General features: G+C 74.4%; 48 protein-coding genes and 1 pseudogene (1 of these 49 only partly in view). 12 read left to right on the top strand and 37 right to left on the bottom strand.

The window, feature by feature from the left end; all coding sequences use genetic code 11:
• Positions 1 to 37: 37 nt before the first annotated feature.
• Positions 38 to 217 (top strand): hypothetical protein, encoded by a 180-nt coding sequence (locus AB0J72_RS06810; protein ID WP_363395266.1) that lies wholly within the window; start codon positions 38 to 40, stop codon positions 215 to 217.
• A gap of 53 nt (positions 218 to 270) precedes the next feature.
• On the opposite strand, the gene AB0J72_RS06805 is transcribed toward AB0J72_RS06810, so the two are convergent.
• Entirely contained in the window at positions 271 to 1377 is a 1107-nt protein-coding gene (locus AB0J72_RS06805; protein ID WP_363395263.1) for an RICIN domain-containing protein, read from the bottom strand.
• A 181-nt stretch (positions 1378 to 1558) separates the two neighbouring features.
• Here AB0J72_RS06805 and AB0J72_RS06800 point away from each other — a divergent pair, with 181 nt between their 5' ends.
• Positions 1559 to 3037, top strand: coding sequence for a hypothetical protein (locus tag AB0J72_RS06800; protein WP_363395260.1), 1479 nt, complete (start codon positions 1559 to 1561; stop codon positions 3035 to 3037).
• A 427-nt stretch (positions 3038 to 3464) separates the two neighbouring features.
• Positions 3465 to 3920 (top strand): hypothetical protein, encoded by a 456-nt coding sequence (locus tag AB0J72_RS06795; RefSeq protein WP_363395257.1) that lies wholly within the window; start codon positions 3465 to 3467, stop codon positions 3918 to 3920.
• Positions 3921 to 3969: 49 nt separating this feature from the next.
• Here AB0J72_RS06795 and AB0J72_RS06790 read toward each other — a convergent pair whose 3' ends face one another.
• From AB0J72_RS06790 to AB0J72_RS06755, 8 genes are all read right to left on the bottom strand, one after another.
• Positions 3970 to 5232: a carbohydrate-binding protein gene (locus tag AB0J72_RS06790; RefSeq protein ID WP_363395254.1), complete on the bottom strand. Its 1263-nt coding sequence runs from the start codon at positions 5230 to 5232 to the stop codon at positions 3970 to 3972.
• A 15-nt stretch (positions 5233 to 5247) separates the two neighbouring features.
• Positions 5248 to 5805 (bottom strand): N-acetyltransferase, encoded by a 558-nt coding sequence (locus AB0J72_RS06785; RefSeq protein ID WP_363395251.1) that lies wholly within the window; start codon positions 5803 to 5805, stop codon positions 5248 to 5250.
• The gene (locus tag AB0J72_RS06780; RefSeq protein ID WP_363395338.1) at positions 5802 to 6791 is read right to left on the bottom strand and encodes a Gfo/Idh/MocA family oxidoreductase; all 990 of its coding nucleotides are present in this window, start codon (positions 6789 to 6791) and stop codon (positions 5802 to 5804) included. Before AB0J72_RS06780 ends, AB0J72_RS06785 begins: the two co-directional genes overlap by 4 nt.
• A complete protein-coding gene (locus tag AB0J72_RS06775) occupies positions 6791 to 7894 on the bottom strand; it encodes a GntR family transcriptional regulator (protein WP_363395248.1) in 1104 nt (367 codons plus the stop codon). Before AB0J72_RS06775 ends, AB0J72_RS06780 begins: the two co-directional genes overlap by 1 nt.
• 98 nt (positions 7895 to 7992) lie before the next feature.
• On the bottom strand, positions 7993 to 9207 hold the full coding sequence (locus AB0J72_RS06770) for a VWA-like domain-containing protein (RefSeq protein WP_363395335.1): 1215 nt from the start codon (positions 9205 to 9207) through the stop codon (positions 7993 to 7995).
• A gap of 83 nt (positions 9208 to 9290) precedes the next feature.
• Positions 9291 to 10499 carry a MoxR family ATPase gene (locus AB0J72_RS06765; RefSeq protein WP_363395245.1) on the bottom strand — a complete coding sequence of 403 codons (1209 nt, stop codon included), beginning with the start codon at positions 10497 to 10499 and terminating at the stop codon, positions 9291 to 9293.
• 102 nt (positions 10500 to 10601) lie between these two features.
• Positions 10602 to 11978, bottom strand: coding sequence for a hypothetical protein (locus tag AB0J72_RS06760; protein ID WP_363395242.1), 1377 nt, complete (start codon positions 11976 to 11978; stop codon positions 10602 to 10604).
• A gap of 441 nt (positions 11979 to 12419) precedes the next feature.
• Positions 12420 to 13559, bottom strand: coding sequence for an MFS transporter (locus AB0J72_RS06755; protein WP_363395239.1), 1140 nt, complete (start codon positions 13557 to 13559; stop codon positions 12420 to 12422).
• Positions 13560 to 13747: 188 nt separating this feature from the next.
• On the opposite strand from AB0J72_RS06755, the gene AB0J72_RS06750 reads away from it, so the two are divergent.
• Both AB0J72_RS06750 and AB0J72_RS06745 read left to right on the top strand, forming a co-directional pair.
• Positions 13748 to 13909, top strand: coding sequence for a hypothetical protein (locus AB0J72_RS06750; RefSeq protein WP_363395236.1), 162 nt, complete (start codon positions 13748 to 13750; stop codon positions 13907 to 13909).
• Between the two features lie 28 nt (positions 13910 to 13937).
• Positions 13938 to 15056 carry a tetratricopeptide repeat protein gene (locus AB0J72_RS06745; protein ID WP_363395233.1) on the top strand — a complete coding sequence of 373 codons (1119 nt, stop codon included), beginning with the start codon at positions 13938 to 13940 and terminating at the stop codon, positions 15054 to 15056.
• 40 nt (positions 15057 to 15096) lie between these two features.
• Here AB0J72_RS06745 and AB0J72_RS06740 read toward each other — a convergent pair whose 3' ends face one another.
• From AB0J72_RS06740 to AB0J72_RS06725, 4 genes are all read right to left on the bottom strand, one after another.
• Positions 15097 to 16173, bottom strand: a complete 1077-nt coding sequence (locus AB0J72_RS06740) for a hypothetical protein (RefSeq protein ID WP_363395230.1) — start codon at positions 16171 to 16173, stop codon at positions 15097 to 15099.
• Between the two features lie 110 nt (positions 16174 to 16283).
• A complete protein-coding gene (locus tag AB0J72_RS06735; protein ID WP_363395227.1) occupies positions 16284 to 16949 on the bottom strand; it encodes a sigma-70 family RNA polymerase sigma factor in 666 nt (221 codons plus the stop codon).
• 58 nt (positions 16950 to 17007) lie between these two features.
• Positions 17008 to 20019: a type VII secretion protein EccCb gene (gene eccCb / locus AB0J72_RS06730; protein WP_363395224.1), complete on the bottom strand. Its 3012-nt coding sequence runs from the start codon at positions 20017 to 20019 to the stop codon at positions 17008 to 17010.
• Between the two features lie 83 nt (positions 20020 to 20102).
• Entirely contained in the window at positions 20103 to 20648 is a 546-nt protein-coding gene (locus AB0J72_RS06725) for a class IV adenylate cyclase (RefSeq protein ID WP_363395221.1), read from the bottom strand.
• A gap of 107 nt (positions 20649 to 20755) precedes the next feature.
• Between AB0J72_RS06725 and AB0J72_RS06720 the strand changes: the two genes are divergently transcribed.
• The 3 genes from AB0J72_RS06720 to AB0J72_RS06710 all read left to right on the top strand — a co-directional run bounded on the left by AB0J72_RS06720 (position 20756) and on the right by AB0J72_RS06710 (position 23139).
• Complete coding sequence (locus tag AB0J72_RS06720; RefSeq protein ID WP_363395218.1) at positions 20756 to 21043, top strand: hypothetical protein; 288 nt, start codon at positions 20756 to 20758, stop codon at positions 21041 to 21043.
• 65 nt (positions 21044 to 21108) lie between these two features.
• Positions 21109 to 21834 (top strand): hypothetical protein, encoded by a 726-nt coding sequence (locus AB0J72_RS06715; protein ID WP_363395215.1) that lies wholly within the window; start codon positions 21109 to 21111, stop codon positions 21832 to 21834.
• A gap of 135 nt (positions 21835 to 21969) precedes the next feature.
• Positions 21970 to 23139 (top strand): rhomboid family intramembrane serine protease, encoded by a 1170-nt coding sequence (locus AB0J72_RS06710; RefSeq protein ID WP_363395212.1) that lies wholly within the window; start codon positions 21970 to 21972, stop codon positions 23137 to 23139.
• A 49-nt stretch (positions 23140 to 23188) separates the two neighbouring features.
• Here AB0J72_RS06710 and AB0J72_RS06705 read toward each other — a convergent pair whose 3' ends face one another.
• The 3 genes from AB0J72_RS06705 to AB0J72_RS06695 form a co-directional block, all read right to left on the bottom strand.
• Positions 23189 to 23413, bottom strand: coding sequence for a hypothetical protein (locus AB0J72_RS06705; protein WP_363395209.1), 225 nt, complete (start codon positions 23411 to 23413; stop codon positions 23189 to 23191).
• A gap of 278 nt (positions 23414 to 23691) precedes the next feature.
• Positions 23692 to 25668, bottom strand: a complete 1977-nt coding sequence (locus AB0J72_RS06700) for an Hsp70 family protein (RefSeq protein WP_363395206.1) — start codon at positions 25666 to 25668, stop codon at positions 23692 to 23694.
• A gap of 149 nt (positions 25669 to 25817) precedes the next feature.
• The gene (locus AB0J72_RS06695; protein ID WP_363395203.1) at positions 25818 to 28223 is read right to left on the bottom strand and encodes an Hsp70 family protein; all 2406 of its coding nucleotides are present in this window, start codon (positions 28221 to 28223) and stop codon (positions 25818 to 25820) included.
• A 537-nt stretch (positions 28224 to 28760) separates the two neighbouring features.
• Between AB0J72_RS06695 and AB0J72_RS06690 the strand changes: the two genes are divergently transcribed.
• On the top strand, positions 28761 to 28943 hold the full coding sequence (locus AB0J72_RS06690) for a hypothetical protein (RefSeq protein ID WP_363395200.1): 183 nt from the start codon (positions 28761 to 28763) through the stop codon (positions 28941 to 28943).
• A gap of 38 nt (positions 28944 to 28981) precedes the next feature.
• Here AB0J72_RS06690 and AB0J72_RS06685 read toward each other — a convergent pair whose 3' ends face one another.
• Entirely contained in the window at positions 28982 to 29917 is a 936-nt protein-coding gene (locus AB0J72_RS06685; protein ID WP_363395197.1) for a TetR/AcrR family transcriptional regulator C-terminal domain-containing protein, read from the bottom strand.
• A gap of 127 nt (positions 29918 to 30044) precedes the next feature.
• Between AB0J72_RS06685 and AB0J72_RS06680 the strand changes: the two genes are divergently transcribed.
• Positions 30045 to 31244: an FAD-dependent monooxygenase gene (locus AB0J72_RS06680; RefSeq protein ID WP_363395194.1), complete on the top strand. Its 1200-nt coding sequence runs from the start codon at positions 30045 to 30047 to the stop codon at positions 31242 to 31244.
• On the opposite strand, the gene AB0J72_RS06675 is transcribed toward AB0J72_RS06680, so the two are convergent.
• Complete coding sequence (locus AB0J72_RS06675) at positions 31241 to 32176, bottom strand: GNAT family N-acetyltransferase (RefSeq protein ID WP_363395191.1); 936 nt, start codon at positions 32174 to 32176, stop codon at positions 31241 to 31243. The genes AB0J72_RS06680 and AB0J72_RS06675 overlap by 4 nt on opposite strands.
• Before the next feature lie 54 nt (positions 32177 to 32230).
• Between AB0J72_RS06675 and AB0J72_RS06670 the strand changes: the two are divergent.
• Positions 32231 to 32590, top strand: a pseudogene (locus AB0J72_RS06670) (VOC family protein); the annotation flags it as partial.
• A gap of 17 nt (positions 32591 to 32607) precedes the next feature.
• On the opposite strand, the gene AB0J72_RS06665 reads toward AB0J72_RS06670, so the two are convergent.
• Positions 32608 to 33471 (bottom strand): hypothetical protein, encoded by an 864-nt coding sequence (locus AB0J72_RS06665; protein WP_363395188.1) that lies wholly within the window; start codon positions 33469 to 33471, stop codon positions 32608 to 32610.
• A 29-nt stretch (positions 33472 to 33500) separates the two neighbouring features.
• Positions 33501 to 35261 carry an Hsp70 family protein gene (locus tag AB0J72_RS06660; protein ID WP_363395185.1) on the bottom strand — a complete coding sequence of 587 codons (1761 nt, stop codon included), beginning with the start codon at positions 35259 to 35261 and terminating at the stop codon, positions 33501 to 33503.
• A gap of 126 nt (positions 35262 to 35387) precedes the next feature.
• On the opposite strand from AB0J72_RS06660, the gene AB0J72_RS06655 reads away from it, so the two are divergent.
• Positions 35388 to 36056 (top strand): hypothetical protein, encoded by a 669-nt coding sequence (locus AB0J72_RS06655; protein ID WP_363395182.1) that lies wholly within the window; start codon positions 35388 to 35390, stop codon positions 36054 to 36056.
• A gap of 49 nt (positions 36057 to 36105) precedes the next feature.
• Here AB0J72_RS06655 and AB0J72_RS06650 read toward each other — a convergent pair whose 3' ends face one another.
• The 17 genes from AB0J72_RS06650 to AB0J72_RS06570 all read right to left on the bottom strand — a co-directional run.
• On the bottom strand, positions 36106 to 37176 hold the full coding sequence (locus tag AB0J72_RS06650) for a radical SAM protein (protein WP_363395179.1): 1071 nt from the start codon (positions 37174 to 37176) through the stop codon (positions 36106 to 36108).
• Between the two features lie 46 nt (positions 37177 to 37222).
• The gene (locus tag AB0J72_RS06645) at positions 37223 to 37570 is read right to left on the bottom strand and encodes a hypothetical protein (RefSeq protein ID WP_363395176.1); all 348 of its coding nucleotides are present in this window, start codon (positions 37568 to 37570) and stop codon (positions 37223 to 37225) included.
• A 121-nt stretch (positions 37571 to 37691) separates the two neighbouring features.
• A complete protein-coding gene (locus AB0J72_RS06640; RefSeq protein ID WP_363395173.1) occupies positions 37692 to 39713 on the bottom strand; it encodes a hypothetical protein in 2022 nt (673 codons plus the stop codon).
• A gap of 4 nt (positions 39714 to 39717) precedes the next feature.
• Entirely contained in the window at positions 39718 to 40992 is a 1275-nt protein-coding gene (locus AB0J72_RS06635) for a YqgE/AlgH family protein (RefSeq protein ID WP_363395170.1), read from the bottom strand.
• Positions 40993 to 41060: 68 nt separating this feature from the next.
• Positions 41061 to 41951, bottom strand: coding sequence for an alpha/beta fold hydrolase (locus AB0J72_RS06630; RefSeq protein ID WP_363395167.1), 891 nt, complete (start codon positions 41949 to 41951; stop codon positions 41061 to 41063).
• Between the two features lie 18 nt (positions 41952 to 41969).
• Positions 41970 to 42551, bottom strand: coding sequence for a TetR/AcrR family transcriptional regulator (locus AB0J72_RS06625; protein WP_344509555.1), 582 nt, complete (start codon positions 42549 to 42551; stop codon positions 41970 to 41972).
• Between the two features lie 44 nt (positions 42552 to 42595).
• Positions 42596 to 44731 carry an acyl-CoA dehydrogenase family protein gene (locus AB0J72_RS06620; protein ID WP_363395163.1) on the bottom strand — a complete coding sequence of 712 codons (2136 nt, stop codon included), beginning with the start codon at positions 44729 to 44731 and terminating at the stop codon, positions 42596 to 42598.
• Between the two features lie 31 nt (positions 44732 to 44762).
• Positions 44763 to 45512 (bottom strand): alpha/beta fold hydrolase, encoded by a 750-nt coding sequence (locus AB0J72_RS06615; RefSeq protein WP_344509551.1) that lies wholly within the window; start codon positions 45510 to 45512, stop codon positions 44763 to 44765.
• Complete coding sequence (locus AB0J72_RS06610) at positions 45509 to 46771, bottom strand: cytochrome P450 (protein WP_363395160.1); 1263 nt, start codon at positions 46769 to 46771, stop codon at positions 45509 to 45511. Before AB0J72_RS06610 ends, AB0J72_RS06615 begins: the two co-directional genes overlap by 4 nt.
• A 98-nt stretch (positions 46772 to 46869) precedes the next feature.
• Positions 46870 to 47580, bottom strand: a complete 711-nt coding sequence (locus AB0J72_RS06605; protein ID WP_363395157.1) for a hypothetical protein — start codon at positions 47578 to 47580, stop codon at positions 46870 to 46872.
• On the bottom strand, positions 47577 to 48449 hold the full coding sequence (lysX, locus tag AB0J72_RS06600; protein WP_363395154.1) for a lysine biosynthesis protein LysX: 873 nt from the start codon (positions 48447 to 48449) through the stop codon (positions 47577 to 47579). Before lysX ends, AB0J72_RS06605 begins: the two co-directional genes overlap by 4 nt.
• Positions 48450 to 48478: 29 nt before the next feature.
• Complete coding sequence (locus tag AB0J72_RS06595; protein WP_363395151.1) at positions 48479 to 49501, bottom strand: BtrH N-terminal domain-containing protein; 1023 nt, start codon at positions 49499 to 49501, stop codon at positions 48479 to 48481.
• Positions 49498 to 50145, bottom strand: coding sequence for a hypothetical protein (locus AB0J72_RS06590; RefSeq protein ID WP_363395148.1), 648 nt, complete (start codon positions 50143 to 50145; stop codon positions 49498 to 49500). Before AB0J72_RS06590 ends, AB0J72_RS06595 begins: the two co-directional genes overlap by 4 nt.
• 12 nt (positions 50146 to 50157) lie before the next feature.
• Positions 50158 to 50916, bottom strand: a complete 759-nt coding sequence (locus AB0J72_RS06585; RefSeq protein WP_363395145.1) for a 2OG-Fe dioxygenase family protein — start codon at positions 50914 to 50916, stop codon at positions 50158 to 50160.
• A 208-nt stretch (positions 50917 to 51124) separates the two neighbouring features.
• A complete protein-coding gene (locus AB0J72_RS06580; RefSeq protein WP_363395332.1) occupies positions 51125 to 56551 on the bottom strand; it encodes a type I polyketide synthase in 5427 nt (1808 codons plus the stop codon).
• A gap of 1 nt (position 56552) precedes the next feature.
• On the bottom strand, positions 56553 to 56777 hold the full coding sequence (locus AB0J72_RS06575; RefSeq protein WP_344509536.1) for an MbtH family NRPS accessory protein: 225 nt from the start codon (positions 56775 to 56777) through the stop codon (positions 56553 to 56555).
• Between the two features lie 123 nt (positions 56778 to 56900).
• Positions 56901 to 56907: the end of an amino acid adenylation domain-containing protein gene (locus AB0J72_RS06570; RefSeq protein ID WP_363395142.1), read on the bottom strand. 4529 nt of this gene lie beyond the right edge of the window; 7 of the gene's 4536 nt are visible here — the last part of the coding sequence; the start codon falls outside the window, past its right edge — the gene reads right to left on this strand; it ends in the stop codon at positions 56901 to 56903.

The following is a 56907-nucleotide window of genomic DNA, read 5'->3' as shown; positions in this document are numbered from 1 at the left end:
ACGCCGAGCCAGGCGTTCCGGTTCCATCCCGGACTTCGTGCAGAACGTGGGCAGCGGCCTGCAGATGACGGTCGCGGCGGACGGCACGGTCGTGCAGCGCGGGTTCTTCGAGCGGGTCCCGAACGAGACCCCCGAGCAGTCCCGCGAGCGCAGCCGGCTCACCAACACGCAGCCGTTCCGCGTCGGCCCGCGCGAGCTCGGCGTCGGCGGCGCCTGACCTCCCCCGATGACGGCCCGGCCTCTTCCCCGGAGGCCGGGCCGTCGCCGTCGCTACTGCTGGAAGCGCCAGGTCTGGTTCGACTGCGCGGTGCCGCAGTCCCAGATGATGAGCTGCGTGCCGTTCGCGGTGCCCCACGCGTCGGCGTCGAGGCACTTGCCGGACTGCGGGTTGCGCAGGTTTCCGTTGACGAACTGCCACTGCTGGGCGCCGTTGTTCAGGCACGTCCACAGCTGCACCTTGGTGCCCGCAGTGGTGCGCCCGCCGGCCACGTCGAGGCACTTGCCGGTCCTGCTGTTGACCAGGGTGCCGCCCTGCCACCGCCAGCGCACCTCCGGGCCGCCGTGGCAGTCCCACAGCTGGACCTTCGTGCCGTCGGCGTCGCGGCCGCCGGAGACGTCGACGCAGCGGCTCGAGCCCGCGCCGACGATCATCTGGCCGGTGGGGGTGTCGACGACACCGCGCCGGTTGCCGCGGCTCCACGCCTTCAGGCCGAGGCCGAGGTTGCCGGGGATCGTGCTGTTGAGGTAGTCGCGGTACCAGCCGAGCCAGTACGGCAGGCCGCCGCTGTTCTGGTTGTAGCCGTGCGCCTCGCCGGCGTGCACCTCGACCTCGCCGGGCACGTGCAGCTGCTGGAAGTAGAACTGCTCTCCCAGCTGGTGCAGCATCTCGTGCACCCAGCCGGCGAGCGCGTCCTGGTTGTAGCCGAGGTCGTCGCGGGCGTTGATGCTCGTCCAGCCGGTGTTGTACGGGCCGGGCGAGCCGCTGGAGAAGTACGCGTGCGGGCGGAACGCGTTGTAGACGAACACACCGTCCCATTCCTGCGGGTGGACGTACTGCGCGACGTCGTCGGGCACGTTGCCCGGCTCGACCATCAGCCCCTGGTAGCCGATCGACGTGAGCGGCCGGGGCGACACGACGACCTGCGTGTTCATGTCGACGGTGCCGCCGGTGAGGTCCTCGACCATCCGCGGGAACGTGCTGAGGAACGCGGTCCGGGCCGCGTCGATCTGCGCCTGGCTCAGCGTGGCGGTCAGGCCGGGCACCTGCGACACCGGCTTGATGATCATCAGGAAGCGGAGCGAGACGGCGGGAGCCGCGGCGGCCTCCGCGGCCGGCATCGCCACCGCACCGCCGTACGCCAGCAGCAGACTCAGCACCGCGAGGAACATTCGCGTCGACCTGCGTCGGGCTCGATGCATGGACAACCTCCGATCGGGTGACAGCCAGCATCGGCTTCCGCGCGGCGCGCCCCAAAGGGGTTTCGCAAAGGTTTCGATGCCGCGACCTGCGGCGCGGCCGCTCGTTGAGCCCGCGGAGCCGACGCGAAGGAGGCGGTCGATGGATCCGCAGCACGCCGACGTGTACCGCTACTGCGTGGTGCTCGCGTGCGGTGACGAGCCCCTGGCGCGGTCGGCGACCGAGTCGGCGCCGCCCGGCGCGGCGGGTTTCGCGGCCGCGCGCGACGCGGTCAGGGAGGGACTGCGGCAGCGCCCGGCGGCGGCCGCTCCGACAGGTGACGCCGCCGCTCTCGTACTGTATTCGGCGCGGCCCCTGATCGAGGAGCAGCACTGGAATCTGCTCGCGCTGGTGGTCCCGGAGTACGCGGGGCGTCCCCGCCATCGCCAGGTCGACCTGACGGGGGTCGCCGCGGTCCTGGGCAAGAAGGTCGACGTCACCCGGCGGGCGGTCGACCGGTTGGTGGAGCCTGGCGGCCTGCTGGAGGTCGCGCTGTTCACGGCCGCCGCCGCGGCGGACCCTTCGACCGGCTGCCCCGACCTGCCCGCCGTCATCGCCGCCGCCAGCACGAAGCGCCTGCGCCCCGCCGTCCGCAAGGCCGTGGCCGCGCACCTTCCCGCGTGCGTGACGTGTACGTCGGCGCATCAGGCCCGGCCCACCGCCCTCGCCGTGCTGAGTGGGTTCCCGCTCCCGGACCCGGCCGGCGTCGCGGAACCTGACGTCCCGGACCCGGCCGGGCCCGTGGAACCTGACGTGCCGGACTCGGCATCGCGCGTCGACCATGCCGCGCCGGTCGCGGCGCCGGCATCGGAGCTCGACGCGGACGACATCACCGTCGAACTGCCGCCGCACGCCCCGGCGGCACCGGAGCGCGAGCCTTCGCCGGCGGTCTACTACGTGACGCCGGCCGTCCCGGTGGCCCGGCTGCCGTTGCTGCGGCGGCCGCCCGTGCTCCTGGCCGTCGTCCTCGTCCTGCTCGCCGGTGCCGCCGTCGCCGGCGTCCTCGGCCTGCGGAGCGGCACGCCGCGAGGGCAGGCCTCGGCGAGCGACGCCACCACCCCCGCCGCGCCGCCGTCCGCCGTCGCGGCACCGGGGGTGATGGTGCCGGCCTCGCCCAGCGCCGGTCGTACACCTGCCGCATCGGGACATGCGAAACCTTCGACGGCCGCGTCGGCATCGCCGGCCGCCTCCGTGGCCGCCGCGGGTGGCGTGCCGCTCGTGCCCGCGGCGGACCGGCTCCGCGAGGTGCTGCCGCTGACGGTGAAGGCGCCCGGGTGCCCAGGGCAGACGTTCGGCGGGTCGTGCTACTCGATCCAGCCGTTCACGCTGCCGTTGGAGGTGACCGTGCCCGCCGGCTTCGACGAGGCACGGCTGGCGGACGCCCTCCAGTGGACCGTTCGGACCGAGACGGTCCTCGGCCCGGTCGCGTTTCACGGCCGCGGCAACCACGCGCGGGTCAGGGTCACCGACAACGGCCAGGCCACCCCGCCCACGGTGTGGGTCGTGCAGGCGGCCCTGACCGTCAACGGCGAGACCCACCTGAGCGACGAGGTCACCCTGCGGGTCTACGCGACCACCTGAACGGCCCGCCCGTCGCCGGCCCGGCCGTGAGCGTGTTGTCGGGGCCGGTCGCCACATCTGGTCCGCGCTTACTATTGCCGCCGAGCCCGGTGTTTCAGTGAACAACGCCCGGAAGCTGTGGTGAATACTGTGAGCGATCGAGATACACCGATCATGACGTTACGGGAGCGGTTGGCGGAGATCGCGGCTTCGCCCATGGCTGGGGCGTCCCTTGTCGCGGCTGCGGACGATCTGAAGGCCGAAGACGCACGCTTCAACCAATGGGTCTACGGAATGAAGGGATCGCTGAGCACCGTCGAGATGTGGCACCTCGCCGCTCTAGCGGGAGATCATCACGACCGGCGTCAACACCTACCAGGATCCCGACATGCCAGAAGAGATCAACGACTGGGACTGAGCGTGTGAAGGTGCGGCCGTGGAAGAATCCATGAGCGTCACGCGAACCCCGATCCGGGTGCTGACCCCGGACGGCACCCAGGAGTGGGCCCTCGACCGCGCCGAGACCGACGAGGCAGAGGTGCTCGCCCTGCTGGCCCCCGACGGGCGGGAGTGGACGGCCACCGCGGAGAACCTGTTCCACGCGCTGGCGGCATTGCGGCTCCAGGTCGAGCCCGACGGCATCCGCCTGTGCTGCAACGGTGCCCGACGGGACGTCTACCCGTCCCGCATGGCCCTGTCGATGGCGGGCGGCGAGATCGCCTACCTCCTCCGGCGCGGTCGCCGACCCTCCATCCCCGCCAGCTTCGTCAGCGTGCTCGATCCGGCCGATTGCTCCGACGTCGTCACCGTCGAGGAGCAGCGAGCCTGGTACGACGACTGGTGGAGGACCGTCACCGGATGGCGGTGGCCGCTGTACGCGCTGCTGAGCCTCTTCCGGCGCTGATGCTGTGCGGTGTGGGCCGCGGTGGACGGGCCGCCGCGGCCCACCTGGCTCACGCCAGCTGCGTCAGCTTCCACCAGTTGAGGCTGAATCCACCGGTCGATGCATACAGGCCGAACTGGTGCGTGCCGGCGGGCACCACGACCTCCCGGGACACCGTGCGCCACTGGGTGGTGCCGCCGGTGTTGGGGAGGGTCACCTCGCCGAGCGGGGTGGCGCCGGCGTTGATGTCCAGCGACAGCCGGGCGTTGCTGGCCGCGGTCGCGATCCGGTACTCCACCAGGTAGCGGGCCGCCTTGGGGACGTTCACGTTGCCGAAGGCGATCCAGTCGCCGGTGTCGAAGGCCGTCGCCTGGCCGCCGCCGGTGTCGGTGGTGGCGGCGGTCGTCACGCCGTTCATCAAGGTGTAGGACTCGGCCTGGAAGCTGCGGGTGTGGCAGCCGCCGGACAGCTCGCAGACATCCCCGCGGGTGTTGGATACTTTCAGGTCGTCGTACCAGATCCAGGAGTCGTTGGCGGGGGCGAACGACGGGGTGGCGCCGCCCGCGAACGAGGAGAAGTACGCCTTGTCGACCTGGTCGGCGTTGGTGACGAAGCGCAGCCCGCGGACCGAGGCGGCCTGGACGCCGTTGTACCAGACGTCGATCTCACCGTCGGCGTTGGCGGAGCCGGCGGTGACCGTGTTGACCCGCAGGCGCTGGACCAGGTTCACCCATTGGCCGCGCGGGTAGTAGATGAGCGAGCCGTCGGGGCGGGTGAGGTCGACGAAGTCGCCGTACTGGCCGGCGTGGCCCATGTGGTAGTAGTAGATCGCGGCCTTCCCACCTGAGCGCCAGATCATGCGCGAGCTGAAGCCGTTGGTGCCGTCGCACACCTGACCGCCGGAGCACGACCCGCCGCCGGCGAGCCCGAGGCCGACCTTCCCGGCGAACTCGGTGGTCCCCCAGCTGAAGTCGCTGCTGAAGCGCACCCAGTAGGACAGGTAGTACTCGCGGCCGCGGGTCAGCTGCAGCGGTGCCTGCGCGCCGGAGTCCTCCGGGCCGATCTTGCCCTTCGGGTAGAACACCCGCAGGGACTTGCCGCCGGTGTGGCTGAAGTTGTAGCCGTCGATCCAGGTGCGGGTGCTCATGCCTTGCTCCCACGGGGCCGTCCACCCGTCCTGGGCCCACGCGCCCAGCGTGTAGGCGGTGCCCCGCTCGGGGCGTTCGAAGGTGTTGTACCGGAGGCTGGTCGTCGCCGCCTCGGCGACGGGGGTGACGGCGGGCACCGCCGCGGCGGCGATCAGCAGCAACGCCACGAGAACCGTTCTTCGCATGGTCGCTCCTTTGACTCAAAGGTTGCGGACGAGGGTGCTTCCCCAGGCGTGGCGGTGCGCCTCGGTGAAGCCGAGCGCGGTGTAGAAGGCGACCGCTCGGGTGTTCGCCTCCGCCACGCCCAGGTGCACGCCCGCGACGCCACGCCCTTGGAGCGCCGCGAGCACCGTGTCCATGAGCCGCCGGCCGCAGCCCTGCCCCTGCAGCCGCCGCGCCACCTTGATGTGCAGGTGCGCGGGGTGCGTGTCGAACCACGGCCGGTGCGGTCCCGCCGGCGCGAACGTGCCAGGTGGGTACCGGCGGCGGAGCCGGGGCCACCAGTGCGCGTCCAGCCACTGGTTGAAGCGCACCGTGTCGGCGGTCGCGGACACGTAGCCGCCGACGCCCGCGTCGTCCTCGACGACGAACGTCAGGCCCGGATCGGCGGCGAGATACGGCCCGGCGTACACGTGGCCGGGCAGCTTGTCGTCGACCGGTCGCGGCGGTGTGCCGAGACCGGTCGCGTCGGTGGTCGCGCAGACGCGGTACACCGCGGCGAGGTCGGCGCGGCGGCCCACGCGTACCCGGGCGGTCATGACCGGCACAGGGAAGCCGGCCGGCCGCTCGCAGCGGAGGCGTAGACGGCCAGGACGGTGGCCACGACCGAACGGCCGTAGTCGCCGCCGACCTCGGGCGGGCGGTGGCCGCGGCAGGCGGCGACGAAGTCCGCGAGCTGCGCGGCGAACGCCTCCCCCGTCCCGCCGCCCGGCGCCATGACCTGGGTCTCGGGGGCGCCGTCGCGGCTCGCCCAGGTGCCGTCGGTGGACGACCAGCGCAGCGCGCCGCGGGAGCAGACGACGGTGGTCTCGTCGTGGAAGCGGCCGGCGGCGCTGGTGAGCAGGAAGCCGGCCGCGACGCCGCTGGACAGCGTCACGGAGCCCATCGCGTCGGTCTCGACGGCGTGGCCGTCGCGGTGCCACACGCGGGCGGTCGCCGACTCGGCGGTGCCGTCGCCGGCCCACTGGATGCGGTCGAGGCCGTGGATGCCGACGTTCATCACGATGCCGCCGCCGGCCAGCACCGGGTCGAAGAACCAGCCGGGGCGCGAGCCGCGCTGGTAGTGGGCGGTGCGGTGATGGTGGATCGCCAGGACCTCGCCGAGGTCGCCGGAGCGCAGGAGCCGGGCGACGCGGTGCGCGGCGGGGTCGAACCTGACCACGTGCCCGACGGCGAGGACGACACCGGCGGCCGCGCACGCCTCGATCATCGCGGTGCAGTCGGCGACGGTCGTGGCCATGGGCTTCTCGACGAGGACGGGCACGCCGGCGGCGGCCGCGTCCAGGGTCATGCCGGCGTGCAGGGCGTGCGGCGCGGTGATGACGACGCCGTCGAGGGGTTCGCGGGTCAGCATCCGGCGGTGGTCCGTATAGGCCGTCGCGCCCGTGCCCGCCGCCGCCTGTACCGCGGCCGCCTCGTGGATGTCGCAGACCGCTGTCACCCGGACTCCGGGCACGGCGCGCGCCGCTTCCAGGTGCAGGGCGGCGACAAGGCCTGTGCCGATGATTCCGAGCCGGAAATCCATCATGCGTTGGCTTTCACGGAAGAGCGGCGCGCCCGCAGCGGGCCGCAGGAGCCCCTGACGGTGAGGCGGGGCTGGAGCTCGATACGGTGCGCAGGGGTCGTGGGGTCGTCGATGAGCCGCAGCAGCAGGCCCGCCGCGAGCGCGCCGAGGGCGGCCCGGGGCGGGGCGACCGCGGTCAGCGGCGGATCGACGAGCTCGGCCACGTCGTCGTCGTACGCGACGAGCGACAGCTCCGACGGCACCCGCAGCCCGATCCGGCGGGCCGCCGCGAGCAGCGCCGCCGCGTCGCGGTCGCCGTGGCAGAAGACGGCGGTGACGCCGGCCGCGCGGCAGGTCGCGGCGTAGGCGTCGATCTGCGCGGGCGTCCACTCCTCGTGCAGCACGCGCGCCTCCGGCACGGCGACGGCACCGAGCGCGGCGGCGGCGCGGTCGAAGCCCTCGGTGACGACCGCGGAGTTGCCCGTGCGGATGCGGCCGAGAAATCCAACACGCGTGTGACCGAGGCTGACCAGGTGCCGGATCGCGGTGTGTACGCCGCCGAGGTGGTGCGTGGTCACGAACGACACCGGGTCGTCGGGGTCCGGCCGCGGCGGGCGGCGCTCGACCAGCACGTACGGGACCGGCAGCCGCCGCAGCGCGTCGACGTGTGCCTGCGGGTCGTCGGCGACGTGCAGGTTGGGCACGAGGATGAGCCCTTCCACGCCGCTGCCCAGCATCCGCCGGATCTGGGTGCGTTCCAGGTCGGGGCGGTTCTCGGAGCTGGCGAGCATGACGCCGGCGCGGGCGGCGGTCAGCGCCCGTTCGATGCCCTCGATGACCTTCGGGTAGTAGTACGACGTCGACGGCACCACGACGCCGACGGTCCGGCGGGATCCGGTGGGGACGCTCGCGACGTACGTGCCGGACCCCTGCCGCCGCACGACGACGCCCTCCGCGACCAGCAGGCCCACGGCGCGGCGGACGGTGTTGAGGCCGACGCCGTGGCGGGTCGCGAGCTCGGCCTCGGTCGGCAGCCTGGCGCCGACGGGCTGGCCGCTGTCGGCGATCCAGCGCCGCAGCCGGTCGGCGACCATCTCGGTCTTGAGACCCTGATGCGCAGACATTCCATCATGGAATGAATCGGCGTCCGTCTCTGTCATGCGGAAATGATGCGACCACGGGCGAACGGACGTCAATCAAGCTGGCACTTCGTGGAATGTATTCAACCTATGGACACCACCCTGGCCCACGCCGGCGGCACGATGGGCTCGGCGTCCGGGTCGTCCTCGTCCCAACCCTGGTCCCGTGGGAACAGGCCGACCACGGTCCGGCACGGCGGGCGCACCTCGGGCCACGGCGTCTGCCCGTCGGTGAGCGCCACCACGACGTCCGGGCGGGGTGCCGTCCGCAGCGCCCGCTCGAACCCGGCCCGCAGGTCCGTCCCCCCGCCGCCGATCAGCGGGATCCCCTCGGCCCGGCACAGCGCGTGCGCGAGCCCGGCCGCCGCGTCGCAGGACAGCACCCGGACCAGGTCGCGGCGGCCGCCGACGGCCCGGCCGATCGCGGCGACCTCCAGCAGCGCGCTGCCGAGCTCGGCGTCGCTGACCGAGCCCGACGTGTCGATGATGACGCTGACCTGCGGCGGGCGGCGGCGCAGGCTCGGCAGCACCACGCCGGGCAGGCTCGCGGAGCGCCGCGCGGGCCGCCCGTACGTGTAGTCGTCACCACCCGCCGCGCCGGCCGCCGCGGCGCGGACCGCGGCGCCGAGCAGCTCCCGCCACGGCTGCGGCGGATGGAACGCCACCTCCGCCCAGCGCTGCCAGCCCTTCGGCACGTCGCCGGGGCGGGCCCTGATCGCCTGCGCGACCCGGAACCGGACCGCGTCCAGCTCGTGGCCGCTGAGCCCGTGCGCGCCGTCCGGGCCGAGGTCCCACGGCCGTGCGAGGCCATCGGCGCCGCTGCCGCAGTCCAGCCACGCGAGGCCGCCGGTACGCGGTCCGAGCCGGAACTGCCGCAGGTAGTCCTCCATCAGCTCGCCGTCGCGCAGCCCCAGGTCGGCCGCGGCGACGGCGCCGGTGGGGCGGGCGAGGCCGTCGCCGTACACGTCGTCGTTGATCTCGCAGTCGGCGGCGATGTTCATCCGCAGCCGGTCGCCGGCGCCGTACAGGCCGCGTTCCCGGGCGACCCGGTCGCCGCGGCCGTGGTGGTCGCGCAGCAGGTGCGCGACCTCGTGGACCCACACGCCGGCGAGCTCCTCGACCGGGGTCCGCGCCACGAACGCCGGCGACGCGTAGCAGCGCCACTGCCGGTCGACGGCCATCGTCGGTACCCGCCGCGACTCGACCACGTGCAGCGCGAACAGCGCCGTCGCGAGGTACGGCCGGACCCGCGCGGCGAGCAGCCGGGCCGCGTACAGCTTCCCGGTGTCCAGCGCCATCGGGCCGCCGCCCACGGCGGACCGGTCCTCGGACGCGGCCAAGCCGCCACCCACGACGGACGCCTCGGCGGTGTCGCGCGCCATCAGGCGGCCACCGCCCGCTGCGACAGCGACACCGCGCCGGCGAGGCGTTCGATCAGGTCGGGCACGTCCCAGTCGGCGCGGCGCTGCGCGGCGAGCGTCGACGCCGGCACCACCACGAGGTCCGGGGCGCCGGTGTCGACGGCGGCGGCCAGGATCGCCCACGCCGCGTCCCACCGGGCCTTCGACGGCTGCCGGCGGACCGCTTCGACGACGCCGTCGAGGGCCGCCTGCCGCAGGTCGCCGCGCTCCGGCAGGACCGCCGCGGCCGGGTCGGCGAGCAGCGTCTCCGGGTCCGGCAGGTCCATCCGGTCGAGGCTCGCGAGGAGCTCCAGGCCCGGGCCGTCGCCGACGGTGCCGCGGACCAGCATCGAGAGCACGTCGCGGGACGTGCCGGCGGCGACGGCGAACGCGGTCAGCCGCAGCGCCATGTCCCAGCTGCGCGGCGACGGCCACGGACCGCCGCGGCGCGCCTCGCTGCCGGGCAGCTGGTGCACCAGCCGGGGCCGGGCGGTGAGCAGCCCGCACACGGCCCGGCGGGCGAACGCCACCGCCTCGGTCAGCCTCCGCGGATCCAGCCGGGGCAGCGACGCGCGCGGCCAGGTGCCGCCGAGCCCGCGGACGACGACGTCGTGGTCGTGCACCCATTGCAGGTGCACGAAGCGGTTCGCGAGCGGCGCGGACAGCTCCCACCCGTCGGCGGCGGACGACCGCGGGTTGGCGGCCGCCACGATCCGCACGCCCGGCGGCAGCCGCAGGGCGCCGACGCGGCGCTCCAGCACCAGGCGCAGCAACGCGGCCTGCACGGCCGGCGGCGCGGTGGACAGCTCGTCCAGGAAGAGCAGGCCGCGGCCGGCGTGCACCAGGCGCACCGCCCAGTCCGGCGGGGCCATCGGCACGCCCTGCACCGCCGGGTCGTCGCCGACGACGGGCAGCCCCGAGAAGTCCGACGGCTCGTGCACGCTGGCGATGACGGTGGTGAGCGGCAGGTCGAGCGCCTCGGCGAGCTGGGTGAGGGCGGCCGTCTTGCCGATGCCGGGCTCGCCCCACAGCAGGACCGGCAGGTCGGCGGCGACGGCGAGGGTCAGCGCCTCCAGCTGGGTGTCGGTGCGCGGCTCCGTCCCGGTGTCGTGCAGCAGCGCGAGCAGCTCGGCGGCGACGTCGAGCTGGTCGGTGAACGAAGCGGTGACCGGAGAACTGAACGAAGACATGAGGCATCACCATTCGGGGAGAAGTCGTGATCCGGCCTCCGGATGGAGGCCGGCGGTGCACCGGCGCGGCTCGACGGCCGGGCGCTGGAGACGTGCGGTGGGTCAGCGGCGCGCGGCGCGGCGTTCGGGTGCGGGGCGGGTGCGGGCCAGGCCGGCGCGGAAGAGCCCGTGCGCGACCTTGCGCAGCGCCGCGTCGTCGAGGGCTTCCCGCAGCGCGCCGTGCCGCAGCAGCGCATCGGGGCCGAGCAGCCCTTCCACCACGGCGAGCGCGCCTTCGGTGTCGCCGTGGTCGAGCCGCGCCCGCACGTCGAGGAGGCACTCCGGCCGGCGGTGCGCCTCGTCGATCGCTTGCAGGCACGCCAGCGGGGTCCCGCCGAGCGCGGCGAGCAGCTCCTCCCGGCGCACCTCGGCGGGGTCGTGGTCGAGCGCGACGAGCCTGCCGCCGACGAGCCCGATCCGGTGCCGCTCGCCCCTGCACTCGACGACCCTTGGCGTGCTCGGGTCGTCGTCGCGGCGGGTGTACGCCGCCGGCCGGCCGGGCATGAGCGCCGCCGCGACGAGCGGGTGCAGCGCGTCCGCGCCGATGAGCCCTTCGCGCAGCAGCTCCACGTCGGGCAGGACCCACGTCGCGGCGTCGGGCAGCACGGGTCCCCCGCCGCCGCGCCCGCGGGGCCGGGAGACGCGGGGCTCGGCACCGTCAGCGACGGTCACGACGAACCGGCGCCGGGCCCCGAGCCGCACGGTCACCGCACCGCCGGCACACCCGTCCGCCCGCAGCAGGATCCCGGCCTCGTCGGCCCATCGGTCGGTCGCCGCACCTCCCGCCGCCGCGAAAGCTGAAGCCGCGCACCGGTCGGCCGAAACCGCAGCCGAAGCAGCCCACCGGTCGGCCGACGCCAAGGCCGAAGTCATGGCCTCGGCGGGCTCCGGGGGCGGGGACGGGGGCGGACCGGTGGCGCCGTGGCCGGCCCTGGTCCGCAGCTCCCCTGCCCTGCGCGCGTCCCACAGGTGCCGGTGCAGGTCGAGACGGAACCGGGGATCGGGGTGCGGATGCGGATGCGGCACGCCGGTCCCCCGCGCCCCCTCCCACAGTGCGAGGCTGATCCGCTGCCCCGCGCCCGCCCACGCCGGCGGCGTCCGGACCACCAGGTGCAACGGGCCATACCGGGCGAGCGAGATGGTCAGCCCCGGCCGCAGCAGGCCGTCCGGCGCGATCCGCGGCATGTGCCAGCGCAGCAGGTCGGGGGCGAGATGGCGCAGGTCGGCCCGGATCGACGCGGCCAGCGCCGCACCACCGGTCCGAGCCACTGCCTTGAGGTCGAGATCGACGTCGACCCGTGCCGCGGCGCACGCCCCGGCCCAGTCACCGGCGTGCCGGCGGGCGGTCGCTGACTCGATCATTGATTGCGGCACGGCGAACTCGCGCACGCGCTGCCAGAACGTTCGGCGGGTGTCCCCCATCGCGTCATGGAAGTGCATCAGCACTCACCTTGCGCGGATGGGACCCCCAATCTACGACGTGAGGTAGTCATCGGCGCGAGCATACAACGATCCCCGCGCCATGTCAGTCCCCGGCCCGGCCGCACCGCTCCCACACACTGAAACCGGTCGATGTGTCGGAGGCCGGGGGTTGCGCCGGCTGACCTGGCGCGCCGTGCAGGCGCTGGCCCTCGCGGGTCCGTTCGCGGGCATGGGCATGCTGCCGAGTTCGCGGTCATCGCCGCCCACCGGTTGACCGGGCCGCCGCGGGCCACCGTGCCGCCCGCAGGAGGATGGCGGCGTGGATGAGGACGCCTTCTGGCGGCCGGATCGACGGGCTCGACGACGATGACCGCGTGGACGGGCGGGTCAGCGGTGCGCTGGAGGCCAGGCTCGTCGCGCTGTTCTCGGCCCCGGGCGGGTGACCGTCGCCGGATGGTGTCACCGCGGCGCGGGGTCGGTCCGGTGTACCAGCACGGTGGCGAGGGCGAGGAGGGCGACGGCGGCGGCGAACAGCAGCCGCAGCAGGCCGAGGGCCGTGGCCGCCGCGGCGAGCAGCGGCCCGGCCCACATGCCCGCCGTCATCGCGAAGGTCAGGGCGGCGTTGTAGCGGCCGCGGAGGGCGTCCGGGGCGAGGGCGTTGACCATCGCGGGCAGCGCGCCGGACAGCAGCAGCTCGCCGGCACCCATGAGCACGGCGGCGAGCGGGAGCACGGCCCAGGCCGGGGTGGTGACGGTGGCGCACAGCAGCCAGCCGGCCGACCAGACCGCGGCAGCGGCGGCGACGAGTCGCGGTGGCGTCAGTCGTACACCGGCGCGCAACGCCAACGGGAGGCCGGCGACGATCGTGAGGCAGTTGGCGACGCCCGCCCACGACATGAGGTCCGGCCGTCCACTGTGGATGGCCAGGACGGGAAGGCCCGCGGTGTAGACGCCGTATCCGGCGGCGGAGGTGAGCACGGCGACGAGCAGCACGCGCAGCAGCCGCCGGTCGGCGAGCAGCGCGCGGTAGCCCGGACCCGCCAGGGTGCTCGTCGTTCGTTGTCCGCCGGTGTACGAGCAGCGCACGGCCACGATCGCGACCAGGCACGTGCCCGCGGCGGCCCACCACAGCCAGGTGAGGTCGGCGACGAGGACGGCCACCGCGGAGCCCGCGCCCATACCCGCGTTGAACAGGGCGAACTGCAGCGTGAACGTCCGGCGGTGCGCCGCCTCCGGGACGAGGCCGGCGATCAGCGTCGCGTACGCGGGCAGCGTCACCGCCCACCCGAACCCGACCGCCGCGACGGCGCACCCGAGCAGCAGCGGATGGCTGCCGGCGGCGACGAGGACCAGGCCGCAGACGGTCGTGGCGAGGCCGGCGGTCATGGCGAGGCGCCCGCCGTGCCGGTCGGTGAGGACGCCGCTGAGCCAGTTGCCGGGGAAGCTGGCGAGGGCGAGCAGCGCGGTCATCGCGGTGGCCGCCGCGAGCGGGATGCCCTTGCCGGAGTGCAGCAGGATCACCAGGTACGGCTGGGTGAGCCCGATCCCGGCGGCCGACACGACGTCGCCGAACAGCAGCCGCCGCAGCGCCGCCGGCATGGTGCCCGCCCCTCGTGTCCTGCATGGTTCGCTCCCGTACGGTCACGGCCGGTGTCGCCGGCAGTGTGTGCGGGCGCGCTTGCCGGCGACTTGAGTCCGGGCGCTCCAAGTGCGCCACAAGTACGGGCCAAGCGGTGGCGGCCACGCTCACGGGGCACTCGAAACCACGAATCCGAAGGAGCACTCCCATGCAGCGTTCTGTCGTCGCCACGCCCGTGGTCCGCACGCAGGTCCGGGGCGGCGGTCTCGCCACCAACCACAGCCAGGCCGTCGCCACGCCCGCCGCCCCGGCGGTTCCGGCGCGGGGCCTGACGACCAACCACAGCCAGGCCGTCGCCCGGATCGCCTGAGCCACGGCAGCGGGTGGCGGAGCCGGCCATGACACCTGATCCCGTCGACGAGGCGGTCGCCCTGCACGACCTGGCGCTGTCCGCCTGGGACGAGCACCGCTACCCGCGGAGCATCGACCTGTGCCGGCGTGCCCTCGGCATCCTCGAGGCGCACGCCGGCGCCGGCAGCCCCGACACCGCCAACGTGCTCACCCTGCTCGGCAGCGCCCTCGACGAGCTCGGCAAGCACGCGGCCGCCGAGGCCTACCACCGCCGCGCCACCGCCGTCATGGCGGCGCTGCCGTCCCAGCCGGAGGTCCTGCTGCGGCTGCGCGTCCAGGCGACCGTCGCCCTGGCCGGCAACCTGCGCCGCCAGGGCCGCTACGCCGCGGCGGAACGGCTGCTGCGGGCCGCGTGCGACGACGCGGCGCCCCGCTTCACCGACCTGGAGCTGGTGCCGCTGCGCAACGAGCTCGGCGTGCTGTACAAGTTCGCGGGCCGCCACGACGACGCCCACGCCCAGTACACCGCGGTCCGCACGGCGCTGGAGGCGGCCCACGGCCCGGACCATCCCGCGCTCGCCGCCGTCTGGCACAACCTCGCCGGCCTCGCCCACAGCCGCGGCGACCTGGCGGCCGGCGAGGCGTACGCGCGGCGCTCCCTCGCCCTGCACCGCGCCTGCCTCCCGCCCGGCCACCCGGCCGTCGTCGCCGACGAGGCCCACCTCGCCGCGATCCTGCAGGCCCGCGGCGAGCCCGCGGAGGCGGAGCCGTTGCTGCGCCGGGCGATCGCGTACTTCACCGCCCGGCACGGCCCCGACCACCCCGACGTCCTCACCAACCGGCACAACCTCGCCGCCGTCCTCGCCGTCCGCGACCCGGCCGCCGCCGCGGCGCTGTACACGGTCGTGCTGGCCGGGAAGCGCCGCACGTACGGCGCGTCGCATCCGGAGGTCGCGCTGACGCTGACGAACCTGGCCGCGCTCGCCGCCGCCCGGGACGCCCACGACGAGGCCCAGGCCCTGGCCGAGGAGGCGCACCGGATCCTCGCCCCGCAGGTCGCCGCCACCCACCCAGCCCTGGCGTCGGTGACGGCGTACCTCACGGTGCGCGGCGCCGGCCAGCCGCCCACCGCCGCGACGACGGTGCCGGTCAGGGCGGCGGCGTAGCGCCCCGCCCGGTCGGCGTCGAGGTGGACGAGCACCCCGGTCAGGACCGCAGCTCGCGCAGTTCGGTGTCGATGCGCTGTTGTTCGATGTCGCGGAGGTACCGGTAGTGCCGCGCCCGGTCCTCCTCACCCACATTGTCCGCGGCCTCGACGGCTGCCCGCAGCACCACCAGCGCCAGGCCGGGGACCTGGCCGGCCACGCGGTCCGCCTCCGCGAACGCGGCCCCGGCCAGGGCACCGGCCGAGACGCCCGCCAGGAGGAACAGCTCCTCCACGTACATGCGCCCGAGCCCGACCGTCCGCCAGCCGGCCACGTCGTCGAGGGCCCGGCGGCACTCGCGGAGCGCCGCCCAGGCGGCGTCGTGGTGGCCGGCCCGGCGTTCCAGCCCGGCGAGGGTCCGCCAGGCCGACGCGTCGGCGGCGAACGTCAGGCTCTCCCGCTGCGCCGCGGCCGCCTCGGCGAACGCCCCGAGGTCGGCCAGTTGGTGGCGGAGCTGCCCCAGCGTGTGCGGGTCGCGTTCGCGGCCGGCCGCCCACCGGTCCAGCCAGTGCCTGGCCAGGACCGGGTCACCGACGAGCTTCGCCCGCTCGACCCAGGTGATCGGGTCCTCGTCGGCCGGGTCGGCCGGGAAGCGCGACCGCAGGTGCGCGAACCAGCCCGCCACGTCCTCGTCGGACACGCACGGCTCGCCGCCGGTGTCCAGCAGGCGCTCCATGACGGCGTCCCGCTCGGGATCGTCGCTGTCGCGCACGGCGGCGACGGACGGCTGGACGCCGGCCGCGAACAGGTGCTCGACGTCGTAGCCGCACCACGTGTCGAAGTTGGCCGTCTTGATGGCCCAGTGCAGCCAGACGTCGTCGGCCTGGCGGTGCTCGGCAAGCAGGAACCCGGCCAGCTCCGTCTCCTCGGTCAGGCCCTGGAACGGAGCCTGCCCCCGGCACTCCGCCTCCTGCCCGGCGAGCCACCGCAGCAGCGGCAGGTCGCCGGCGCGGCGGTCGTACTGCAGCGCCCACAGCACCTGCGCGCGGCGGGCCGCGTTCGCGTCGTGCTCGTAGCCGTCCGCGCCGGTGGCGGGCTCGTAGCGGCAGTCGCGCCACGCGGCGGTGGACCGTCGCATCCGGTCCAGCTCATGGCGCGCCCCCTCCATCACGCACCCAAGATGTCACCGCCGGTGTGGGCTGTCATCCGAGTTCGCCGCACCCGACCAGGCCGATGTCAGATCGGCTGTCAGATCGGCTGCTGTATCGGCCAGGTCGGGTCGGTGGCGATCGCCTGCAGTTGCTGGCCGGTCAAGGGAGGCTCGGGGCGGGTCGCGGTGTTGGTCTTCTCCCTGACGGCGTTCCAGGTGCCGACCGCGATGCGGACGCCGTCCGGCCGGAACACCTCGGCCATGCGGAGGGTGATCCGGTCGTGTCCGGCGTCCTCCGACGGGCCGTCGGTCAGCATGAGCTGGCTCTTCACCGTTCCTTCGCTGACCCCGAGCACCGCCGCGGTGTCCTCGACGCTGCGGTCCTCCCAGTAGCGCAGCACGACCGTCGCGCGCTGCCTGGCGGGCAGGGCCCGCAGCGCCGCCAGCACGGTGAGGGCGGTGGCGCGGTCGCCGGCCACCGCGGGCGGCTCGGCCGCGCCGGCGGGGTCCGCCCAGGTCCGCTCGCGGCGGCGCGAGCCGCGCTGGTTGTCGTCCAGGTACACCCGCAGCAGCACCTGGCGGGCGTACGCGTCGAGGTGCTCGACCCGCCCGCGCCGCGCCGCGGTCACCACCTTGGCCAGCGCGGTCTGCACGAGGTCCTCGGCGCGGTGCCACTCGCCGCACAGCAGGAATGCCGTGCGGCGCAGGTGCACGTACCGGGTTTCGACGTACTCGTGCAGGTCGGACTCGATGTCTCGGGTCACGGGTACCTCCCTTCACCACACCTGGACAGGTGCGGCGGCCGGGCGGGTTGCCCCGGGTTCAGAACCTTCCGGGCGCCGGTGGGTGCCAGGCCAGCTGGACGAGCTGCCGGCCGTGCCGCCGGGTCGCGTGCCAGCCCCGGCCGGGCGGCAGTGGCCGTGGCGTGATGCCGGCGAGCAGCGGCCCGTCCTCGCGAGCGCCGGACAGCACGACCGCCTGGGCGGACAGGTCCCGCAGGCGGAGCAGGACCGGCTCGTACATCGCCCGCGCCGCGCCGCTGGTCCGGCGGGCGACGACGACGTGCAGCCCGACGCCGGCGGCGTGCGGCAGGAGGTCCATGAGGGCGGCGAGGGGGTCGGTGGCGGTGGCGACCAGGTCGTAGTCGTCGACGAGGAGGTACACCTCGGGGCCGCGCCGCCGGCCGGGGTCGCGCAGCCGCTCGGTGAGCGCGGTGGCGACCTCGCGCAGCACGTGGTCGGCGGACTCGGGGCCGGTGCAGTGCCCGAGCAGGTGGGCGGGGCCGGCCGCGCCGGCGAGCCGGCGGCGGTAGTCGACGACGACGGTCCGGGCCTCCTCGGGCCGGTACGCGCGCTCGATCGAACGGGCCAGGCCGCGCAGGAACGCGGTCTTGCCGGACCCCTCGCCGCCCAGGACGACCAGGTGCGGGTCGGCGTCGAAGTCGGCGACGACCGGCCCGAGGCCGATCTGCTCGACGCCGATCGGGATCCGGCCGCGCCGCGGCTCGGGCAGCGCCTCGGGTGGCAGCCGCTCGGGCAGCGGCTCGACGGGCGGCGCCGGCTCGGCCGGCCACGCCGCGCGGATGTCCGCCACCGCGGCGTCCAGGTCGCCGTCCTCGGTCAGCCGCGGCCGGGCCACCAGCAGTTGCAGGCGGTCGGCGGTGATGCCGCGGCCGGGCACGTCGTACGGGATCCGGGCGGCGGCCCGCCGGTCGATCTCCGACCCGGCGGGGTCGCCCAGGCGCAGCTCGATCCTGGTGGTGAAGGTGTCGCCGAAGGCCGGGCGCAGCTCCGCCCAGCGGCGGGCCGTGACCGCGAGACGGATGCCGTGGGCCGGCCCCCGCTGGGCGAGGTCGTGGAGCATCCATTCGAAGTCCTCGAAGTCGCTGCGGACCGCGCCCCACTCGTCGACGAGCAGGAACCGGCGGTGCGTGGGCTCTCGGTCGAGGCCGGCGTGCAGCTCGCCGAGGATCCGTGGCACCAGGTCGCGCCGGTGGCGGTCCGCGACGGCGGCGGTGTGCGGCAGGCCGGCCAGTGGGGCCAGGGCCCGGCCGCCGCCGGACTCCAGTGCGTACAGGTGCGCCTCGGCCGGGGTGTACGTCAGGGCCAGCCCGAGCGCGAGCGTCTGCAGCGCGGTCGACTTCCCGCTGCGCGGCCCGCCGACGATCACGATGTTGCCGCCGTCCGGTGGGACGTCGAGGACGTCGTAGCGCCGCTCGAACGGCCGGTCGACGCGGGCGACCGCCACTCCGCCGGGTCGCCGCGGCGCCGCCAGCCCGCGGTCGGGGGTCGTCGTGAGCGGGCCGACCAGTTCCCCGAGCGCCGGCGACGCGGTGAGGGGCGGCAGCCACAGCTGGGTCGCGGGCGGGGCGGCGGCGCGCATCCGGTCGGTGAGCACCTCCGCCACGCTCGGCGGCGCCCACGGGTCGAGGCCGCGCAGGACGCTGTCCCAGCCCCCGGCGGGCGGCAGGTAGCGGTGGAACGTGACCGGCGCGAGGAACCGGACCGGCGCACCGGACCCGGCCCGCAGGTAGCCGACGCCGGGCGTCATGGGCAGGTCGTAGGCGTCGGGCACGCCGATCACGGCGCGGCTCTCCTGACCGCTGAACGTGCGCATCGCGACCCGCACCGGCAGGTAGTTGTCCAGGCCTCGCAGCCGGCCCTCCTCCAGCCGCTGCGCCGCCAGCAGCTGATGCACGCCGAGCGACCGGCCGACCCGCCCGACCTGCACGAACAGGTCGATGAGGTCGGGCCGCCCGGTGAGCAGCTCGGTGAACTCGTCGATGACGACGAACAGGCTCGGCGCCGGGACGGTCCGGTCCCGCGCCCGCCGGTCGAGCTCGCCCGCGACGGTGTCGAAGAAGCGCTCGACGAGGTCCGGTGACTCGCCGACGCCGGTGATCATCGCCGCGACGTGCGGCAGGTGCTCGAACGGGCGGAAGGTGCCGCCGCCGTGCCGGTCGACGAAGACGAAGTTGAGGTCCGCCGGCGAGTGCGTGACGGCGAGGGCGAGGATGACCGAGCGCAGCAGCTCCGACTTGCCCGACCCGGGGGCGCCCACGATCATGCCGTGCCGGCCCGACGCGAAGTCGAGCTCGACCGGTGCGCCGTCGGTCCCCACGCCGATCGGCACGCGGAGCCGGTCGGCGCCCGGTCGCGTCCGCCAGGCGCCCGCGGGGTCGAAGGCGCCGGGGTCGCCGAGGCCGAACAGCTCCTCGAACCGCACCCGCCCGCTCCGGTCCTCGTCCGCGGCCGCCGGGGCGGGCACCAGCCGGGTGACGGCGTCCAGGACGGACCGCGCGGCGGCCACCACCTCGCCGGGCCCGAACTCGGCGGCGCCGGTCAGCGCCCGCGCGATGGTCCGCAGGTCGCTGCCGGGCAGCAGCGCGAGCTCCCCCAGCTCGTGGACCGCCCGCAGCGCGTCCTCCGCGGGGTACCGGAGGTCGAGCGCCTCCCACGCCGCGGCGAGCCGGTCCGCCAGTGCGGGCCCTGGCTCGATCAGGGAGGACCCCGCCAGCGCCGCCACCTGCCGGAGACGGTCGGGCCCGAACCGGGCGGCCAGCGCCGACTGCAGCGACGCCCGCAAGCGCGGGTCGATCTCGTGGCGGCCGTCGCCGGTACCGGCGAAGAGCGCGGACCGCAGCAGCCGCTCCTCACCTCCGGGCGGCAGCGCCAGAGCGGGGAACGCGTCACGGATGCGGCGCAGCAGGGCGGCGTCCACGGCGACCGGGACGGCGGCGTGGCAGGCCAGCTCCAGGGACCCGGCCGGCAGCTCGAGCCGGGCGGCGGCGAGCAAATCGGCCCCGGCCGGCGCACCCGCCCAGGCGACGGTCACCGTGTCACCACAGCGGGAGGCGCAGGCACAGCGTCACCGTAGTCCGCGGATCCGCCGGGCACCGCCCCACCGGTGCTGCGGGCTCAGAAGAGCAGCTCGCGGGCGTCCGGGTGGACGGCCGCCGCCAGCTCCGCGTAGTTGCGGGGCTCCGCCGGGCCGATCAGGTCCGCCACCTGGCCACGGGCGGCCGCGATCTGTGCCGGTGGGCCCTCGAACTCCGCGAACGTCCCCAGGCGGGGCAGCTCGTCGACCGCGACGACCAGCGCCGCACGGTGGAACTCGCGGCGGCGCTTCGCCAGGCGCCACACGAGGATCAGGCCCTGGTCGGCGAAGGCTGCCCGTACACCACCTGGATCCGGCGAAGGGAACTCCACCTCGATGCGGTGGTTGGTGCCGTCACCGGCATGCGTGCGGGGGCCCTTGAAGCCGGCCGTCGCGGTGGCGCCGGTGACCCGCAACCGGGCGACGAGGTCCTGCGCGCGCAGGCGGCCGTCGGGGGTGTCGTAGTACTCGTCGAGCTGCTCCTGCGGCGGCGCGGCCCGGAAGCCGAGCGTTTCGAGCCGGGTCATGAGCGCCCCGGGGTCCGGCACGGGGTGTTTGCTCTCGACCTCGTCCACCCCGCCGGCCACGCGGTCCATGGTACCGGCGGCGCCGGTTTCGGCGTCCCGCCGGCCGGGTCCGCCGGCTGTCCGATGGCGAACAGTGCGCGGCCGTCGGTGTCGCTTATCCTGCGCGCATGATCGTGGTGGAAGGGCAGTCCAACGAGCGGCTCGTCCTGGACGGTGCGTGGTTCGAGAAGCAGCGCGGCGGGCAGCCGGTCACCCGCAACCCGGCGTCGACGTTCCGCGGGGCGCAGTGGAACGACATCGAGCGGCGGGTCAGCCTGTTCGGGCGCGAGAAGGAGCACCTCGTCCAGGTCACGCTGGCGTTCGAGGGCAGCGGGTTCGTCGGGTTCATCACCGCCGCCGCCAACCGGCCGGCGCTCGCCGCGCTCGTCGAAGGCATGGAGCAGGCGGCCCGCTGAGCGTGGCCGGCCGGCGCCCGCGGTGCAGAGGGTTGCGCGCCGGGCGGGCCGGGTAGCCCGCGCGGATGGTGACTGGCGCACAGCCGATCCTGCGGAGGCTCACCGATCAGGGTCAGGCGCTGTTCGAGCCGGTGTACGACGCGGTCCGGCTGCGCCGGTACGGCCGGTTGTGGCTGGGTCCGGCCGTCGCGGTGCTGGTGACGGCGCTGGCGATCGCGGCGCGGACCAGGCCCGGGCATCCGGTGATCAGCCGGTTTGCCGTCACGCATCCCGGCGATCCGCTACCGGCCGTCCTGCTGCGGCTGCCGCTGTCGCTGTTCGCGCCGGCGGCGCTGCTGCCGTTCTGGTTCGCGGTGATGCAGGTGCTGCTCGTGTTCAGCCTGACCCAGGCGGTGCTGGGCACGGTGCGGGCCGTCCTTGTCGCGGCTGCCGGGCACAGCGCCGCCACGCTGTCCGCGGCGCTGTGGATCGCCGCCAGGCCGCCGGTGGGGCTCGGCATGCAGGACGCCCACCTCGCCGATGCCGGCCCGTCGGCCGCGGTGGTGGCGGTGCTGGCGTACGCCGCGGTCCGCCTGCGCATCGGGTGGCTCGCGGCGGTGCTCCCGGCGTACCACGCCACCGAGGTCGTCGTCGTGGGCGGTCTGCCTTCCCGCGAGCATCTCGTCGCCACACTGACCGGTGTCCTGCTGGCGCTGATCCCGGACCGGTGGTTCGCCGGCATCCTCGCCGCGGCGGGCGACCCGCCGGGCCCGCCCGGGGCGCACCCACCACCGCGGCGGCGCCGGCGGTGACGGGCGATGCCCCGCGGCCCAGGCGCCGATGGCGGGCGGACCGCAACCGGGCGCGTGGTTGCCGGCCCGGCGGCCGGGTCCCGCCGCCGGGTCAGGATCCACCGGACCTTGCGGCACACGAACCAGCCCGGTCTCGTGTCTGCCAGGTACCTGCCCGGCGGCGACCTCGCCGCGGAGCTCGCCGCGAGCGTGGGACCGGCGGCGAAGGCGCGGGTGCTGCTGGCGGCGGTGGCCGGGTTACGGCTGGCGCCGCTGTACGTGGCGGCGGTGGTCGGGGTCAGCCTCGGCATCGACGCGCTCGCCGGACCGCAGGCCCGGGCGGGGATCGTCGCGGCGAACTCCACCAACGTGGCCAACCTGGAGCAGCATCGGCTGTGGACGCTGTTCACCAGCGCGTTCGTGCTGGGTGGTGGGATCGAGCCGGTGCAGGTCGTGGCGCTGCTGCTGCTCACCGGGGCGGCGGAGCTGGTCTGGGGGCGGCGCCGGCTGGCCGAGGTGTTCCTGCTGACCCACGTGATCGCGAGCTGCCTGGTCTACGAGGTGCTGCGGGTCGGTCTGCGACACGGCTGGCTCGACCAGGAGGTGGCCTGGGCCGCCGACGTCGGGACCAGCTACGGCGCGCACGCCGTCGCCGCCGCCCTGGCCTGCAGCCTGCCGGTGCGGCGGACCCGGCGGGTGCTGGTCCCCGCGGTGCTGCTCCTCGTGGTGCTGCCGTTCGCCGACAGCAGGACCTTCACCAGCCTCGGGCATCTGCTGTCGACCCTGATCGGGCTGCTGGCGGGCTGGCAGCTGCGGCACCGCCCGCTCGCCGGGCGGCTGCGCCGGCCGGGCGCGCAGCGCACCGACCGGCCCGCGCTCTACGTCTTCGGCACGGCGCAGCAGGCTCAGGACGCGCTGGTCTCCGTGCTGCATCTGCGGGAGCAGCAGCTGATCCGCCTCGACGACGCCGTGGTCGCCTGGTCCGACGCACCCGGCGCCGGTGGCGGCCGTCCTTACCGGATGCATGAGCTGCAGACCCGCGACCTGGGGGTCCTCGACGGCGCGCTCGCCGGGGCCGCGTGGGGCATCGTGGTCGGCACGCTCGCCGGGTGGCCGACGGCGGGCCTGGCCGTCGGTGCCGTGGCGGCGGCAGCCGTGGCCGGGGTGCACGACGCCGGGCTCTCCGACGCCGTGGTGGAGCGGGCGGCCCGCGGTGTGCCGGCGGGCCGGGCGGTCCTCGTGCTGCTCACCGGCCCGGCGGACCAGCCGCGTATCGCGACCGTGCTCAGCCGCGCCGGTGGTGTACCGCGCGATCCGGCCGGGTAGGGAGCGGCCATGTGCTCGGGAATCGACTTCGCGGTGCCAGGCCTGGTGGTCAGGCGGCCGCGCCGACGAGGGCCGGGGCCAGCGCGCGGGCGCACAGCTCGCGCGCCCACTGGATACGGCTGAGCGCGACCTCGGGACGGTCGCCGAACACCTCGGCGGCCCGCGCGTAGCACTCGTCCGGCCCGAGCTGGTCGAGCGTGCGGTGGACGGTCTCGCGGACGGTGGCGTCGTCCAGGTCGCGGGAGGCGGAGGCGTCGGAGACGAACAGTGCCATGCTCAGGACTGGATCGACCGGGCAAGTCGTCATGGGGATCACCTGTTCAACGGGGGTGCGGAATGTCTACATCCCACGTTCCTCGTACCGCTGTGTGACAGCCTCGGCGCCAGCGGGACTCTCCGACTGCCGGTTTCCGCACCCCCGTATACCTGCTAGCAGGTATGCCCGGCCCACCCCGTTCGTCGCCTGCCCTTCGCCCGCCCGGTGCCTACCCTTCGCCTGCCCTTCGCCTGCCCGTCGGTCGCGGAAAGCGGGGCGGCAGCCGGCCCGGTGGCTCAGCTGGCGGCGGTCCTGACGTGCTGGGCCAGGGCGGCCGTGACGGCGTCGGCCGAGGTGCGCAGGCCGGCGAGCGGTGCGAGGTCGAACGACCCGTCCGCGCCGACGGCCGGCGCGAACTTCGGGTCGTGCCGCAGCGGGGAGTCAGCGACCAGTGTACCGACCACGAACGCCCCGGCGTTGTGGCGCTGCTGCACGCCGATGGAGGCGAGCTGGTGCCACGGGCAGGCCGTGCGGCGGTGCGCCCGGCGGTAGACGATCCCGTCGGCGTCGATGCGGAGCGACCTGGCGGTGAGCTGCACGATGAAGCCTGCGATGCCGAGCGGGACCAGCGCCACACCGGGCAGTCCGATGACGGCGCCCCCGGCCTCCGAGTCGGTGGTCACGGTGATGAGGACGCCGATGACGTAGAGCAGGATGCCGGTCGGGATCGCGGCGAGACTCCAGGTGCGGGTGGCGAGCGGCAGCCTGCCGGTGGCGTTGCCGTAGACGACCGGCGCCACCGTCGGCGCGAACGGTCGGAGCTCCGGCCGCGGCGCCATGAAGACCGGCGCGACCGGCTCCACCGCCGGCTCCACCGCCGGCGCGGGCGTCGTGGGGACCGGCGCAGGCGACGTGACCACCGGCATGGGCGTCGTGAAGACCGGCGCGGGCGACGTGGCCGCCGGCGCGGGAGACGCGACCGGTGGAGCGGGTGGCGTGAAGACCGGCGCGGGGGACGTGGCCGCCGGCGCGGGCGTCGGGGAGACCGGCGCGGGAGACGTGACCGGTGGAGCGGGTGGCGTGAAGACCGGCGCGGGGGACGTGACCGCCGGGGGTGGTGGCGTGACCGGTTCGGCCGGCAGCGTGAGGGTGCCGGCCGGTTCGGGGCGGGGCGCCGGGACCGTCGCGGGCTCGGGTGCGGCGGTGCCGGTGCCGACGCGCAGGCTGCCGCCGGCCACCACCAGCTCCGGTTGCTCGATCACCACCGGGGCCACGCCGAGGGCCTGGTGCAGCATGGTGGCGCACAGCGGCATCCGGCTCGAACCACCGACCAGGAACACACCGGTGAGGTCGGCGGGGCGCACGCCGGCTTCCCGCAGGGCGATGCGCGTCGCCGCGACGGTGCGGTCCAGCAGCGGGCGGGCCAGCGTTTCGAGCTGCTCCCGGCCGAGGGTCGTGTCGATCTCCAGCAGCGGTATGAAGATGGAGGTCTGCGCCGACCGCGACAGCATCTCCTTGCCGTTGCGGACCTCGTCCCACAAGGTCCGGGCGGCACGCCGGTCGGCGTCGGCGGCCGGGCTGTTCAGCCGCGCCCACGCGTCGGCGTTGGCGGAGCCGTGGACCGCGCCCAGGTAGGCGAACACGGCCGCGTCGACGTCCAGGCCGCCCGCGTCGAGGATGCCCTCGGCGGCCAGGACCTCGAACCCGCCGTCCGTCCTGCGGACCACGGACGCGTCGAACGTCCCGGCGCCGAAGTCGTACACCGCCACGATGCCGCCGACCGGCACCTCGTTGCCGAGCACGGTGACGAAGTAGGTGGCCGCGGCCACCGGCTCCGGGACGAGCGACACGGACGGCAGGCCGGCCGAGCGGGCCGCCGCCAGGAGCACGTCGCGGCGCCGGCCGCCCCACCCGGCCGGATGCGTCAGGACCGTCTCGGTGACCGGGCGGCCGGCGGTGCGCAGGGCTTCGTCGTACGTGCGTCGCAGCACGGCCGCGATGAGCTCCGGCACGGCGACCGCGGCGTCGCCGAGCAGCACCTCGCCGTCGTCGACCCGCTTCTTCGGGTTCGGCTCGAACGACGCCGGTGACCCGCGCCCCACGTGCTGCGCGTCGCGCCCCACGACCAGCGCTCCGGCGGCGTCCCGGCAGGCCGCCGACGGAAGCATCGGCGTGCCGTCGAAGAGCAGCGGCCGGGTCTGCCCGTCGCCGGGGTCGAGGACGGCCACCGTGTTCGACGTGCCGAAGTCGATGCCCAGGCGCAACTCGATCACCACTCCTGATCCAGACGGGTCCGGTCGCGTCCACACGAGCCGGCGTCGGCAGCGGCCATCGTATGGATCACCGTGGCCACGGACAATCGAGCGATCCGCCCCATCAGCCCGGCAATCGGCTCATGCCGGACCGCCCTTCGGCAGGATGCTCACAGTCCCTGAGCCCGGCGCCGGCGGGCGACGAGCAGCCCGGCGGTGCCGGCGACCGCGACGGCCACGACGGTGGTGAACACACCCGGCGGCACGAGACCGACGGTGGCGTTCCAGACCGCGTGCACCGCCGGCAGGATGCCGCGCGTCGGCGAGCTGCTGATGTTGTTGCGCCCCCAGTAGTCGCTCTCCTGCAAACCGTGAACCGCGGCAAGCACCCCACCGGCGGTGAACAGCACCGCGGCGATCCGGACCGGCGCGACCGGCGCGGGGCCGCCCGGTTCGCCGCCGCGGCGCAGGAGCAGGCCACCGCCGAGGACCAACAGGAACATGAGGGTCGCCCCGGCCCAGAACAGCAGCAGGTTGAGTGGCCCGGCCGGGAGACCCTCGCCGAGCACCGCGCGGGCGAGCTGCACCGCCGGGTTGATCTCGCGGGCGGTCCAGGTCCAGCCACCGCTGGCGATGATGTGCGCGTCCCGGTCGTGGATGTAACTCTGCGCGGCGACCGCGACGATGCCACCGGCGCACACCCAGAGCAGCGGGCCACGCGCTCCGGCCGGCCCCCCGAGGGGGTCGCCGATCCGGCCGCGGCCCAGCAGCGTCAGCCCGATGACGGCCAGGAGCACCCCGCCGGCGACCGTGGCCAGCAGCAGCGTCTCGCCGGCGCCGCGGATGCGGCGGATGTCCACGAACTCGGGCAGCTCGGCGCGGCTCCACAGCAGGAGTGCGGGCATCAGGTACAGCAGTGTCGCCCCGGCTCCGGCGGAGGCCGCCCGCACGAGCAGCGGCCGCGCCGAACCGGGCAGCGGCAGGGGGCGCCCGGCGGTGAGCAGCACCAGCAGCCCGATCATCGGCAGGACCGCGGTCGGCCCGGCGAGCGCCCGGGTGCCCGACACCAGCGAGTCCCGGCCGGCCGCGGCGGCCAGCGCGGCGACGGCCAGCACGGCGGCCAGCGCCCCGGCACCGAGCAACCAGGACCGCCTCCTGCCGTCCCCCGCAACCCCAGCACCGCCCGCGGGCGTGACATCTCCTGTGGGCGGGGCCTCGGATGCGGGTCCGGCGTCGGATACGGGCGGGGCCTCGGATGCGGATCCAGTGTCGGATGCGGGCGCGGCGTCGGGTGCGGGGCCAGTGTCGGATGCGGCCGGGTCGGCGGCGGGCGGCGGTACAGCGGCCGCAGCGGGCTCGGTCGGCGCCACAGCCGGCGCGAGGGACATCGGTGCCGGCGACACGGGCGCCGCGAGGTCTGACGCGGGCAGGGGCGACCCCGGAGCCTGCGCCGGTGCCGGCGACGCCGGGGTCTCAGGCTGGGCGACCGCTGCCGCGGGGGCCGGGTCGAGCAGGCTGAGGGCGCCGCGGGCCACGACGAGCTCGGGCTGCTCCAACGCCACCGGCGCCACGCCGAGGGCGCGGTGCAGCAGGGTCGCCACCAGGGGCATCCGGCTCGCGCCGCCGACGAGGAAGACGCCGGCCAGGCCGTCGCGGGTCACACCGCTGGCGAAGAGCGTCGCTGTGGTCAGCGCGACGGTGCGGTCGAGCAGCGGCCGCGCCAGGTCCTCGAGCTCACCCCGCGTCAGATGTACGTCGACGTCGAGCAGCGGCACCGGCAGACCCGTCTGGTTCGCCCGGCTCAGCTGCTCCTTGGCGATCCGGGCGTCCTCCTGCAGCTGCCGGCGCAGCCTGCGGTCGGCGGTCGTCTCCGGGGCGGCGAGCCGCTGCCAGCGCTGCGGGTCGGCGCCGCCGGCGGTGCGACCGACCCACCCCACGACGGCCGCGTCCAGGTCGACACCGCCGACGTCCTCGAACCCGTCGCTGGCCACCACGTCCCAGCTGGTCGCGGTGCGGCGCACGACGCTGACGTCGAAGGTGCCGCCGCCGAGGTCGTACACGACGACGGCCGCGCCGGGGTCGACGCGGTGCGACAGCACGGCGGTGAAGCAGGTGGCGGCCGCGACCGGCTCGGGGACGAGGACGGGCGCGCCAAGCCCGGCGGCGCCGGCGGCGTCGGCCAGCAGGGTCCGGCGGATCGGCGCCCAGCTGGCCGGGTGGGTGAGCACGACCTCGCCGGCCGGTCCGCCCAGCGTGCGCTCCGCCTCCGACCGGACCCGGTCGAGGACCGCCGTCACCGCGTCGGCGACCGGCACCTCGTGCGTGCCGAGCAGCAGCGTCCCGTCGGCCAGCCGCCGCTTCGGGTTCGGCTCGTACGCGGTCGGGTCGAGGCGGGCGCTGCGCTCGGCGTCGCGGCCGGTCTGCAACCGTCCGTCACCGTCGACGAACACGGCCGACGGCAGCAGCGGCGTCGCGTCGAACAGCAGCGATTCGTGCCGCCCGTCCGGCAGACGGAGCATCCCGACGGTGTGCGAGGTGCCGAAGTCGATGCTCAGCCCGGACTGATGTGCCGTCACGGCATCGAGGCTAATGAGCCGAGCCCTGACGCGGCTCGCCCGATCGGCTCACGGAGATCGGCGGCGCGGCCCACCGCACTGTCCTGCCGATGATTGAGTTTCCACGACTCGTATGTCGACGAGACGTACGAAGCCGTCACACGGTGCCAGACGGCACGGAACACCGCCTCGGAACAGGGGCGGACAGGTCTGACCGCCGGCCGTGTCGATGATCGATTCACTGAAACCGTTGCGCACCAAGACTTTGCGCACTCGCCCGACCAGAACCTGGCGCCGAAGTGGGGCGGGTCGACGAAGGCGATGCACGACTTCGCGCAGAAGTGCCGCTGCGGCCGGGGCTGATGTTCCGCGTCGGTGTCGCGGACTGCCACTACAACGGCATGACCGGCGCGACCACGACCCAGTTCGTCCCGCAGGGCACGCCCGAGGCGGTGGTCACCTGCGGTCCAAAGTGGACCCGGAGGTCGCGCTGGTGCACGCCGACGACGGGGTCAGCCTCACCACCCCGCCCGGCGCCTTCACGGCGTTGTACGACGAATGCGTCGCCCCCCTGCGCTGGCCCGACGGCATGAGTGTCCACCTCGAACCGACGCTGCTCCCCTGCCGCCGTCCGTCACCGCCGCGATCGAGTCGGCGGTCCCCGCGGAGCGCCACGCCGACCTGCCGGCCCGCACCGCCGTCGTCCTCGGCGTCCGCATGTGGCGCCGCCACCGCCCCTGACCCCGGCAACGCGGCCGGCGCCGTAGCGGGCCGGCACGTCAGCCTCGGCGGGTGTCGATGAAGACGGCGAGGCCGTCGAGGAGGCGGTCCAGGCCGAAGACGAACAGGCGGTCCAGGTCCAGGTCGAACTCGTCGATCTCGATGAGGCGTTCGAAGACGGGGACGCCGGAGGGGAGGGCGGCGCCGCCGAAGCCGAGGTCCATCCACTCGGTGCCGGTCATGCCGGTTTCGCGTTCGGCCTCGGCTTCTGGTTCGAGGGTGGTGGCGAGGCCGCGGACGTAGCCGAACAGCAGCAGGTGGACGTGGAGCCGGTCGGTGAGGGACAGCGGGGTGCCGTCGAGGGAGGCGAGGACCCATTCGGTGAAGCGGAGCCCGTTCATCGCGGGCTGCGGGCGGGTCAGGGACATCGTCGGCGCCAGCCACACGTGCCGGCGGAAGAGCTGCCACAGCAGCCTGGCGGCCAGCTCCAGGCGCGGCCGCCAGCCCGGGGGCGGCACGGCGGGCAGCGGCACGGCGCCGAAGGCGGCGTCGATCATGTACAGGGTGAGCTCGTCCTTGCCGCGCACGTGCCGGTAGAGCGCCATCGTCGCCACGCCGAGCTCGGCGGCGACGCGGCGCATCGACACCTCCGCGATCCCCTCGGCCTCGGCGATGCCGATCGCGGTCGCCACGATCCTGGACCGGGTCAGCTCGGGGACGCCACGGTCCGGTGCGGCGCGCCGGTGCGCGGTCCGGTTGGGGCGGGCGCCCGCGGTCCGGCCGGTGACGACCGTGCCGATGCCGGGCCTGACCATGGTGAGGCCCTCCTCCCGGAGCACGGCGAGGGCCTTGGTCGCGGTGGCGATCGCGACGCCCCAGTCGCGGGTGATCTGCCGGGCGGACGGCACGGGGTCGCCGGGCGAGAGCTCCCCGCTGCCGATGCGGCGGCGGATGTCGGCCGCGATGCGGCGATACGGCGGTTCCAGGTCGGCCACGGTACTAGTACACCAAACGCCGGGACCGAGCCGAGGAGTGCAGGTGTACTAGTAGCGATTGCCGCACTGCGAGCGGTCCGTTTAGCGTCGCTGCGTACGCAGTACACAAGCGGAAACGGAGCAAAGAATGCGCGTGCTCATCTCCGGGGCCGGGATCGCGGGGCCGGCGCTGGCGTTCTGGCTGCACCGGCACGGGATCGCCGCGACCATCGTCGAGCGGGCCGCGGCGCCGCGGCCGGGCGGCCAGGCCGTCGACATCCGCGGCGCCGCGAAGGACGTCGTCGAGCGGATGGGCCTGATGGCCAGGGTGAGGGCCGAGCGGGTCGACGAGCGCGGCATCGCCACCGTCGACGCCGCCGGCCGGTGGACCTCGACGATGGCGGCGGACGCGTTCGGCGGCGAGGGCATGGTCGCGGAGATCGAGCTGCCGCGCGGCGACCTCGCCCGGGTGCTGCACGAGGCGACCCGCGACGACGTCGACTACCGCTTCGGCGACCGGATCACGTCGCTGCGCCAGCACGGGCCGCGCGTCGAAGTCGCATTCGCGAGCGGCGACGGCACTGAGGAGTTCGACCTGGTCGTCGGCGCCGACGGGGTGCGCTCCGGGGTGCGGGCGCTCGCGTTCGGCCCCGAGACCGACTTCGTGCGGCCGCTCGGCGGCTACACCGCGTTCTTCAGCATCCCCGACCCGGGCGACCTGCGGCACTGGTACCTCATGTACAACGCGCCCGGCGGCATCGCGGCCGGCATCCGCCCGGAGAACGGCGGGACGGCGAAGGCGTACCTGAGCTTCAGGTCCGCCGAGCGCGGCCTCGAACGGCTCCCGGTCGCCGAACAGCAGCGCCTGCTCAACGAGCGCCTGGCGCACGTCGGCTGGCGGGTGCCGGCGCTGCTCCAGGCGATGCCGCACGCGCGGGACTTCGTCTTCGACGCGCTGTGCCAGGTGCGCGTGGAGCGGTGGTCGCGCGGCAGCGTGGTCCTGCTCGGCGACGCCGGCTACTGCGGCTCGCCCCTCGCCGGCCTGGGCACCAGCATGGCCCTCGTCGGCGCCTACGTCCTCGCCGGCGAGCTGGCGGCGTCCGGCGGCGACGCGCAGGCCGCGTGCCTCGCCTATCAGCGCCGGCTGCAACGGTTCGTGGACGCCGGCACCGAGCTGCCGCCCGGCGGGATCCGGGCGTACGCGCCGAACTCCGCCACGATGATCCGCCTGCGGGCCGTGTCGATGCGGATGATGACCCGCTGGCCGATGCAGCAGATGCTCGCCGCGCAGTTCGCGAAGGCCGGCGCGTTCGAGCTCCCCGAGTTCGGCTCGGCGGTGGCGGTCTAGACCGGCCGCCGGAACGCGACGACCCGCTGGTCGACGACGAACCCCACCTTCGCGTAGACGCCGGCGGCGCCGGTCGGGTTGTCGGCGTCGGTGTCGAGCCCGGCGGTCGTGTGCCCGGCCCGGCCCGCGGCGCCGAGCACGCCGGCGAGCAGCGCGCCCGCGACGCCCTTGCGGCGCCACGACACGGCGGTGCCGACCTGCCCGATGTAGATCCGGCCGGGTGTTTCGCTGCTGTACGTGAGGACGTAGCCCGCGATCTCGTCGCCGGCGAGCGCGAACCTGGACAGTTCCGGCAGGAACGCCTCGGACCGCACGGTCAGCGGCGCCCACGTGTCGAAGGTGCGCTCCTGGTAGCCCCACAGGTCGCGGAACGCCGCGGTGTGCACGGCGTGCAGCTCGTGGTCTCTCGTGGCGTCGTACGGCGCGAGCTCCACCCCCGGCGGCGGCGACGCGGCCGGCGCCTCTGATGTCGGCGCCGACATCTCCAGGAAGTAGCGGGACGGGGTGAAGCCGAACCGTTTGTACAGGCGGGTCGGGGACGGGTCACCGTCGCCCGCGATGACCTGCGCCTGCCACGGCGCGCCCGGCGCGAGCTCGGCGTGCCGGGCCGCGGCCCGCTCCAGCTGCCAGGCGAGCAGCTCCCGGCCGAGGCCCGCGCCGCGCCGGTCCGGGTGCACCCCGCCGATCAGCTCCAGCCGGTCGCCGCCCTCCGGCGGCAGCGGCACCAGCGCGACCGCGACGAGGCGCCCGCCGCCGTCGGTCACCACCCGGGTGTCCAGGGCGGCGTCCCTGACCTCGTTGTTGACGCAGTCCTCGATCTCGGCGGCGACGTGCCCGGCGTGCCCGCCACCGGCCTCCGACAGCAGGTTGATCAGCTCCGCGACCGCCGCCGCGTCATCGGCCGTGTACGGGCGCACAGAGAAGTCGGTCACTGCCCCACCGTACGCACCCCCGCAACCGGATTGCCGCTGGCTTAGAGGCGGGGCATGGCGACGCGACTGGTACAGATTGCGATGGACGCCCGCGACGACGCCGCGCTGGGCCGGTTCTGGGCGCAGGCCCTCGGGTGGGGCGTCTCCAGCGAGGCGCCCGGCGTGACCAACCTGGAACCCGAGGGCTTCGCCTACCCGGACCCGGTCGCCGTCTGCGTCGACATCATCGCCGTCCCGGAGCCCAAGACGGTGAAGAACCGGGTGCACCTCGACCTCGCGACCACGTCCGCGGCCGGGCACGCCGACCTGGTCGCGCGCCTCCTCGCGCTCGGCGCCACCCCCGCCGACGTCGGCCAGGGCGACGTGCCGTGGACGGTCCTCGCCGACCCGGAGGGCAACGAGTTCTGCGTCCTCACGCCGCGCTGACGTGCTCAGCCGTTGCGGTGGTGCTTCTTCACGAAGGTGTACCCCGGCGGCAGCTCCGTCTCGTCGAGCTCCTCCTGCTCGACGGTCTGCTGGTGCAGGGAGAGCTGCCGCTCGGAGGCGTGGGCGCCGGGTGGGAGGCGGCGGAGGAAGCCGTTGACCCAGTGCTCGCGGCGGTCGCTGGGCTCGCCGGGCTCGTCGGGGTGCGGGGCGGGCTCGACCAGCGGCGCGTACAGGAGCATCTCCGCGGGCTCGTCGCCGTCCAGCGCCGGGTAGGACGGGTGGCCGGTCGCGTCGACGCTGCCGTCGACCCTGGTGACGTAGCCTTCGCGGAGCAGCTGGTCGACGGCGTTGCGCAGCAGGAACGTGCCCCGCGACCCCTTGCCGAGACCGCTGCGCTTGGGCAGGTCCGCCTCGGCGAACACGGCGCTGCCGTCGTCGAGGACGTGCCCGAGGTGCCGGATGGTGTGCAGGACCTTCGACCAGTTCGCGGCGCCGGGCTTGTAGTCGCGGGTGACGACCTTCGGGTCGTACTCGTGGTAGTAGACGGCGTTGTCGACCCGCATCGGCTCGGTGAGCGGCGCGGTGCGCAGGACGACCTCGTCCTTCGCCGCCCGCCAGATCAGGGTGACGAACACCCCGGGCCGCACGTCCTCGGGCCACTCGATCCCGCCGAACTGCCAGCCGATGTCCTGCTGGAGCGTCGCGCAGAACACCTGCCTGGCGGTCGTGATCCCCTTGGCCTTGTGCTCCAGCGCGACGGGGACGGTGACCATGTGCCGCAGCGCCTCGACGCACTCCTCCGGCACGTCGAAGACGCCGGCGTCCAGGTCCGCCCGCCGCACCGCCAGCCGCCGCGTCACCGTCTTCATGATCTGTGAAAGATACCCTGAGCTGCTGATCACGCCTTCTTGCGGATGCCGATGGCGAGCAGCGCGGCCGGCACGACGAGCAGCGAGTAGTACGCGGTGACCGCTGGGTCGAACCTGGGCCCGAAGTTCGTGGCGACACCCATCGCCGTCACGACGCAGCAGATGGCGCCGACGACCGGGCCGATGAGCCGGGCCGCCCAGGTGAACGCCGCGACGGCCGCGAGCAGCAGCGGGACGGTGTACACCAGCATCATCGTCGGGGTCCGCAGCGTCGAGTACTGGTTGACGATCACCCAGCACACGATGATCGACACGACGCCGGCGGCGACGCTGAGCGCACGCAGGCCGCCCGGGACCGGCGCGGTGCGGTCCCGGCCTGCGTCGTCCACGCCCGCGCCCTGCCGCTCCTGCGGCGCCGGCCGCTCCTGCCGCCCCGGCCGCCGCTGCCCGGCGCCGGCCGCGGGGGCGGGCGCCGCCGAGGGCGACGGCACGGACAGCGGCACGGAGTCCGACACGGACAGCGGCGCGGAGACCGACACGGACGCGGGGGCGGAGACCGGGCCGGACGGCGGCACGGAGACCGGCTCAGACGGCGGCGCGGAGACCGGCACGAAGGCGGGCGCGGAGACCGGCGCGGAGGCGGGGGCTGCGTCTGTACGCGGCGCCGAGACGAGGTCCGACCGGGCCGCCCCGGCATCCGGTCCTGCGGCGGGGGCGGCCACGGCCGGAGCGCCGGTTGCTGCCGGCAGGGCGCCCTGGGCGACGACCAGCTCCGGCTGCTCGAGCAGCGTCGGCGCGATCCCGGTCGCCCGGTGCAGCAGCGTCGCCACCAGCGGTGTCCGGCTCCCCCCGCCGACCAGGAACACCCCCGCGATCTGGTCCGGCTTGGCGTGGGACTCGCGGATCGTGGCCAGCGTCAGGTCGACCGTGCGCTGCAGCAGCGGCCCCGCCGCCCGCTCGAACTCGTCGCGGGTGACCAGCACGTCACGGCGCAGGGCGGTGACGTGGAACCCGGCCGAAGGCTGGCGCGACAGCGCCTCCTTGGTCTCCCGCGCGTCGTCCCAGAGCGCCCGGTGCTGGCGGCGCCCGTCGGCGTCGCCCGGCTCGGTCACCCCCCGCCACGCGGTCGCCTCGCCGTCGGTCACGGTGCCGGCGGCGTGCGCGACCACCAGCGCGTCGAGGTCCAGCCCGCCGAGGTCGTCGAGGCCGCGGTACGCCAGCGCCTCGAACGCCGACCCGGTGCGCCGCACGACGCTGACGTCGAACGTGCCGGCGCCCAGGTCGTACACGACGACGGCCTGACCCGGCTCGACCCGCGTCCCCGCGGCGAAGTTGGTGGCGGCCGCGACCGGCTCCGCGACCAGGTCGACGTCGCCGAGCCCGGCCTCCGAGCACGCATCGGTCAGGATCGCCCGCCGGGCCGGCCCCCACGTCACCGGGTGCGTGACGGTGACCGACGCCGGGCGGCCACCGGCGGCCAGGGTGGCCTCGGCCAGCACCCGGCGCAGGGTCGCCGCGACGAGCTCCGCCACCGGCACCTCGCGGTCGCCCAGCAGCACCTCCGGCTCGTCGATGCGGCGCTTCGGGTTGGGCTCGAACCTGCTCGGGTCGAGCCGGGCCGCCCGCACGGCGTCCCGCCCGGTCAGCAGCCGCCCGTCGGCCTCCGCGTACACGGCGGAGTTCAGCAGCGGCGACGAGTCGAACAGCAGCGGCTGGGTCCGCCCGTCGGGCCACGCCAGCAGCGCGACGGTGCTCGAGGTGCCGTAGTCGACCGAGAGGTGCACGCCCATCCGCGCAGCGTATTGATCACACAGCGCGCCGTCCTCCGACGAACGGCGGGTTCTGGACGACCGCGGGGCGGTTGCCGGCGCGGATCTCCGCCGGCCCCCGGCCGGTGCGCGCTGTACGGTGCGCGAATGGACGGGACACCGCTGGAACGGCTCTGCGCCCACCGCGGCGTCGCGATGCCCGCACTGACCACGGCGGCGCTGGTCGACCTCGCCCCGGCGCTCGGCATGCACCCCGCCGACCTGCTCGCTGTCGGCTGCGTCGAGATCCCCGGCGGCTACCTGCCGGTCACCGACGGCGCCGACGCCCGGCGTGATCTGGAGAAGATCCGGTGCGCTCGGTGGGACGTGCTGGATGGGCTGGGCCGGTTCGCGCGGGGGCTCGGCAGCGGGCGGCAGCGACCCGACCGGCCGTCGATGCCGGCGGCGGACCGCGGGACCGTCGGTGCGGCGGTCTGCCGGCTGATGCGGGTGCGCAACACGACGGTGGCATGGGTCGCGCGGGAGGCGGCCCTGGCGCAGAGCACGATCGGCCGGCTGACGCGCGACGGCATCGACGGCAACCCCGCCGCCGCCGTGGCCACCGAGTTCATCCTCCGTGTCGCGGACGCGCTCGGCCTGCCGCACGGCGACTTCCTGGCGATCGTCGGCCGGGCGGACGAGATCACCGCCGCGATGCGCGAGGACGACCGGGCCAGGCCGCCGAACCCCCTCGTGGCGCTGCTACGGGACCTGGCCCCGCTGTCGCTCGACGAGCTCCGGCAGGTCGCCGCGCAGGCAGAGGCGGCTCAGTCGTAGAAGCGCGGGCGGAGGCGGCTCAGTTTGTAGAAGCGCGGGCGGAGGCGGCTCAGACGGCGAGGCGGTTGTAGATGCAGATCGGGTGGTGGTCGCCGTCGGAGGAGCGCAGCGGGCAGCCGGCGCACGGCGGAGCGGTGCGGGACAGCTCCGTGTCGCCGGAGCGGCGCATCAGCACGCCGTCCCGCCAGTGGTACGCGGCCAGGGCCTCGTCCTCCAGGAGCATGCCGCACGCGAAGACGGCGCCGGAGGGCAGGAACTGCAGGTTGGTGCGGTCCCGGACGGCGCACGCGCCGGGGTCGGAACCCGGGACCGGGAAGTCGAAGGCGATCTGGCAGTCGACGGTGAAGGACTGGCGGGCCGGGCGGTAGGCGGCGACGACGTCGAGGACGTCGCGGCGCCAGGCGGCGGCCGGGACGGACTGGTCGGCGGCGTGTGACGCGCCGCGCCCGACGGGTGAGAACCAGTGCATGTTGAGCCGGCCGGCGCCGGAGTCCTCGGCGTAGGCGAGCATCTCCGGCACGAGGTCCACGGTGTCGGCCAGGACGGTGCAGTTGAGGTCGAACGGCACCCCGGCGGCGCGCAGGTCGGCGACGGTGGCGACGGCGTCGGCGAAGGCGCCGCGGCCGCGCAGGCGGTCGACGACGGTGGCGGACGGCGCGTCGAGGCTGACGGCGACCCGGCTCAGCGACGAGCGGACCGCGGGCAGCGCGGCCCGGAACTGCCGGCTGCCGTTGGTGACGGTGCGGACCCGGATCGGGGTGGCGGCGGTGTCCCGGACGATCGAGGTGAACTGCGGGTGCAGGGCCGGCTCGCCGCCCAGGACGGTGATCTCGGTGGCGGCGCCGGAAGCCCAGGCGACGATCGCGGCGACGGCCGCCGGGGTCATGTGCTGGGTCCGGTCGAAGTACGCGTCGGGCAGGAAGCAGTAGGAGCAGCGCCGGTTGCACCGCGAGGTGATGTACAGGTCGATGCTGTCGAGCTTGAAGTCCGACGCCGAGAGCCCGGGGTCCGCGGCGGAGGGCGCGAGGTCCGACGCCGCGAGCCCGAGGTCCGAAGCGTGCGCGGCCGGTGCGGAAGCCGCCGATGGGGCGGCGGGCGCCGGTGCGGAGAGCCGGGTCACGCGGCGAATCATGCCATCGTCCCGGGGCCGTCCGTGGCCGAACCGGTCAGCGCGGCTTGAGCGAGTCGCGCTCGGCGAGCTCGAGCACCGCTTGGCGCTCGTCGTCGTCGCCGGTGCGGATCACGCTCGCCGGGCTGCGGAAGCCCAGCGCCGGGTGCAGGTCGCGGGCCCACGCCCGGGCGACGCTGCCCAGGTCGAAGAGCCGCTGCACCTCCAGGACGCAGTGCAGCCGGCGGCGGGTCGCGGGGTCGTGGACGGCGGCCTCGGCGGACCAGCCGGGCAGCGGCGCGTCGAGGCCGGCGCCGAGCAGGTAGGCGAGCAGGTCGGGCCCCCAGACCTGCTCCGCGGTGTCGAGCAGGGCGAGGTCGTCGACGTCGGCGGGGGAAGCGCCCATGTCCTCGACGGTACCTTCGCCCGCGCCGCGCCGCATGGGCCGATCAGCCCGACTCGTGCAAGGCGCCATCCACGGCCCGATCAGTCCGGCTCATACAAGGGTCAGCCGGCTCATGCAAGGGTCAGACCGCCTCGTGCATGAGCAGCGCCGCCACCTCGCGGGCGAGCAGCCTGACCGTGCCGGCCCGCAGGCGGGGGTCGAGCAGCGCGGCGCGGATGGTCTCCCACGAGTCCAGCAGCCGGCCCTCGTAGGACAGCGGCGGGCGGTTGCGCAGGTACCGGTGGAGCACGACCGCGTGCTGCACGATCCAGTGCAGGTAGTGGTCCTCCCGGTCCCAGCTCTCCAGCCGCATCGCCTTGCGGAGGTGGTCCTCGACCTCGCGGAAGCTGCGGGCGCCGAGCATCCGGGCGTCCTGGCGGACGTTGGCCATGACGGGGTGGAAGAGGTGCCCGACGGCGTCGGGGAACGTGTCGTGCCACTGGTCCCACATGACCGACTCGTCCTCCCCGCCGAGGGTCATGACCGCCTCGGGGCGGATGTCGCGCAGCAGGTACTGCAGGTATGCCCAGATCGCCGGGGTGCTCATGAGCCGCTCGGCGCGGGTGGTGCGGATCTGCGCGCCGGCCATCGCGTCGTCGATCTCCAGGTCGACGGCGCCGGGAAACGCCTTCGCGGCGCGGGCGACGTCGAGGATCATCCGGTCGCCGCGGTAGTACTCCAGCTGCACCGCCCACGGGTGGGTGGGGCGGCGCAGCAGCTCCGGGTCCTGGAGGCGCTCGGCGACCCGGCCGGGCGAGCAGAACGACATGAGCGAGTCGACCTCGGGCGGCCGGGCGCCCTCGACGAGGGCGAACCAGCGCTCGACCTCATCGGTGAAGCGGGCCCGCCAGCTGCGGGTGTGCTGGTCGCCGGCGAGGTCGTCGAAGCACAGCACGACCCGGACGCCGCGCGCGGACAGGGCCGCCGCGACGGTCGCCTGCACGGCGTAGATGAGGGTGGGCTGGCGCAGGCGTACCGGCCAGAAGACGAGGTCGAGCGGGGTGTCGGGGGTGTCGTCGAAGCGCCGCCAGCGGAACTCGTAGTCGAGCTGGCGCAGCAGCTCCACCGCCGACGGGCGGGTGCCGAGGACCGCTTCGAGCGTCGGCAGGTGGACCCGGTGCAGCGCGGTCCCGGCGGGCGCGACGCCCGGCGGTACGGGGGCGGCGGGCGCCGCGGACGGGGGTGGGGTGGGCGGCAGGGTGGCGAGGCCGCGGCGTACCGCCGGGAAGAGCCGGTCGACGTCGACGCCGGTGTAGATGAGGGCGGCGCCGGCCGGGGACGCGTCGTCGTCGTGCCGGGCCCACAGCACGTCGGCCTGCTCGTGCACGGCGCGGGTGAGGGCGTCGTTGCGGCCGGGCGGGTAGCCGGCGACGCAGATCGTGTCGCCGCGCAGCGCCTCGTGCAGCGCGCTCAGGACGACGGGGTCATCGGCGCGCAGCGGCTCGGGGTCGTGCAGCAGGGCGCGTTCGTCGGACTCGGAGGTCGGCCGCCAGTACCCGTGCAGGTGCAGCACGTCGATGCCGTCGGCGGGGCCGAGCGGGCCGGCGAACGTGCCGTCGCGGTTGAGGGTCAGCGCGCGGGCGGTGCCGCCGGCGCGGCGCACGGCGATCTCGATCAGCGGGTCGAAGTTGGTGGTGATGACCCGGCGCTGGAAGCGGTCGGGCAGGCCGGCGAGGAGCTCGCCGACGGCGATCACCCCCGGTGGCAGCGACCACGCGTCGCGGTCGTCCTCGAGCTGCACGCCGCGGTGATATCCGACGCGCTCCCAGCTCGCCGTGGTGGCGCGGTCCGGCCGGTACGCCTCCAGGGTGGCCCGCTGCACGACGATGTCGAACTCGACCGGCGACAGCCACTCGGCGAACGTCCTGCGGTAGGCGGCGTAGAGCGCGGCGTCCCGCCGGGTGGCGCGCAGCCCGGCGAGGGCGGCCTGCAGGTCGCTGTTCTGCAGCGCCTGCGCGACGAACTCGTCGGCGAGGTCGACCATCCGGTCCACCCCGGGCACCACCCGCGCGGTGAGACCCGAGCCCAGGACGAGGGTGATGTCGCGCCCCTTGCGGATGGTGGTGACCAGCCGGTTGACGAGGCTCTGCTCAGTTCCCGTCATCTGCTCACCGCGCGTGCTGCGGGTCGTCGAGCCAGGTGACGAGATCGGTGTCGGTGTCCACCAGGTGCCCGGCGGCCAGCTCGGTCTCCAGCTGCTGGGGGCGCCAGCCGAGGTAGCCGACGAAGAGGTACGCGGCGGAGACCACGGCCTCGGCGAGCGCCGGGTACGCGTCCAGGGGCACGACGACGAGCCCGCGCCCGAGCACCCGCCAGCCGTCGGGCGCGGTGTAGCCGGGGCGCAGCAGCCCGAGCAGCAGGATCACGTCGCGGACGGGGCCGCCGTCGAGCACGGCGTGGACGTGCAGCGACCCGGCGAGCTCCTCGCCGAGCACGTGCGCCGGGGAGCGCGTCGCGGGCCGGTCCAGGCGCACGCCGATGGCGCCCTCGATCGGCGAGTGGGCCAGGATCGCGACGTCGCCGGCCAGCTCCGGATCGGTAGCGCCGGCCGCGCCGCGCAGGACCCGCCCGACGAGCGAGCTGTCGAGCCGGGGCGTCTCGGGTTCCGCTGGCTGCGGCGGTACAGCGGGAAGGCGCTGCGTGGCGGCGTTGTGGACGATCGGGATGCGGTCGCCGCCGTTGCGGGCGCGCAGCTCGGGGATGGGGCGGCCGCGGGCCCGCTGCACGCGCCGGATCTCGTCGTGCAGCGTGCCGAGGTCCAGCAGCGGCGGGCCGCCCGCGACGCCGTCGCGAAGCAGCTCGACGAGCGCGCCGGTGAACGCGGTCAGCGGCTCGTCCGGCGGTGCGAGGGCGATCCGGTTGCCGGACGCGGCGACGAGCACGCAGCTGCGGTCGATCTCGACCTGGGTGGCGAGCGCGGCGTCGTCGTCGGCACCGAGGCCGGGGATGGCGCGGCCGGCGTAGCAGCAGTCGAGGATGACGACCCGGTGGGCGCTGCGGCTGCCCTGCACGAGCCGCCGCACCCAGTCGAACGGCACCGCGCTGGAGTACGCGGAGTCGGGCATGGTCTGCCCGACCGCGAGGTGCAGCACGCCGGTGTCGGGGTCGATGACGCCGTGGCCGGCGAAGTAGAGCAGCAGCAGGCCCGACACGTCGACCTCGGCGGCGGCGCGCCGCATCACGGCGTGGACGTCGCGGGTGGTCTCCGGGTTGTGCACGACGCGGCACGCGTCGGGGTCCAGCCCCCACCGGTGCGGGTCGATCAGCACGTCCCGCAGGGCGGTGAGGTTGTTGGTGACGGCGGGGATGGCCGGGAAGTTGTCGTAGGTGCTGGACCCGACGAGCACCACGCGCGAGCGCCGCGCGTCGGAGAGCTGCGTCAAGGCACCGACCCTTCATAGACCCTCGTCGTCGGCACCGAGAGTATAGGATTCGCGCCACTGGGTGCGCGTCACCCGGCCAGGTCGGGCTCCTTCCCGTCGACGAAGTCGACGACGGCGGCGACGATGACGGGCTCCCCCAGCACGCGCCGGTGCCCGAGCCCGGTGGTGACGTGCAGCCGCGCCGACGGCCACGCCTCGGCGATCGCGATCCCGTCAGTGACGGGGACCGTCCGGTCCGCTCTGTCGTGCACGATCAGCGTCTGCGGCATCTGTACGGCGCTGCCGATGGCCGGCACGTCGAAGTGGTGCATCGGGGCCCCGACCCGCCGCTCGACGCGCCGGGACAGGCGGGTCAGGGTCCGGTCGCCGAAGCCGAGGACCCGGGCGAAGTAGCGGGCGTAGGACGCGGGGCTCGCCATCGGGGCGATCATCGCGACCCGGCCCGCGCGCAGCCCGTCGCACAGGGCGACCGCGGCCGCGACCGAGCCGAGCGAGTGGGCGACGATCGCCTCGGCGGGGCCGTGCTCGGCGACGACGGCGTTCAGGGCGTCGGCGAACTCCGGGATGGACGAGGACCGCGGGCCGAACCTGCCGGGTGCCGACGCGCCGTGGCTGGGCGCGTCGAAGGCGATCACCCGGAAGCCGCGCTCGACGAGCCCCGGCACGAAGGGCTCCAGCTGGCCGCGGTGCCCGGCCCAGCCGTGCAGCAGGTACACGTTGGGACCCGCGCCCCAGGTGGCGCCCTCGACGGCGACGCCGCCGACGTGGACGGTGAACGGGCTGCCGGCGGTGGACAGCCGCGCGGTCTGCCTGGGCAGGCGGAACCAGATCCGCTCCGCCCACCGCGCGCCGACCGACGGCGCGGCCCGCTCCAGGAAACCGAATGCGAGCCGCAGCGGGCGCGGCGCTCGAAAAAACCGATCGTTCGTGCTTTTTTGCGCAGCCAGAACAGCGGTCATGACGACTCCTCGGGAAGGTCAGCTACGGGCGCGGTCGAGCAGGGTGTCGAGGGCGAGCCGGGCGCGCGGCTCGGCGTGCTCGTCCTCGAGCAGATGGAACGCCTGGTGGAAGACGAGCAGGATGCCGTTGAACTCGTACGCGGCCTGGCCGGGGTCCAGGTCCGCGCGGAACGCGCCGTCGGCGATCCCGGCCCGGAACATGGTGGAGATCATGTCGATCATGTCGCGCTCACCGCGCACGACCTCCTCGCGCACGACGCCGGGCTGGTGGTGGAACTCGGCGGCGGCGGTGACGAACAGGCAGCCGCCGGGCGCCGCCTCCCACCGCAGCCAGCCGTCGAACAGCACGCGCAGGCGCGGCTCGCCGCGGGGCGCGCCCAGCGCGGGGCGCACCACGTGGTCGACGAACCGGGTCCGCGCGTGCTGCAGCACCTGGACCTGCAGCGACTCCTTGGACTTGAAGTGCCCGAAGAGCCCGCTCTTGGACAGGGCCGTGCGCTCGGCGAGGGTGCCGATGGTCAGCCCGCCGAGACCGACGGCCCGCGCGACGCTCGCGGCCTCGTCCAGCACGGCGAGCCGGGTCTCCTCACCCTTCCCCATGCGCTAAGAAAAGCACGATCGTGCGGATCGCGCAAGCGGTCGGCTCAGGCGGCCGCGGCCAGCCACAGGTCGGCGGGGCTGCCGAGGCGGGTCGACTCCACGGACACCTGCCGATACGCGGTGGCCGTCGTCGAATGGGCGAGCATGCCCCGCACGCCGTGGAGCTGGAGCGCCGTGCGGCTGGCCAGCTGTGCGTGTTCGGCCAGCGCCGCCAGTACCGACGCCGCCGACGCGTCCTCGTCGCGGTCGAACTGCCAGGCGGCCCGGTGCAGCACGAGCCGCCACCCGTCGCCCTCCCCCACCAGCGTCGCCAGCCGGTGCGCCACCGTCTGCCGTTCCACCAGCGGCCGGCCGGACTGGACCCGGGTGTTGACGTGCGCGCGGGCCACCTCGAGGATGCGGTCGGCGATGCCGAGCAGCAGCGCCGCCTGCCGGAGCCGGGCCGCGTCGAGCGCCCGCCGCCACCGCTCCTCGGTGATCGGCAGCGGCTCGGCGGGCGCGCCGTCGAAGCGGATCCGGGTCGCGGGCGTGCCGAAGTGCTCGAACGCGTCCACGAGGCAGGTGGCGGGGTCCGGCAGGACGAGGTGCCACCCCTCGTCGGTGCGCACCACGCACAGCCCGGCGCTGCCGCGCGGCAGCGGCTCCGACTCGCCCCACAGCGTGCCGTCGCCCTTCACCCGCACGCCGGACGGGCCGCGGGCACCGATCACGACGCCGTGGCTGGTGCCGTCGAGGAGCCCGCCGAGGATGTCGGCCGGCACGTCGGCGCCGTCGAGCAGGTCGAGGGCCAACGCGGTGTCGCGGTAGCAGGCGAGGGGCTGCAGCGCGTGGCCGAGCCGGTCGTTGATGACGATGTCGGCGCCGAGGCCGAGCGCGGCACCGCCGAGGCTCGCGGGCGCGCTGAGGGCCGGCACACCGATCGTCCCGAGCTGCTCGGACAGGTCGCCGGTGCGGGTGAGCACCGCGTCGACCGCCTCCCGCAGCCGCTCCTGCACCGGGTCGAGCGCCGGTCCGGGCGCGGGTGCGGCGGCGCCGCCCGCGTCGTACACCCGCGCGCTGCTCAGGATGTCGATCATGACCTCGGACGCCCCGCCGGAGATGGTGACGCCGGGCGACTCGCGCAGCGCCGCCTCGAGGATGCGGTCGCCGGCGCCGGGGCCGGGCACGAGCACGTCGGGGCCGAGCGCGTCCAGGGCCCACCAGGCGATCCGCTGGCCGGTCTCGCTGCAGTGCCACTTCGCGAACGACGACTCGGCGATGTCGGCGTTGCCGTCCTGGAGGTTCTGCATCACCTGGCAGCTGAGCAGCTTGCTGGCCGCGAGGCGGGTGCGGTGCTTGGCGAGGCCGACCCGGGTGACGTCGCCGGGGCGGCGGCCGTCGGCGTCGAGCCGCTCGGCGATCATGTTGAGCCAGTGCCGGCCGCGCGCGTAGTAGTCCAGGCCGGTGCGCTCCGCGGCGAACATCTGCGTGATCAGCGACCAGCCGGCGCCCGGCTTGCCGAACACCGCGTCGTCGCCGACGCGCACGTCGGTGAACCAGATGTCGTGGAACTGCTCGTTGGCGAGGCTCGGGATTGGGCGGATCACCACACCTGGCGCGTCGAGCGGGACGAGGAACAGGGTGATGCCCTCGTACTGGCTGCTCTGCGGGTCGGTGCGCACCGCGATCAGCGCGAAGTCGGCGTAGGCGCTCTTGAGGTTGTACGTCTTGCGCCCGTTGATGACCCAGCCGTCACCGTCGCGGACCGCGGTCGTCTGCAGCGCGGCGAGGTCGGAGCCGTTGGTCGGCTCGGTGAAGAGGATGCAGGCGGTCGTCTCCGCGCTCGCCATCGCCGGCAGCAGGGTCTTGCGCTGCCGCTCGTCGCCGGACGCCAGGATCAGCGAGCCGACGTTCTGCACCGAGATGCAGTACAGGTTCTGCGGGATGCCGTGCGCGACGAGCTGCTCCAGCAGCGTCACGGTCGCGGTGTAGTCGAGGCCGCGGCCGCCGTACTCGGCGGGCCACGAGGGCGCGAGGATGCCGGCGGCGCCGAGGTGCCGGTACAGGGGGCGGACGTCGCCGTCCATCCCGTCGGCGCGGGCATGGACGTCCTGCAGCAGCCGCGCCGTCTCCGGCGACCTCAGCACCCGCTCGACCTCGGCGGCGAAGTCGGCGGTCTCCTGGGGAACATCGAAATCCATGCTCAGGCTCCTTAAGCAACGTCAGAACGCGTCAGACGCCACGGAGTGCGGCGTGGGCCTCCCGCACGATCCGGGCGTGGTGCTCGGTGAGGAAGAAGTGCCCGCCGGGCAGGACCGAGAGCGCGAACGCCCCCGACGTCTGCTCGCCCCACGGGGCCATCGCCGACGGCGGCACGCCCGGGTCGCTGTCGCCGCACCAGGCGGTGACCGGGCACGACAGCTGCGGCCCGGGCGCCATCCGGTAGCGCTCGATCATCGAGAAGTCCGCCCGGAGCATCGGCATCAGCAGGTCCAGCAGGTCGTCGTGCTCGAAGACCGCGTTGTCGGCGGCGCCGTAGTCGCGCAGCATCTCGATGAACTCGGCCCGCGGCAGGTCGCTGACCGGCTCGCGCGGGCGCACGATCGGCGGCGCGGGCCGGCCCGTCACGAACAGGTGCCGCACGGGACGCCCGGCGGTCTTGAGCCGGCGGGCGACCTCGAAGGCGAGGATGGCGCCCATGCTGTGCCCGAAGAGCACGGTCTCGGTCGGCTCGCCGGCGATCACCTCGGCGAGGTCGTCGGCGAGCCCGGCCAGGTCGCTGACGGGCTGCTCCGCCATCCGGGCGCCGCGCCCCGGCAGCTGTACCGGCACCAGCTCGATCCGCCCGGTGAAGTACTTCTCCCAGGCGGCGTAGTAGGTGGCGGAGCCGCCCGCGAACGGGAAGCAGTAGAGACTGTGGGTCGCGGTGACCGACCGGAACCGCTGGTCGAACCACGGCGCGGTGGTCTGCGGGATGCTCACAGCGCGGCCGCCACCTTCCGCGGCGTGAAGCGCACCGGCAGGCTCTTGTACCCGGGCACGAAGTGCGACGCGACGTGCTGGACCTCGCCGGCGATCTCGACGGTGTCGACCAGGTCGAGCATCTCCTCGATGAAGATCTGCAGCGTCACCTTCGCCATCCCGGCACCGATGCAGTAGTGCGGGCCGACGCCGAACGCGAGGTGCCGGTTGGGCCGCCGGGTCAGGTCGAAGGTGTACGGGTCCTCGAAGACCCGCTCGTCGCGGTTGGCGGAGCCGAGCCACGCGCTGACCGGGTCGCCGGCCTTGATGGTCTGCCCCTGCAGCTCCACGTCCTGGATGGCGTAGCGCATGAGCGCGGTCACCGGCGACGCCCAGCGCAGCACCTCGGCGAGGGCGATCTGGATGTCGTCGCGGTTGTCGCGCAGCCGCTCGAACTGCTCCGGGTGCTCGGCCCACTGGTTGAACAGGGTGCACAGCGTGTGCGGCGTCGTCACGTTGGCGCCGATGAGCAGCACGTACCCGTTGACCATCGCCTGCTGCTCCGACATCGGACCCTCCGACAGGTCCATGTTGCGCATCCTGCCGATCGCGTCGGGGTTCTCGGCGCCGCGCTCGCGCTTCGCGAACTGCTCCCGGAACGCCTCGAACATCTGGTGCCGGGCCTGCCGGACGGTCGACATCGCGTTGCCGGAGGCGTAGGTCGGGTCCTCGTACGCGATCGTCATCATCACCACGTGCATGAGGTGCTCCCAGTCCTGCGGGGGCAGCCCCATCAGCGTGCCGGTGATCGACATCGCGAACATCATCGTGTCGTGGGCGATGTCGTGGACGTCGTTGTCGATCGCCCGCCGGATCGCGTCGCGGGCCAGCCCGCGGATCAGCTCGTCGTGCGTCTCGACCAGCTCCGGCGCGAACGCCGGGTTGAGCGGCTTGCGCAGCTCGCCGTGGCGCGGCGGGTCGGTGTCGGCGAGCATGTCGTCGGTGGCGATGTCGGGCGTGTTCAGGTCCAGGACGCTGAGGATCGTGCCGCGCCGGGAGGAGAACTCGGTCGGGGTGCGCAGCACGCGGGTGACGTCCTCGTGCCGGGTCACCACCCAGAACGGCTCCCGGTCGCCGCCGGGGTCCGCCTTGTAGACCGGCGCCACCTCACGCAGGTGCGCCCACAGCGCATGCATGTCCGTCACGGCGTGGAATGCGGAGTCGAGCAGATCGGGGTCGTCGAACTGCACCGGACAGAACGGCGGCGTTGAGATAATCATCAACCATGCCTTTCGCTGGCGGAGTGTCGTATGTGTCGACTGTCGCCCAAGGCAACAGTAACTGCGCAGTCTGCACGCGGCAACACGAGCGCCGCCCGTCAGATCCGGATACGTCGATCCCTGAGCTGCTCGTACAGCGGCAGGTGGTGCTCGTAATAGCGGCGCAGCAAGGGATCCGTCTCGATCGTCCGCTCGTACGCGCGCTCCGTGCGCCGCACCGTGGAGCTCTCGCTGACGTCGGTGTGCCAGCGCGCGGACTGCCGCCACTCCTGCCGTTCCCCCGGCTGCCACCGCAGGATGTCGGCGCTGAACGGCAGGCCCACCGCCGCGCAGTACGCCCGCACCGTCGCCTCCGGGCGGTCGACGAGGTCGTCGGAGTCGATGACGATCGGCTCGCCGCCCGCGTCGAGGACCGCCTGGTGGATGCGGTGCAGGTACTCCACGCCCACCTCGTGCAGCGCGATGTCGGGCTTGATCGCCGCGTACGACGGGATGATCTCGCGCGGGTCCCGCAGCAGGAACGCGTGCCGCGCGCCCTTGAGGAAGTCCTCGCGGGCGAAGACCTCGTCGTAGCGGCAGTCGGTCGTGTCCTTGAAGAACACCGTCGTGCCCGCCGACAGCTCCAGCAGCGCGTCCATCAGCTCGTCGGGGGTCCGCGCGACGCGGTCGCCGGCCTCGGTGCGGCCGTCGTTGGCGATGTTGCAGAACGGCTCGTGCACGGCGAGGAGGTCGTCGCGCTCCAGCATCATCCGGAAGAACACGGTGGAGCGGGACCGCGGCGCGCTCCACAGCGCCAGGAGCCGGCTCATGTCGACTCGACCTCCTCGATCGTGCCGAGCGCCCAGTCGACGATGCAGCCGGCGACGTCCACGTCGGTGGCGTCGATCGCGCCGTGGAACTCCGGCGTGTGGTTCACCTCGTTGGCGAACAGGCGGCCTTCCTGGTCGATGAGGATGTCGACGCCGAGGAAGCCGCCGCCGACCGCGTGCGCGGCGGCCACGGCGAGCTCGTTGAGCTCGTCGGTGATGGGGCACGGCGTCGGCGCGCCGCCGATCGCGGTGTTGGTGCGCCAGTCGTCGACGGCGTTCTTGTAGATCGCGCAGACCACCTCGTCGCCGGCCACGTAGGACTTGATGTCCTTGCCCGGCTTGTCGATGTGCTCCTGCAGGTAGTACACGTGCTGCTGCGGGTTGGGCAGCGCGGCGCGGTGCTCCAGGATCGCCTGGCCCTGCTCCTCGTCGTGGACCCGCGCCGTCAGGTTGCCCCACGACCCGGTCACCGGCTTCGCCACGAGGGGGTAGCCGAGCTTCGGCATGACCTCCAGGGCGGCGCCGGTGCCCCACGCGACGGCGGCCTGCGGGATCGGCAGGCCGGCGTTGTGGAACGCCAGGGTGGTGCGCAGCTTGTCGCCGCACGTCTCCAGCACCGGCGGGCGGTTGAGCGTGGGGACGCCGAGCGCGTCCAGGGTCGAGGCGACCGACGCGGCGCGGCTGTGGCTGACCTCGCGCATGAGCGCCGCACGGAACGGCGGGCGCCCGTCGGCGAGCATGACCGTCAGCTTCCGGGGATCCACGTGCTCGTGGTTGACCCCGCGCGCCTGCAGGGTCTGCAGGATCAGCCGCTCCTCCCGGCGGACCCGGGAGGCGACGACGGCGATCGGCATGTCTGTGGTGTCCACGATGGCCTCTCTGATCGGCCCGGCGGCGTTCAGGCCCTCCGGGACAGGGCGTCCGCAGTGCGGTCCAGCTGCTCGATGGCGACCTCGAGGCGGCGGAGCAGCTCGGTGCTGTGGGCGCGCAGCTCCGCGGGGCGGTGCCGGTCCCAGACCCGCGAGTGGGCGCCGGTCATCCGCACACCCGTCCAGCCGTGCGCGACGGCGTTCACCCGCGCCGCGGCCTCCGTGAGGTCGAGGCTCTGCAAGGCGACGCCCTGCCGGCGCAGAAACTCCGCGTGCAGGCCCGCCTGCGCCTGGATGTTCCAGCTGATCACGTACAGCTCGCTGAGCGCGACCTCGGCCGCGCCGGACCCGGGCGGCAGCGCGCACAGCTCGTCGAGGTAGTCCCGCAGGCCGTCCACCCCGGACAGGGTGTCGCCCGCCGACGGCCGCCGGAAGCGGGCGACGTTCTCCCGGATGACGTCCGCGGTCCACGCGCGGTCCGGCTCCGGCACCGGTCCCCGCATGCTCGCGTGCAGCCACCTGCGGTCGCTGGGGCTGGCGCTGAAGAACACGTCGCCGTCGTCGGCGGGGTTCGCCGAGCCCCAGCTCGCCATGAAGTCCGCGATCGGGATCGGGCCCTGGAACGCCGGCGGCTGGGCGTCGGACACGAACACCTCGGTGTCCGTGATCCGCCACACCACCAGCAGGTGCGCGGCGTGCACGTCGTGGAAGGCGGGCCGGAACGGCAGGTGGAAGTTGTCCACCGCGGCGATCGGCAGCACCCCGGCCGCGAGCGCGTCCCGAAGCTCGTCCAGGCCTGGGCTCCGGTGCCAGCTCGACTCGAAGGGGTGGAAGAGCGCGAGCCGCTTGGCGAGGGAGTCCGGCTCGGCGTGGTAGTAGTACTCCTCGGTGGTCCAGGCGCCGGCCTTGCGGCGGAACTCCCACGGCGCGCCCAGCACGGTGACCGGGTCGTGCCCGTCGTGCAGGAGCACGGTCGCGAGCGTGCCGTGCAGGCAGCTGCCGAGGTCGCGGGTCCACAGCCGGACCTCGTCGAGGGTGCGGGCCGACATCATGCGGCGACACCGCCCGCGAGCCGGACGTCGACGCCGGTCACCAGCGTGACCGCGAAGACGTGCAGGGCGACCAGCCGCGGCAGGCGCAGCGCGGTGGCTACGCCGTGGCGCGGCATCCCGATCCGCGACAGCCACATCGTCGTCGGCAGCCCCTGCTGTACGTGGTGCGGGTAGTGCATCCTCCCGGTCTTGAACGCGGGCTCCTCGCCGAACGCGGGCGTGCCGTCGAGGAAGTCGGAGACGCCCACCCGCAGCGGGTCGGCGTAGCCGTCGTCGTAGTGCGCCCAGAGGATGTCCTCGCTGCGCCGCTCGGAGGCGGCCAGCAGGTAGATCCAGTCGTAGCGGCCCGGCGGGACCTCGATGACCTGCCCCTCGGCGCGGACGTTGTCGCCGCCGGCGTGGGCGTCGGGCCACACGAACGGGATGCCGGCGACCTCGATCACCGTGCGCGGTGCGGGCAGCTCCCCGGCGGGGAACGAGTTGCCCCACGCGTTGAGCCGGCCGAGCCCGAGGTCCTCGACGCCCGTCGTCGCCCGGTTGTTGAGCAGGTCGTCGATGCCGATCAGGCAGAACTCGGGGCGCGCCGTCGAGGCCGGCAGCCGCTGCACGACCCGGCCGGGGGCGCTGGAAACCTGGCTGCTCATCGAACCCTCCAATCAGAACAGCGACAGTGCCTGCAGGGAGCTGTGCGTACGCCCGTTCACCTCGGCGAGGTCCTGCACGGTGTTGAAGTCGACGATCATCGTGTCGCGCCAGCCCGGCACGGACCGGTCCTCGGTGCGGATCTCGCTGACGGCGTGCTCCATCGTCGTGTCGGACAGCACCAGCGCCTCGAGCGGCTCGGTCATGGTGACGCGGTGCTCGACCCGCTCCTCGCCGCGGCGGAAGACCTGGCTCTCGCCGCCGATGCAGTGGTGCCGGCCGATCAGGTGGATCGCCACGTACTCGTGCCCGTCGGAGTGCCGGCCCTCCGGCGCGGGCTCCGAACCCTCGTCGGGCTCGGCGATCACCCGGATGAAGTGGACGCCGAGCTCCCAGTCGCGGTCGCCGGCCGCCTCGTTCACCAGGCCGACCGACTCCTGCAGGATCTCGCTGAAGCGGCAGCTGGTGAGGGCCTCGTCGGTCAGCGGCTCGAAGACCCGCAGCTGGTCGCCGAACGCCCGGTTGATCTGCTTGCTCTGGAAGAACTCGGTGCCCAGCAGCGGCTCCAGCGTGCCGTCGCGGTGGGCGAGCACGCGGCCGTAGCGGCGGTTGCGGCGGCACCGCGCGGGGCCGAGGTAGGCGTCCGGGACCAGGTCGTCCCAGGCGGCCGTGAAGTGTTGCCAGTCATCTCCCTCGGTGGGCAGCGGCAGCCGGCCGTGTGCCCAACCGTGACTCGCGACGTCACCGGCGCGGAGGTCCTCGGAACTGTCCATCAGTGGCTCCCTCGATGGGTCGACGTGGGCGTGTGCGCACACTCGGGGGCTCTACAGTCAATGCCTAGAGAATACTATGAACTCTACATCGTGTCTTGTTGACTGTCGGAGCATCTTCGCTGATACGACGGGCCCGGGACTGGTGGGTCGCACCATCCCGGGCCCGGGGGGACCGGGACGGCGAGGTCATCACCGTCCCGGTCCCGTCTCATGCGGCGGCTACCGGGGTCTCCGCCCGGACCGGGGGCACCTGCCTGGTCAGGCTCGGTGTCCCGGCGGTCCCGGGCCCCTCGGCAGGAGGCGTCTCCGAGGCGTCCCCGGCAGCCGCGTCCTGGGCCTCCTGCTGCTGCGCCGGCTCCTGCGCCGTCTCTTCGGCCGCGCCGCCGACCTCGCCCGCGAGGAACTCGGCGAGGGCGCGGACCGTCGGGTTGCTCCACAGGATCGTCGGCGGCAGGTCCACCGCGAACGTGCGGTGCAGCCGCACCCGCAGCGCCACGGTGAGCACCGAGTCGACGCCGAGCTCCAGCAGCGGCCGGTCGATCGCGATGTCCTCCGGCGCCAGGTTCAGCTCGGCGGCGACCTGCTCGTGCGTCTCCGCCGTCACCTTCTCCACCAGCTCGTCCGCGGGGACCGTCGCCCAGTCCACCGCGCCGCCGCCGGTGTTCTCCGCCGCGGCGTCGGTCACCGACAGCTGCGAGAACACGGGCAGGGTGTGGCCGGGCATGACCCGCATGACGGTGACGTACGGCAGCGCGTAGCGGTCCGCGTAGCTCCAGCTGCGCAGCGCCTCGCTGACGGTGATGCCGCCCAGGCCGCGCGACTCGGCCTCGAGGATCGTGGCCTTGCCGGTGGTCTCGCCCATGCCGCGGCCGATCCACTGCGCCCACGCGAAGCTCGTCGAGCCGATCTCGCCCTGCGAGCGCCGCAGCGCGGCGAGCGCGTCCAGGAACGAGTTCGCCGAGGCGTAGCTGACCTGGCCGGTGAGCCGGGCGAACTGCCCGCACGAGGAGAACATCGTGAAGAAGTCCAGCGTGCCGGCCGGGTACAGCCGGTGCAGGACCATCGCGCCGTCGGCCTTCGGCCCCATGGTGGTGTCGATGTTCTCCGGCCCGGTCTTCTCCACCAGGGCGTCGGAGACGACACCGGCGCAGTGCACGATGCCGCGCACGGCCGGCATGTCCAGCGAGCCCGGGTCGAGGGCCTTGGCGGTCGCCTCCGGGTCGGAGATGTCCAGCCGCAGCACCCGTACCGTGGCACCCGCCGCCTCCAGGGCGACGACCTCGGCGATCTGGCCGGCCACGGCCGGGTCGGTCACGCCGTCCCACTCCGAGCGCGGCGGCAGCCCGCGGCGGCCGACCAGCACCAGGCGGCGGGCGCCCTGCTCGACCAGATACCGCGCGGCCTCCAGACCGAGCGCGCCGAGACCACCGGTGACCAGGTAGGTGCCGTCGGGACGACAGTCCACCGGCTCCCGCTCGGCGGGCCGCTCCAGCCGGCGCAGCCGGGCCGCGAACAGCCCGTCCGCCGTGCTGGACAGCACGTCCTCGTTGGGCGGCAGCGCACCGATGACACCGGCGACCGACGCCAGATCGGTGTCGCCGTCCACGTCGACGGTGCCGCCCCACAGGTCGGGCCGCTCACCGGCGACGATCCGGCCCGCGCCCCACAGCGGGGCGTGCGCCAGCGCGCCTTCCGTGCCGCCCTGCCGGACCCCGCGGGTCAGCGCCCAGATGGTGGGCCGCTTCTGCTCGTCCTCGATCGCGGCGACCCGCTGGACGGCGTCGACGAGCGCCTGCGCGCAGCGGCGGGCCGCCCGCTCGGGCGCCTCGTCCGGCAGCAGCGCCGGCGGGGCCACGATCACCACGTCGCCGCCGGCCAGCAGGCCGTCGCCGATCGCGGCCGGGTCCGTCGTCGCGCGGGTCTCGACACCGCGGGCGTTGAGCGCGTCGACGAGCGCGGATCCGCCTTCAGGCTGCCCGAGCAGCAGCGCCTGCCGCGGCTGCGGCGCGTCGGCGCGCACCTCGACCGGCTCCCAGCTCAGCTCCTGCACCAGGTCGCGCGGGCCGACCGCGCCGGAGCCGATGTCCTGCACCTTGACGTAGCGCAGCCCGCGGGCCTCGCACACGACGGTGCCGGTCTCGTCGGCCACCTGCATGTTGATGGTGTCCGGCGTGCGCGGGTCCCGCGTGGTGTGCACGAAGATCCGCGCCGGCGGCGCGCCCTTGAACTGCAGCGACTCCAGGTGCGAGCAGGTCCGCAGCACGGTCGAGTCCTCGGTCATCACCAGCACGCCGCTGGCGGTGAGGGCGGCGTCGACGACCGCGGTCCAGCTCGACGGGTGCAGCTTCGGCGTGTGGTCGACGGTGACCGTCGCGATCTGCTCGTCTTCGCCGCGCAGCAGCTCCTCGACGACCCACGGGAACGTGTAGCCGTCGACACCCATCGCGCGGAAGATGCCGTCGACCTTCGCCCACGTCCACGACACCGGGCAGCGGGCGCGGATCGTGTCCACGTCCTCCAGCGGCGTGGTGCCGACCTCGGGCTCCGGCACGACGGTCGCGGTCGTGTGGGTCAGCCACTCGTCGTCCCGGACGCCGCCACCGGCACCGCCGGCGCCGTCCTCGCGCTTGATGCGGCTGGCGAGCCGGACCTTGTCCTGCTCCATGACGACCTGCACGATGCGGGTCGGGTGCGCCGCGAGGGGGATGCGGAACACGATGTCGCGCAGCCCGTAGGGCACGTCGCCGTCGCCGGCGGCGGCACCGATGAACGAGTTGAGCACCACCGAGGCCGGCACGGTCTCCACGCCGACGACCTTGTGCGACTGCGCGTAGGGCCGGTTGTCCATGTTCAGCTCGGTCTGCCAGACCCGCTGCACGGGGGCGCTGGCGACGGTGGTGTGCCCGCCGATCAGCGTGTGCTTCTCCGGGTCGTGGCCGACGCCCGCGTGCTCGGACGGCGTGTCCGGGAAGATCCAGAACGGCTTGTGCTGCCACCGTACGGCCGGCACGTCGACGAGCTCGCCCGCGTACGTCCAGCGGACGGGGCTGCCCAGGCAGTGCAGGCGGGCCAGGTTGGTCAGGACGGTGCGCTGCTCCGGCTGCTCGCGGCGCAGCGTGATGGCGACCTGCGCGTCGGAGACGCCGGCGTCGATCGCGGTCTCGCTGATCGAGTGCGCCACGACCGGGTGCGAGGACACCTCCAGGAACACCCGGGCGCCGTCGTCGAGCGCGGCCCGCACGGCCTGGTGGAAGCGCACCGGGTCGGCCAGGTTCGTGGCCCAGTAGTCGCCCTCGCGGGCGGCGCCGGAGCGCGGGTCCGCCAGCGCCGTGCTGTACAGCGTCACCTGCGGCGTGCGGGCGTGCAGCTGTGCCGCGGCCCGGCCGACCTCCGCCAGGACCTCGCCCCGCACGTGCGGGGAGTGGAAGGCGACGTCGGTGTTGACCTTGCGGGCCTGGATGCCCTCGCCCGACAGCTCCGCCACGAACGCCTCGACCGCGTCGATGTCGCCGGAGACCACTGTGGACAGTGGGCTGGCGGCGATGCCGGCGACGACCCCGTCGCGGCCGGCCAGCCGCTGCTCGACGTCGGCGAACGCCATCGGCACCATCGCCATCGCGCCCTGCCCGGCGACCTGCTCGAGGGCCTTGGCCCGCCGGCAGGCGAAGCGCGCCGCGTCGATCCGGTCGAGGCTGCCGGCGGCGACGGCCGCGGCGATCTCACCGACCGAGTGCCCGATGATCGCGCCGGGGACCAGGCCCAGCTCCGACCACACCTCGGCGAGCGCGACCTGCATCGCGTAGGTCATCGCCTGGGTGCGGGTCACCGTCCACGGGCCGCCGGCGTCGATCGCCTCGCGCGGGGCCCAGCCCAGCTCCTCGGCGAAGACCGGGCCCAGCTCGTCGATCACGCGGGCGAACGCCGGCTCGGTGGTGAGCAGCTCCTGGCCCATCCCGGCCCACTGCGCGCCGTGCCCGGAGAACACCCAGACGGGCCCGCCGGCGCCGCTGTCACCGAACGTGCGGGCGGCACCGGTGACGGCGTCGGGCGTGTGCTCGCCGTCGGCGAGCGCGTCGAGGGCCTCGATGAGCTCGTCGACGCCGGCGGCCACCACCGCGGCCCGGCGGGCCAGGTGCGAGCGGCGCTCGGTCAGCGTGTGGGCGAGGGAGTCGAGGTCGGTGCCGCGGTTGGTGCGGACCCAGTCGGCGACCGCGCCGGCCAGCCCGCGCACGCCCTGCTCCGAGGCGGCCGAGAGCGGGAAGACCCACGGGCGGGCGGTCCTGTCGCCGCCGTGGCCGTTGGCGGACGGGCGGGTCGCCGGGGCCTGCTGCAGGATGGCGTGCGCGATCGAGCCGCCCACGCCGTAGCTGGAGACACCGGCGCGGCGGCCGTGCGCACCGGCGCGCCACGGCGTCGGCTCGCCGACCAGGCGCATCCGGTTGTCGTCCAGGCCCAGCTCGGGGTTGACCTCCTCGTGCGGGCTGGGCGGCAGCTCACCGTGCTGCATGCCGAGCAGGACCTTGATGACGCCGGCGATGCCGGAGGCGGCCTCGACGTGCCCTACGTTGGGCTTGAGGGTGCCGATCAACAGCGGGTCGTCGCTGTCCCGGCTGGGGCCGAAGACGCTGCCGATGGCCTTCGCCTCGGCGGTGTCGCCCAGCTGGGTGCCGGTGCCGTGCGCCTCGACGTACTGCACCGTGTTGGGGTCGATGCCGGCCCGCTCGTAGGTCTCCTGCAGCATCCGCTGCTGGGCCTCGCTGTTGGGGGCCATCATGCCGTCGGAGCGGCCGTCCTGGAACACGCCGCTGCCCATGACGAGCCCGTAGATCGGGTCGTCGTCAGCGACGGCGTCGGACAGGCGCTTGAGGACGACGACGCCGCCGCCCTCACCGCGGCCATAGCCGTCGGCGGCCTTGTCGAACGCCTTGCTGCGCCCGTCCGGCGACGTCGCGGACGCCGCGTCGAGCGCCACCACGAGCGCCGGCGACGACATGATGTTGATGCCGCCGACGATCGCGACGCTGGTCTCGCCGGTGCGCAGGGCCTGGCACGCGACGTGCAGCGCGGTCAGCGACCCGGCGCACGCGGTGTCGACCGCCATGCTCGGCCCGTGCGCGTCGAGGAAGTACGAGATCCGGTTGGCGATGCCGTAGAAGGTGGTGCCGTTCACGGCCCAGGCGCCGGTGCGGTCCAGGTCCTCCAGGAGCCGGCGGCCGTAGTCGTTGGTGTTCGCGGCCACGTAGACACCGGCGTCGGTGCCGGCGAGCGAGGTCGGCGGCAGCCCGGCGTCGCACAGCGCCTCCCAGGCCATCTCCAGCATGATCCGCTGCTGCGGGTCGATGTACTCCGCCTCGCGCGGGGTGATCTGGAAGAACTCCGCGTCGAAGCCCTCGATGTCCTGCATGAACGAGCCCTTGCGGGTCGTCTGGCGCAGGATCGCGCGGCTCTTCGGGTCGGCCTCGTAGGGGTCCCACCGCCGGGCGGGCATCTCGCCGACGGCGCTGCGCCCGGCCCGCAGGAACTCCCACAGCTGTCCGGGTGTGTCGAGGTCGGGGGCGAAGCGGCAGCTCATGCCGATCACCGCGAGCGGCTCTTCGGTGTTTTCGGGGTTCGTGGTCTCCGGCGTGTGCACCATCTCAGCCAACGTGAACACCTCCTTCGGCGACGACCGCGCGGCGCAGGCTCAGCGGGCGCAGGTCGGTCCATACCTCGGCGATGTGCGCGAGGCAGTCGTCCTTCGGGCCGTCAAAGCCCTCGGTGGCCCAGCCGTCCGGGACGTCCTGCCCGGCGGGCCAGATCGAGTACTGGTCCTCGTGGTTGCGCACCACGAGATACGTGCGCTCGTCCGTGCTCACTGTCACTCCCATCGTTTCGGTCTCGTCCGTTTCGGCCGTGCAGGGGCTGGGCATCCTCCCGGTCCGTTCCGTGTGGTTCCGGTCCGGGGACACGTGTCCCCGGCCGGCAGTTCGGGACGCTCGGGACGCTCAGGAA

It is taken from the genome of Dactylosporangium sp. NPDC049742 (genome assembly GCF_040674675.1).
GTDB lineage: Bacteria > Actinomycetota > Actinomycetes > Mycobacteriales > Micromonosporaceae > Dactylosporangium > Dactylosporangium maewongense.
This window is presented reverse-complemented; position numbering and strand designations above follow the sequence as displayed.

Coding starts and splice junctions, on each gene's coding strand:
- AB0J72_RS06665 (WP_363395188.1), bottom strand. CDS start 33,471: ATGAAGACGGTGACGCGGCGGCTGGCGGTGCGGCGGGCGGACCTGGAC.
- AB0J72_RS06625 (WP_344509555.1), bottom strand. CDS start 42,551: ATGGGGAAGGGTGAGGAGACCCGGCTCGCCGTGCTGGACGAGGCCGCG.
- AB0J72_RS06795 (WP_363395257.1), top strand. CDS start 3,465: ATGAGCGTCACGCGAACCCCGATCCGGGTGCTGACCCCGGACGGCACC.
- AB0J72_RS06655 (WP_363395182.1), top strand. CDS start 35,388: ATGGACGGGACACCGCTGGAACGGCTCTGCGCCCACCGCGGCGTCGCG.
- AB0J72_RS06645 (WP_363395176.1), bottom strand. CDS start 37,570: ATGGGCGCTTCCCCCGCCGACGTCGACGACCTCGCCCTGCTCGACACC.
- AB0J72_RS06755 (WP_363395239.1), bottom strand. CDS start 13,559: ATGCCGGCGGCGCTGCGGCGGCTGCTGTTCGGCGACGTCGTGTCGGCC.
- AB0J72_RS06720 (WP_363395218.1), top strand. CDS start 20,756: ATGATCGTGGTGGAAGGGCAGTCCAACGAGCGGCTCGTCCTGGACGGT.
- AB0J72_RS06740 (WP_363395230.1), bottom strand. CDS start 16,173: ATGCGACGGTCCACCGCCGCGTGGCGCGACTGCCGCTACGAGCCCGCC.
- AB0J72_RS06775 (WP_363395248.1), bottom strand. CDS start 7,894: ATGTCTGCGCATCAGGGTCTCAAGACCGAGATGGTCGCCGACCGGCTG.
- AB0J72_RS06705 (WP_363395209.1), bottom strand. CDS start 23,413: ATGGCACTGTTCGTCTCCGACGCCTCCGCCTCCCGCGACCTGGACGAC.
- AB0J72_RS06605 (WP_363395157.1), bottom strand. CDS start 47,580: ATGAGCCGGCTCCTGGCGCTGTGGAGCGCGCCGCGGTCCCGCTCCACC.
- AB0J72_RS06610 (WP_363395160.1), bottom strand. CDS start 46,771: ATGATTATCTCAACGCCGCCGTTCTGTCCGGTGCAGTTCGACGACCCC.
- AB0J72_RS06765 (WP_363395245.1), bottom strand. CDS start 10,499: ATGTCTTCGTTCAGTTCTCCGGTCACCGCTTCGTTCACCGACCAGCTC.
- AB0J72_RS06585 (WP_363395145.1), bottom strand. CDS start 50,916: ATGGACAGTTCCGAGGACCTCCGCGCCGGTGACGTCGCGAGTCACGGT.
- AB0J72_RS06800 (WP_363395260.1), top strand. CDS start 1,559: ATGGATCCGCAGCACGCCGACGTGTACCGCTACTGCGTGGTGCTCGCG.
- AB0J72_RS06640 (WP_363395173.1), bottom strand. CDS start 39,713: ATGACGGGAACTGAGCAGAGCCTCGTCAACCGGCTGGTCACCACCATC.
- AB0J72_RS06770 (WP_363395335.1), bottom strand. CDS start 9,207: ATGGCGCTGGACACCGGGAAGCTGTACGCGGCCCGGCTGCTCGCCGCG.
- AB0J72_RS06715 (WP_363395215.1), top strand. CDS start 21,109: ATGGTGACTGGCGCACAGCCGATCCTGCGGAGGCTCACCGATCAGGGT.
- AB0J72_RS06620 (WP_363395163.1), bottom strand. CDS start 44,731: ATGGATTTCGATGTTCCCCAGGAGACCGCCGACTTCGCCGCCGAGGTC.
- AB0J72_RS06660 (WP_363395185.1), bottom strand. CDS start 35,261: ATGGGCGTGCACCTCTCGGTCGACTACGGCACCTCGAGCACCGTCGCG.
- AB0J72_RS06760 (WP_363395242.1), bottom strand. CDS start 11,978: ATGCACTTCCATGACGCGATGGGGGACACCCGCCGAACGTTCTGGCAG.
- AB0J72_RS06680 (WP_363395194.1), top strand. CDS start 30,045: ATGCGCGTGCTCATCTCCGGGGCCGGGATCGCGGGGCCGGCGCTGGCG.
- AB0J72_RS06745 (WP_363395233.1), top strand. CDS start 13,938: ATGACACCTGATCCCGTCGACGAGGCGGTCGCCCTGCACGACCTGGCG.
- AB0J72_RS06630 (WP_363395167.1), bottom strand. CDS start 41,951: ATGACCGCTGTTCTGGCTGCGCAAAAAAGCACGAACGATCGGTTTTTT.
- AB0J72_RS06580 (WP_363395332.1), bottom strand. CDS start 56,551: ATGGTGCACACGCCGGAGACCACGAACCCCGAAAACACCGAAGAGCCG.
- AB0J72_RS06595 (WP_363395151.1), bottom strand. CDS start 49,501: ATGATGTCGGCCCGCACCCTCGACGAGGTCCGGCTGTGGACCCGCGAC.
- AB0J72_RS06590 (WP_363395148.1), bottom strand. CDS start 50,145: ATGAGCAGCCAGGTTTCCAGCGCCCCCGGCCGGGTCGTGCAGCGGCTG.
- AB0J72_RS06690 (WP_363395200.1), top strand. CDS start 28,761: ATGCGTCGCCCCCCTGCGCTGGCCCGACGGCATGAGTGTCCACCTCGA.
- AB0J72_RS06790 (WP_363395254.1), bottom strand. CDS start 5,232: ATGCGAAGAACGGTTCTCGTGGCGTTGCTGCTGATCGCCGCCGCGGCG.
- AB0J72_RS06785 (WP_363395251.1), bottom strand. CDS start 5,805: ATGACCGCCCGGGTACGCGTGGGCCGCCGCGCCGACCTCGCCGCGGTG.
- AB0J72_RS06780 (WP_363395338.1), bottom strand. CDS start 6,791: ATGGATTTCCGGCTCGGAATCATCGGCACAGGCCTTGTCGCCGCCCTG.
- AB0J72_RS06750 (WP_363395236.1), top strand. CDS start 13,748: ATGCAGCGTTCTGTCGTCGCCACGCCCGTGGTCCGCACGCAGGTCCGG.